This is a genomic window from Mucilaginibacter achroorhodeus, from assembly GCF_007846095.1.
Classification (GTDB): domain Bacteria; phylum Bacteroidota; class Bacteroidia; order Sphingobacteriales; family Sphingobacteriaceae; genus Mucilaginibacter; species Mucilaginibacter achroorhodeus.
This window is the reverse complement of sequence record NZ_VOEI01000001.1, coordinates 922,096-979,766: the sequence shown is the minus strand read 5'-3', so window position 1 is coordinate 979,766 and position 57,671 is coordinate 922,096. Positions and strand designations below refer to the sequence as shown.

Below are 57,671 nucleotides of genomic sequence, written 5' to 3'. Positions count from 1 at the left end.
CATGCTGTCGCAAACCTCACATTTTTCTTTAAGTATCTGCTTATCGGGGTTGTGTTTGTCGCTTTGAGATAGCTGGTGCACATGCTTGTTCACATGATGCTGGTGCGCAAATACCATGTACTGCCCTGCAACAAAACAGAACAATAGTGCCCAGGCACAAATAATATGGTAGATGCTTTTCTTCACAGCCTTAAAATGCAATGCAAAAATAAGTAATAATAATGCAATACTGTTGCATAAACGTAACAATATTGTTAATAGTATTAGAAATATTCGCTTTGCGGCGGTTAAGCTTCAGTATATTTGCCGGTATGAAACCTGCCGAAATTAATGCCAAGTGGGCTGTATTGCAGAATAAAATAGCCGAGGAGTTTGATAATGAGAAGCCGGACATGAAGGTGATGCTTTTTCTGGTTGGCGTGCAGGAACTTGGCCAGGGCCCGCGTAAATTCAGTAAAAGGCAAAAAGAAGAGTTGATGCATATTGCCAACTGCAAGTTATTTAGCCAAATGGGTTTTTACGAACTGGAGGGACTTGACCAGGATGGCTGGCCGCATTGGAAACTGGCAAAAACCATCCCTAATTATACCTTGCTTGAGCAGGAATTGCTGCTTAAATCATTGATGATAACTTATTTTGAAACAGAATTAGATTGGGAACTTTAACCTTATAGTTGCATGACCAGATTTTTTACCATTTGCCTGCTGTTCATTAGCACCATCGCTTTTGCTAAGCCACCTAAAAACCAGTATGTGCGCATACGGTCGTCATACGGAGACGTCATCATCCGTTTATATAACGAAACGCCTAAGCATCGCGATAACTTTATCAAGCTCACCAAACAGGGTTTTTATAATGGTACACTTTTTCACCGTGTGATACAGGATTTTATGATCCAGGGTGGTGATCCGGATTCCCGCGATACTACCAAGAACCAAAAGGGCAAAGAGCTTGGCAACGGCGATGTTAAATATACCATCCCGGCAGAACTCAGGGACAGCCTGTTCCATAAACGCGGTGCTTTAGGTGCAGCGCGTGATGATAACCCTGCAAAAGCATCCAGCGGTTGCCAGTTTTATATAGTAGAGGGTAAACGCTTTACACCGGCTAAACTGGATACCGTAGAAATAAAGAGACTTAAAGGCCACAAGATACCGGCCTGGCAACGCGATATTTATACTTCCGTCGGAGGAGCCCCGCACCTTGATCAAAACTATACCGTATTTGGTGAGGTGGTAAGCGGCATAGATATGGTTGATCGAATTGCAGCCCTTAAGCGCGATGGTAACGACCGCCCTGAAGATAATGTACCCATGACCATAGAACTGCTCAGTAAAAAAGAATGCAAGCAGTTAGATGAGTTACTTTGGCCAAAAGAGAAATAATAATATTTTGTCATCTGAGCCTGTTGAAGACGTATTAAAGCGAGTGGTTCGACAAGCTCACCACGACAAAACATTTAGGCTATTCGTTCCTAACCTCCGCCAAAAGGGTCAGTCTGAGCTTGTCGAAGACCTATCCAGGAGAGTGGATCGACAAGCTCAACAATACATAAGTATTTAGGAGATAATATGAAGATCGTCACTTATAACGTAAACGGCATCCGTTCTGCTATTAACAAGAACTGGCTGGCATGGCTGCAGGCTACAGATGCCGATGTGGTATGTTTACAAGAAATAAAAGCTACACCCGATGTATTGACCGATCTGGGTTTGGTTGATGCATTGGGTTACCAGCACTTCTGGTTTCCGGCAGAGAAAAAGGGTTACAGCGGCACAGCCATTTTCAGTAAGATACTGCCTAATCATGTGGAGTACGGCTGCGGCATACCTGATTTTGACCGCGAAGGACGGTGCATACGAGTTGACTTTGATAATGTTTCTGTAATGAGCGCGTACTTTCCATCAGGCTCAAGCGGCGAAGAAAGGCAGGCATTTAAGTTTCGTTTTTTGGATGAGTTTGGGAAATACCTAACGCTGCTAAAGGCAAGCATACCCAACTTGGTGCTCTGCGGCGATTACAACATCTGCCATCGCCCTATCGATATCCATAATCCAAAATCGAACGCCAACTCATCAGGCTTTTTGCCCGAAGAACGGGAATGGATGGAAAATTTTCTGGAGTCGGGGTTCATTGACACCTTCCGCCATGTGAACAAGGAGCCGCATAATTACACATGGTGGAGTTTCCGCGCCAATGCCCGCGCCAAGAACCTGGGTTGGCGTATTGATTATGCGCTGGCAAGTAAAGAGCTTGAGGAAAACATTAAACGCTGTATGATACTGCCCGAGGCCAAACATTCCGACCATTGCCCCGTGCTGTTGGAATTGGAGTTTTAGTTAAAATGACTTTTATATGTAAGCTCTTTGATCAACAAACCGTTGATTTGGATAGTTAAACATTGTACTATGAAATTAACCATCGGCTTTTCGCCCTGCCCAAATGATACCTTTATATTTGATGCTCTTATTCACAATAAAATAGACACCGAAGGACTGGAGTTTGAGGTTTTTTACGATGACGTGGAAACCCTAAACCAAAAGGCATTTCGCGGCGAATTGGATATCACTAAGCTAAGCTACCACGCCTTTGCTTACGCAGCGGATAAATATGTGCTGTTAGATGCAGGCAGCGCGCTGGGTTTTGGTGTTGGGCCTATGCTGATAACCAAGCAGGAAGATATCTCATATTTAAAATCTCATATCTCAGATCAAAAGATAGCCATCCCGGGCAAATATACCACCGCTAACTTCCTGCTTAGTCTGGCTTTCCCTGAAGCTACCAACAAACAGGAACTGGTTTTTTCAGACATTGAAAATGCAGTGTTAGATGGGCGTGTTGATGTAGGTTTGATCATCCACGAAAACCGTTTTACCTATCAGGACAAAGGCCTGCATAAAGTGATGGACCTTGGCGATTACTGGGAAAAGGAAACAGGTTGCGCTATACCATTAGGCGGCATTGTAGCCAATAGAAATCTTCCTGTTGACGTTCAGCAAAAAGTAAACAGGCTCATCAGGCAATCAGTAGAGTTTGCTTTTGCCAATCCAAAATCGGGGCTGGATTATATTCGCTTCCATGCGCAGGAAATGAGCGAGGATGTGATGTACAAGCACATCGATCTGTATGTAAATAAGTTCTCGGTTGATCTCGGTAAAGAAGGCAAAAAAGCAGTTAAGCTGATGTTTGATACCGCACTGGAGAAAAATATTATTCCGCCGATCGATAAGCCGCTTTTCCTGAGCCCTTTGTAACAATCTGCTAACCTGTAAACTTTAGCGGGTCTGTTTGGTTTCTAACTGAGTATATTGCAGTGTGATCCATCTCCCCATGCATATCGATCATAACCTATTTTTGCTCAAACTAAACTACTATAATGACATCTGCTAAAAACAAAAAAATGCTTATTGCGCTCGGCTTTGCTACGCTTATCGGCGGCACGGCCAATGCAGGCACCGTTCAAAGAGATACGGTATTAGGGCCTGTTGAAACCCAGAAGCCTAATACAGATTATAAGCCTGCTTTCCGCGGGCAAACGCGTATTGGCGGTATAAAAACCAAAACGCCTTATACGGCAACCGTTATCAACAGCGATCTTAAAAACCCATGGGGCATACACGTATTGCCCGATGGTCGTTTTATAATCACAGAAAAGGCCGGCTCCATACGCATTTTAAAAGCCAGCGGTGCTTTTGACAAGCAAGTTACCGGTTTCCCGGCGGTACTATTTAAAGGCCAGGGCGGGTTACTGGATATTACTATCGACCCGGCTTTTGCCACTAACCGAATGGTTTACTGGGGCTATGCTGAAGAAGCATCCGGCGGTTCGCTGCTGGCCATTGCGAAAGGTAAGCTGTCTGCTGACGAAACTAAATTAGAGAATGTACAAGTAATATACCGCGCAGAGCCGGCATTTAAAGGCACGCTGCAATATGGCTGCCGAATTGTGTTTGATAAGCAGGGCAACTTGTTTGTAAGCACCGGCGAGCGCAGTGGTGCTGATATCCGCATGAAGGCACAGGACTTGGGCGCAGGCATCGGCAAGGTTATCCATATTACTAAAGCGGGTAAAGCCGTTCCAGGTGGTCCGTTTGCAGGTAAGGCAGGTGCGTTGCCGGAGATCTACAGCTACGGCCACCGCAACCCTGATGGTTTGGCCTGGAACCCTGCTACCGGCGAATTATGGGAAGCAGAGTTTGGCCCACGTGGCGGCGATGAGATCAATATCATTAAGCCCGGCAAAAATTATGGCTGGCCCGTGGTTACCTATGGGATTGAATACAGCGGTGAAAAAGTTGGCGACGGCATTCAGCAAAAAGAAGGTGTTGTGCAACCTATTTACTATTGGGACCCAACTATCTCCCCGGGTGGTATTACGTTTTATACCGGTAACCTGGCCGAATGGAAAAACAATCTTTTTGTAGGCGGCCTAAGCGGCGCGCATATCGCCCGGTTAGTGATCAGAAACAATAAAGTTGTTGGGGAAGAACGGCTATTGCGCGATAAGAACGAACGATGGCGCGCATTAGTAACCGGCAAGGACGGTGCGCTATATGGCTTAACCGATAGCGGCAAAATGTATAGAATAGCTAAAAAGTAATAATAAGGCCCTGCACATCAAATGCAGGGCCTTATGCTTTAATTCCACTCATCCCTTTTGTTCATTCTGTTCAGCGTATTCACTTTATTCATTCTCGTTCATTGCTGAACAAGGCATCCTCGTTTAGTTAAATTAGTAAACAGAAACCGGTGGTTAAATCACCGGAAAAACTGCTGCTTACTACCTAAAATTTGACTGAATATGATTGACAGGGACATATTAGCCGATAAACTCGATTTTACTTACAAGAAACAGGACGATGTTGGCGAAGTAAGGCAATTGCTCGCCGTGATTGCCAATTACTGGTATCTGTTTGTCGGCGGTGTGCTGGTAAGTTTGCTGGTAGGTTTCCTGGTTATCCAATACACGCCAAAGCAATGGAATGTGATGGGTAAGATCATCATTGAGGATGAAAAGAACTCACCGTCCAAACTGCTCTCCAATGGTGTCAGCTCAGATCTGTCGTCACTTTTCGATATCAAAAGCAATTCATATAACGAGGTAAGGGTGCTGGAATCACGCAACCTGTTACGTCGCGTAATTACCCAAATGAACATCAACGTTCATTTATACGACAAAAGCGGCCTGATGAAGAAAGAGCTTTTTGATAATGCGCCTTTTAATGTTGTCCTTTCAAATAACGACATAACCCGGTCAAACAATTACAGGATAGCCGTGCTTGATAGCCAGCACTATCAATTAACGGATGCAGATAATGATATTAAGATTAAAGGAACATTTGGCGTGCCAACCAAACTGCCCGATTATTCCATTAATCTCGTTAAAACTTCATATTTCCACCCAAGCGGAGATTATAAAATTGCTGTAAAGTCTATCAAAAAAGCTGAGAATGAATTGGCTGCCAAGTTTGTTGCGTCACTCAGCGACAAGCAATCCACCGTAATTGGGGTACAGTTGGCTTATGGAAATGCCAAAAGGGGCGAACTCATCTTACAGAAATTTATGGAGCTGTACCTGCAAAACAACCTCTCAAACAAGGTGCGCATGGCCGATAGCACCATTAAATTTATCGATAGCAGGCTTAGCGTTGTAAGCGCGGAACTGGGCAAGGTAGAAAAGACACTGGAAAAATATAAGGTTAATAACAAAATATCAGACATTAACGCCCAGGCAAAAGCTTTGGTACAAGGCGCAAGCGATTACCAGCAGAAGCTAAATGAAACAGAAGTACAGCTTGCCGTGGTAAATGACCTTTACCGTTACGTAAGCAATGGGAAAAACTCGCAAGTAGTGCCAAGCTCGCTGATCACCAAAGATATGTCTTTCGGTAGCGCAATTAATTCATACAATGAGATGCTGCTTCGCCGCGAGCAGTTGAAACTAAACCTGCAGGAATCGAGCTCTATCATCAAAAACCTGGATCAGCAGATAGAAACAGCCCGCAACATGCTTTTAACCAGTTTAAAGAGTTACAAGCATAGCCTTAACATATCGCAATCTGCCATAATACGGCAAAATGCGGCCATTGGTGATAAGATTGCCGATGCACCGGTAAAGGAGAGGGTTTACCTGGATTACTCGCGGCAGCAAAGCTTAAAGCAGGACCTTTACCTTTTCTTGCTTCAAAAACGTGAGGAAACCGCCATCTCGCAAAAAGCCACTATATCTAATTGCCGCATTTTAGATAATGCTGAAAGTGATGAAGATCCCTTTGCTCCTAAAAAGTCTTTTATATATACAATTGCTTCGTTGTTCGGCTTGTTTTTGCCTGCTGCGGGCCTTGGCATCAGGCAGATAACCAACAATCGCATCAGCAAGAAAGATGATATTGAAAAGCATACCACTGTTGCTGTGCTCGGCCAGATTAGCAAGAACAATCACAAGCAAAAAATGCTGATCTACAACGAGGCTCGCACGGTGATAAGTGAAGAGATCCGCGCATTGCGTACTAATTTAAAGTACGTTACTGACGGAGGAAAATCAAACGTCATCATGTTTACCTCAAGCATGAGCGGCGAGGGCAAATCTTTCATCTCGCTAAATCTTGGTAACTCAATTGCGCTATCGGGTAAAAAAGTGGTGCTGCTTGAGCTTGACCTGCGCAAGCCTAAATTGCTGAAATACCTTGGTACACAGGCGAGCTACGGCTTTACCGATTATGTGATAACCCCTGATAAAGATTGCATTGATGATCTTATACATCCATCAACCTTCAATGAGAACTTCTATTTCATTTCATCGGGTACCATACCACCCAATCCTGCAGAGATATTGATGAGCAGCAGACTGAAGGAACTTATAGAAGAGTTACGGGTAAAATTTGACTATGTAATAATAGATACCGCGCCGGTTGGCCAGGTATCGGACGCCTTGATAATAGAAGAATTTGCCGATGTTACCTGTTATGTAATGCGCCAGAATTATACCTACAAATCGCAATTGAACATCGTGAACGATCTGCAAAAATACCGTAAGGTGAAGCAGTTATATCTCATTGTTAACGATATCGAACTCAATACCAATAACATAAGCGGTTATGGTTATGGCTATGGTAACTATAACTACACAGAGATAGAAGAGGGCAACAAGTTCTCTAATTTTATGAAAAAGCTTAGGCCTACTGTAAAATAAGTAAAGTTATGTTGCAGGTAATACAAACAGGTTTTCGCAGCTTTTTTACCAAGGGTCACGAGCGGTCATTAAGGGCGAAGAAAAATATTTTTCAGTCGTTGCTTATTAAAAGTGGCGGGGTGGTTTGCTCCTTTGCACTTATACCGCTTACCATTAGCTATGTCGGTGCAACCAATTATGGGGTGTGGTTAACGCTTAGCTCTATCATTAGCTGGGCGGCGCTTTTTGATATGGGCTTAGGTAACGGACTTAAGAACAAACTGGCGGAGGACGTTGCTTTAGGTAACTATAAAGAGGGGCAAAGTCATATAAGCTCTACTTACGCCATACTTGCCGCTATATCAGGCGTTTTGCTGGTAGCATTTTGCTTTATTAACCCATATATCAATTGGCACGGTATATTAAATGTACCCGCTAAAGAGTTGCCTAATCTTAATCATCTGGTTGCAGTCATCTTTATTTTCTTTTGCCTGCAGTTTATAGTTCAGTTGATAAATACTGTACTAACTGCAAATCAAAAGCCCGCATTACCAGCATTAATAAGTGTTTTAGGGCAGGCAGCTACTATTATCAGTGTGGTTATCCTTACCAATTTTACTGCAAGTTCCTTAACTTATTTAGTGTACGTGGTTACAGGCATACCCCTGATAATATTACTTATTGCCAGTTTTTATTTTTATAGTGGCAACTACAGATCTTTAGCGCCAACGTTTAAGTCTGTTAAGTATAAATACGCACGCCAGTTGCTATCGGCTGGCGGTGCATTCTTCATTATCCAGATAGGTACTTTGGTGTTATATGAGACAGATAACATCGTTATCACCCAATTATTCAGCCCTAAAGAGGTAACCACATTCAATATTGCATACAAGCTTTTTTCAGTTATCCTGATGGTTTTTATCATGATCATCACACCGTTCTGGAGTGCCTTTACCGAAGCATATGTAAAAAAAGACCTGGATTGGATAAGGCTAACGCTTGGCAAGATGAATAAGCTTTGGTTGGGACTAAGCCTATGTACGGTAATGTTGCTCATCTGCTCGCCGGTAATTTACAAGCTTTGGCTCGGCGATGGCGTTAGCGTTCCGTTCACGCTTTCGCTGGCTATGTGCATTTATACCATAGCGCTTATATGGCAAGCTATGTATGTGCAATTTTTAAATGGCATCAGCAAGATAAGGCTGCAATTGTACCTCAGCATTATTTGCGCGCTTATCAATATCCCGCTGTCAATATTATTAGGAAAATATTGGGGACTTGCGGGGGTTACAACATCAAACACCATCATTTTTATCATGATGGGGATAGCATTTTCGGTACAAACTAAAAAGATCATAAACGGCACGGCGGCAGGTTTGCTGGCCAGGTAGTTAGCAAAAGTATAACATGGCTTTACCATACTATATACGAAAGGCTTACAGGGGCATGCGTGTAGTTTACTACCGTGCTGCCCGCACATATTCGCACGCTATTACCACGTTTAAGTTTAACCTTAATGGGGTGCAATACCATAAGGATTTTGTTGGATTTGGTATCCCTATCCTCGATATCAATATGGATGGGAAATTCTCGATAGGGAAAAGGTTTTGGTTCAACAGCGGTAAGTACCATGCCATGGGTGGCAGGCAGCAGCAATGCTATTTTGTTGCAGCCAAAGGCGCGGAGATAAGCATTGGCGATAACGTGGGCGTTACTTCCATTGCTATTATCTGCCACAGCAAGATAAGTATCGGCAATAATGTGAAGATCGGTATCAATACGGTGATCTATGATACTGATTTCCATTCGCTGGATGCAAGGATAAGAAACCAGATCCCCGAGAGTATTGAGGGGGTGCGCTCAAAGCCCGTAACTATCATGGATGGTGCATTTATAGGTGGTCATACTACCATACTTAAAGGCGTAACTATTGGTAAAAATGCAATTGTCGGCGCGGGTTCGGTGGTTTTTAAAAGCATCCCGGATGAGCAGGTATGGGCGGGTAACCCGGCGGTATACATAAAGGATAACACGTATAATTAAAGGTTATGTCATTGAGAGTGAAGTTCTATTCTGCTTTATTACTGTTGCTGGTTGTGGCTTCTTTCTTCCACATGCAGGCTGTGGTAATAGGTGTTGCCATTATAATTATAGCAATGCCGATGGAACGCCACGTATCGGCCGTTAAACTGATAAGATTATTCGCTATTCTAATTATTCCGGTGGTGTTAGGAATGTTTGCCGGTTTTTCAAACAACAACTACCTGATATTAAAGGATTTTTACTATTTCATGCTGCCGGTACTTTTTATACTTGCCGGCATTTTACTGGCCTGTCATTTAAAGATCCATGAGTTTCTTAAAGTGCTGGTATATGCAGGATTGATCACTTCGCTGCTGGTTACCGGTATTTCTGTTTACTATATAGGTGTCGGATCTCTTACTGATCCTTACTCTGCTCACTACGCTGTCGGGATAGTTGGTACGCCCGGGCCGCCGGTAGCACTTGCAATATTATTGCTCACAAAAAAATTTAATATCAAACTGTTCAGCAGGTTTTATTTCAATCTGTTTGTGGTGGTTAATGCGTTTGGTATTTACATGTGTGCATCGCGCACCTATCTTATCATTACACTTTGTTTTGTGATGCTCTTAGTTGCCGATAAACTCAAAAGGCAATGGGTTCTTCCGGTATCATTTATAGTGGTAGTTCTGGTATCATTTGTACCGCTGGATATTTTTAAACCAACACAATCATCAACCTCTTTTATTGATAAGCTACTGGGCTCTTTTAACGAACTAAGCATCGGTAACTACAGTACCGAGGAAGACATTAACACCAAATACCGCGGCTACGAATCATTTATGGCGCTTAACCAATACATGCAGGGCGATACAAAGGATTGGATCTTCGGTGGCCTGGGTAAACTGGTAGACCTTAAAACCTTTTTGCGCCTGGGCGAGGATACCGATTATGAATTTATCCCGGTACTACATAACGGCTGGCTTTACCTGCTTATTAAAACGGGTATGCTGGGTATTGTAACCTATGCATTTGTATTTATAAGGCTTACTGTTATTAACTGGCGTAAGTATGCCAACGCAAATGGCCGGCCGGTGATCAAGCTGTTCGCTGCGCTTTCGGTAGGGTGCATACTTAGCCTTTTTCTGACCAACTATATTGTAACGGCATTTTTTAATGTGGAGATGAGTATCCTGATGGTGACCCTCGGTTTTAGTTATCTCAATTTTAACCATTTGCTTTTCATGAATGAGCAGCGCGAAACAGCCGGGCATCCATCAAACCAATTTGCTTATTAAGAGCGCCATGAATACACAAAATTACACTGCAAACCCTAAGGTAAGTATCGTTACGACGGTGCTTAACGCAGTTGATACCATAGAGCAAACCATTTTGAGTGTACTTAACCAAACCTATAAAAATATAGAGTACATCGTGATGGATGGCGGTTCAACAGACGGCACACTGGATATTATTGAAAAATATCGCGACAGGATAGCAGTAATTGTAAGTGAACCGGACAAAGGCATTGCTGATGGTTTTAATAAAGGTATAGCGCGCGCGACGGGGCAATGGATAGGCATGATAAACGCCGACGACTGGTACATGCAGGATGCAGTTGAACTGGTGATGATAAATACGTATGCCAATGATGATGTATGCTGCGCCAATTTATTGTTGATAGGTGATAATGGTTTTAAACGCATCAAGAAGAGTAAAATAGGCTGGCTTAATTACGGTATGTACATTATGCACCCTACCTGTTTTGTGAGAAATGGCGTTTACAAGGCGGTTGGGGGGTATGACCTGGCATACAAAATAGCCATGGATTATGATATGTTTTTAAGGATTAAACATGCAGGTTACAAAATAAAACACATTGACGAGCACATAGCCTGCATGCGCACCTTCGGCGTTAGTAACGATGTGAAAAAAATGCATGCCGAAGAACTGGCCGTAATGAAGCAGAACCTGTCGTGGAGTAGCTTTTTGTTAGCCGGCTTGTTTAACAAACTGAACAGGCTGCGTTGGCGCCTGTGGTATAAAGATCCCTTCCGTTCGGTTAACAAATTTGCAGCGCTTTGAAGAAAAAGCTCCTCATATCAGCTTATGCCATATCCCCAACGCGGGGGTCGGAGTATGCTGCGGCTTGGAACACGGTGACACACCTGGCCGGGGAGCATGATCTTTGGGTGCTTTACGGCATGTCTGATGATCACATGGGCGATACCCAAACGCTGAAACACTATATAGAAGACAATCCGCTCCCTGGTGTTAAATTTATTGAAGTGAAGGCCGGATGGCTCGCCAAAACCATTAATCTATTAAATAAGGCCGGTTTTGGCTGGTTCTTTTATTTTGCTTACTACTTGTGGCAGAAGCAGGCCTTGAAAGCCGCTAAGGAGTTGTTAAAAGAAGTAGCTATCGATGTTGTTCATCAGCTTGGCCCAATAGGTTTCCGGGAGCCGGGTTTCCTAAGCAAGCTTGGTAAGCCCCTGGTTTGGGGCCCAATTGGGGGAATGAAAATAGTCGATAAGCGGTTATTGGCACAACTGCCATTTAAATCCAGGATAAAGTTTACCCTTAAAAACTTCATCAACAAATATCAGCTCAGATACTCGTTACGGATCAAATTAGCATTTAAAAAAGCCGACGTATTAATAGCGGCCACGCGCTTAGGCCAGGATACTATTAGGCAATACCTTAACCGTGATAGCTATTATCTGCCCGAACAAGGTATTACAGGTGACGTTTTTCCGTGCGTAAATAAGTTTAATAATACTGCAGAACATGTACAGATGGTTTGGAGCGGCACGCTCAACGAGCGCAAAAATCTGAAAATGTGCCTGCAAGCTTTGGCTGCCCTTAAGACATACAATTGGAAGTTAAATGTTTTGGGTGACGGCCCGCTTCATGAAGCACTTAAAAAATATGCAGCAGAAAATGGTATGGCAGATAAAGTTGTTTTCCGTGGACACCTGCCACGCAAGGAGGCCGTGCGAATAATGGCGTGCTCCCATTTGCATATCATGACCAGCATTGCCGAAGACAACCCCGCCGTGATATTTGAGGCAATGAGTAACGGCGTACCCACACTTACCCTTGACCATTGCGGCATGGGCGATGTAATATGTGCTAAATGTGGTGTAAAGGTACCTGTTGACAGTTACAATAACATGCTTGAACGGATCACATCCGTAATTAACATTTTGCTCAGCAACACTCAAATATTGGCAGAAATGCATCAAACCACTCTGTTGTGTGCCAACGAACATCGTTGGGATAAACGCTTAAAAAAGCTGAATCATATATATGACGAGGCTATTGCAGTGCACCGCCAACGTAACAATTATCCTGTAGAAAGGAGGTTGAACATTGTGCAATGAGTAATACCGCCAACAAAATAAATGTAGGTATTGATGCCAAGTGGTTCTTTAGCGGGCCACCCAGCGGCAACATGGTGGTTAAGAACCTGGTAAACGAAATGATAAAGCACAACCATGATCGCTTTAATCTGCACCTATTTATACCATCGAAATTTAAAAAACAAGCGCAGGCTTTGTTCCCTCCAGATGTTAAATTGATTGGTTTACCTGGAATACCTAACCTGTTATCCAATCAGTTTCTGGTGCCGCTGGTGGCCCTGCGCCATAAACTGAAAACTGTATTATTCCAAAATTTCGCAAGCACATGGCCGGGCAAGCTGCACAAGATAGCTTACATACATGATGTTCTGTTCCTCGATTATCCGGAATATTACTCAGGTACTGAGCGGTTTTATTTTAAGCAGATGAAGCGCCTGGCTTCAAGGTCGAACACGGTTATCGCGATATCACAATCTGAGAAAGAACGTTTGCTAAGCAACAACGTCTCCGGCAGTTCAAACACAAGCGTGGTTTATCATGGCATTAATCAGAGTTTTAAACCCAAGAATTTTTACAGCAATAGTGAAGTGCAGGCAGTGGCTGATAAATTTGGGCTGCCGGCAAAATACCTGCTTTTTGTAGGTAGAGTAAATGTTCGTAAAAACCTGCTAAACCTGGTTAAGGCGTTGTTGCATATCGGCAATCAGGATATCCCACTGATAATTGCAGGGGAGCGTAATAACCTTACAGATGAATTGGAAACGTTGATCGCTCAGCATAACTTATCGCATCGTATTATTATTACCGGTCATGTGCCGGAGGCTGATCTGCAGGTGATATACGCCTGCGCAACTATTTTCTGCTTCCCATCTTATGCAGAAGGTTTTGGCTTGCCACCCTTAGAAGCTATGAAATGCGGTGTACCGGTCATCGTATCAGACCGCACCGCCATGCCCGAGGTTTGTGGGGATGCAGCAGTATATATAGATCCGGACAACCCATATGACATCGCCCGAAAAATTGATACCCTTTTAACTAACGGCGATCTGTACAACGATAAGGTTGCAAAGGGATTGCAACACGCCGAAAAGTTTGTATGGTCACGCTCGGCGCAACAGATATTAACAATAATTGAAGAAGCCGGTGTTAATTGAAAAACTGATAGCAAAACTTAAGCGCAACCCCAATTATAGATGGGAAAGCAAATATAGCACGCGCGATCTGCTGATCATCTTATCAGGCAGGGCGGGCCAGGCTTTGCGTGGCGGTTGGCTTAAACTGTTTATAAAAACGGAGGGAATAACGTTCGTGGGGGCTGGTGTAAAAGTAAAACATCCGCACCTGGTAAAGGCCGGCAAAAATCTGATATTGGAGGATGGGGTTTATCTTAACGGACTTTCTGAACAGGGCATTATGATGGGGGATAATGTGAGTATTGCCCGCAATAGCAGCATCATTTGCACCGGAGTTATCGCTCAAAAAGGTGTTGGGGTTAGCATTGGTAACAATACGGGCATAAATGCGGGCGCTTTTATTGCCGGCCAGGGTGGTGTAACCATTGGCAACGATGTGATCCTTGGCCCGGGTGTTAAAATTTTCTCAGAGAACCATGTGTTCTCAAAACCGGATATGATCATTAAAGATCAGGGCGTTATCAGGCAGGGTGTTATAATAGGTAATAATTGCTGGATAGGCGCCGCAGTTACCATTTTAGATGGCGTTGAAATTGGCGATGGTTGTGTGATAGCTGCAGGAAGCGTGGTTAACAAATCGGTACCTGCAAATTCAGTAGCTGGCGGTGTGCCCGCTAAGGTCATCAAAAGCCGCATTCTTAATCAGCAAAGCGAGATAGAACAAGTACTAAGATCAGCTTGAAATTTTATCATCAATGGCAAACAGATATCAAAAATTAAAAGGATCATGCATCTACATTTTTTGTGGAATGATATCTCTTTTGCCTTTCCACACGCTGAGGATAGGTTTGTTGAAATTATTAAAGGCAAAAATTGACCGGAAAGTGGGCCTATACAGAGGCTTTGAAGTACGCTCGCCCTGGAAGATGAATATCGGTCATGATACCATCATTGGTCATAAAGCTTTGTTAGATGCACGCATGGGTTTAAGCATTGGCAGCAATGTAAACCTTAGTAATGAGGTGATGATATGGACACTGCATCATGATTATAACAGCCCGGATTTTGCGCAGGCCGGCGCGCCCGTAATGATAGAAGATTATGCGTGGGTATGCTCAAGGGCTATCATATTACCCGGAGTTACAATTGGCAAAGGGGCGGTAGTAGCTGCGGGCGCGGTAGTTACCCGCAATGTTGCACCTTACACGGTAGTTGGCGGTACCCCTGCCAAAAAAATTGCAGATCGTAACCCTGATTTAGTTTACAATTTGGGCGAGCACATTCTTCCCATTATTTAATACCACCAAGAAATTCCGCTTTTTAAAACTCTTAGCGGGCTGCCACCAAAAATGCTTTTCTCACCGACAAGCGGTTTGGTAACCATTGAGTTTGCAGCAACAACGCAGCCGTTAGGGATAACCGCACCTTTAAGGATGGTGCATTTGCAGGCCACCCAAACGTTATCACCAATGATGATTTCTTTTGGATGATTAAATACCGTCCCGGTCTCATCAGCAATGTGGTGAAAATCCGTGTCCATCACCAGGCTTTCCCATGAGATACCGCTGTGGTTGCCGATCTGTATCTTCTTGGCTGCTACTATTGCACATTCGGTACTCATATTAAAATCATCGCCAAATATCAGTTGTGCGCCCTGGCTTACATTAAGCTTGCAGCCATGCATTATAAATGCCCGGCCGTTAAAAACAACATCGCCATGTACTTCCCATATTGCTCTTGAGCGTTTAAAATCAGCTATGCCTATTTTGCCGTAGCCTATCTGCACCAGTGCCGTTCTGATAGGGCCGTTGATAATTACCCGCCCTTTCATCTGGTGCAAAAAAACGTTGTTTGAAATAAATACCGGAAACTTGATGGCCGTTTTAAATGGAAAGTATTTAAAGTTAAAGCGGATTGTTTTCAGGTTTATCCTGGTGATGAATTTTAAAAGGTTATTCATGGGGTTAAGCTCATTATTCAAATAATTAGGCACATCGCAAAAACAGTTAAATTATAAGATGTTTTTTGCGATTTTCCCAGCCACTCAACTGTCTTAAACCGTAGCAGGCTAAAATATTCAGGGATTTAGCCGTAGTCTATTTCATTCACTCTGTTCACAGCTGTTCATTTCATTCATATCGCCCTTACAAGCGAAATTTCGCGGTTTTTTGGTGTAATATAGATTATTGATTAACACACTTTATTGCAGATACAGGTCTGATACCTAAAGGTATTTAGCAATATACACAGCTAATAATTGAACACCATGCGCATCGCTATCATCGGAACAAGAGGCATCCCCAACAACTATGGCGGGTTTGAACAATGTGCAGAATACCTGTCGGTTGGCTTGGTAAGAAAAGGGTATGACGTTACTGTTTACAACTCGCATAACCACCCTTACCAGCAAAAGGAATGGAACGGTGTTGAGATATGCCATTGTTATGATCCAGAATATAAATTAGGTACAGCCGGGCAGTTTATCTATGACCTCAACTGTATCAAAGACGCCCGCAAAAAGAATTTCGATGTTATCCTGCAATTGGGCTATACCAGCAGTTCTGTTTGGGGATGGATGCTGCCGCCACAATCTGTAATTACAACCAACATGGATGGTATGGAGTGGAACAGGGCAAAATATTCAAAAAGGGCTAAGGCGTTTTTGCGTATGGCAGAGCGCTTAGCGGTATTAACCAGCGATCACCTTATTGCCGATTCTACCGAGATACAACGCTATGTTAAAAATAAATATGGTAAAGAGCCGGTGTTTATTCCGTATGGCGCAACCTTATTTAATGATAATAATCCCACCGTATTGCTTGAGTACGGTTTAAGGCCATACCAGTATAACATGCTTATTGCCCGCATGGAACCTGAGAACAGTGTAGAGACCATATTGGATGGATATTGCCTTACCGAAAGTGAACACAAATTTTTGGTGGTTGGCAACACTAACAATGCTTTTGGCAATTACCTGGTTAAAAAGTTCAAGTTTAATCCTAACATCATATTCAGCGGTAGCATTTTCAGTGGCGATAAATTGAATAACCTCAGGTTTTATTCAAACTTGTATTTCCACGGCCACACAGTTGGTGGTACCAATCCATCCCTATTAGAAGCTATGGCATCAAATGCACTTATCTGCGCCAGCGATAATGTGTTTAACCGCGCAGTGCTTAACGAGAATGCCTGGTATTTTAACACACCTGCCGATGTAGCCCAGTACATAGATAGTATTGATAAAGGATCGGGCGCTTACAACGGCATGATCACGAACAATCGTGACAGGATAGAGAACTTTTACAGCATAGATAACATCGTTAATTCCTACGCCAATCATTTTGAGCAGATAGTGAGCGAGAGGGTCGAAAAGAGGCAGGCAAAAATTAGCGAAGGTCAGGTCACATTCAACTAAAACAAAAAGATGCCGCTCAAAAAAACTAAAAGCCTTTTCCGTTCTACCATCACCGCAGTTACTTTACTGTTGATCGGTACCTCCTGCTCCTACAAGCAAAACCAGGTGCTTTTTGAAACGCATGGGGCTGCTAACAGTACCTCTTCAATGGTCGGTTCTGCTCCTTACGAATATAAAATTCAAACACAGGATATCATCCAGATGCGTAACCTGCAGGATATCAACTATGTGGTTACCGTACCCGGCGGCGGTGGTAGTACACCAGGCGCATCTTCAAACGCGCCCCAGCCCCAAACCTACCAGGTAGAGAACGATAGCACAGTTGCCTTGCCGGTATTAGGCAAAGTTAAAATTGCAGGGCTTACCAAGCTGGAGGCTACCAAAAAGATACAGGGACTTTACGCCCGCACCGTATTGAAGAACCCGATCATCGATCTACGCATCACGAACTTAAAAGTATCCGTATTTGGAGAGGTGCGCTCACCGGGTAGCTATATGCTTACGAGCGATAAAACCAACCTGATAGATGTATTGGCACAAGCCGGCGGCTTAACTGAAAAAGGAGATGAGAAGAAGGTTAGGATAGTGCGGGGCGGAATGACAGACCCGCAGGTGCTGTTCTTTGACCTTAATGATTTTCGTACGGTATCAAACCCGGCCATTGTCCTTCAAAGCCAGGATATTATTTACGTAGCACAGAACCGGAGGGCAATAAAGAACGAGAAGATGCAGGACTTTTCTACCATAGTGCAGCCGGGACTGCTTTTTTTAAACACAGCGCTGCTAATATTTACCATAGCACGCAAGTAAAACAATTAACAGGCTTATTGAAACAAGTTTAACAACATAGTACAAAGCGTTATGGAAAGAGTTACATCCCTTAGCCGTGTCATCTCAATTTTGATCCAGGATGGTTTTTCTAACAGTTACCATCAACTGTTTAAACCGGCCCTGCGTGCTGCTTACCATAAAGAACTCACCAGGTATATGCGGCAACCCTATGCCCGCATCACGTTCCCTGCGCAAGCTAACCTATTCATCAATAACGCATTTACTTTTAACGGTTTACTGATAGAAGCCGATAATGAGAACATCTTTTACAAAAATAATTACTGGTTCCGTGCCAGTAAAAGGGCGTTTGACATTGTTTTTTCGTTGGCTGTTATCATATTCATATTAAGCTGGTTACTGCCCATCATATCGCTGTTGATCAGGCTTGAATCTAAAGGGCCGGTGATCTTTTCTCAGGAGCGCTCCTCTCGCGATAACCGGAGTTTTGACTGTTATAAGTTCCGTAGCATGTACGTGAACAAGGATTCTGATACGCTGCAAACTGCCAAAGGCGACCCCCGCATAACCAGGATAGGCGCTTTTTTAAGGAAAACCAATCTTGATGAATTGCCGCAATTTTTTAACGTGCTGATGGGCGATATGTCTGTAGTTGGCCCGAGGCCGCATATGCTCTCTCAAACGCGCGAATACTCTGAACTGATAGAGCATTTTATGATACGCCACCTGGTAAAGCCTGGCATTACCGGCTGGGCGCAGGCCAATGGCTTACGCGGGCGTACGGCAACGGTTGACGAGATGCTGAACCGTGTGGATGCCGATGTGTGGTACTTAAAAAACTGGACCTTCCTGCTGGATATGTATATCATTTTTTTAACGGTAGTATACACCCTGGCTGGTAACAAAAACGCATACTGAACCATAAATACTATAAACCTGAATTATAAAAGATCTATCACACCTAAAGATTTTCCAACAATGAAAACATTAAAAAACTGGTGCCTTGTGGCTTGCCTGTCGGCCATTTCTGCACAAGGTATTGCCCAAACAAGCAGTACCGACACATCTAAGTTGCCCACCGATGACCTGCGCCGCTGGTCGATAGGTGCTAACGGTGGCTTTTTAACCCATTGGACACCGTTTAACCGTAAAACCAATGGCGACTATGGTAACCCGCACGAAAAATTTGGTTATTCGTTTTTTGTGAAGAGGCAGATACTGTCAAGCTTCGGCCTGCAGGCCGATTTCTTGTTCGGAAAGGTGAACGCATCCAAGTTTAATAATTTCCCGGAGGGCGTGCCAGGCAAGGACCAGAGCGGCTATGAAACCAATATCAACTGGTCGGCAGATCTGCGTGGTTACTTTACAGTGCCTAATTTAAGTTTATCTATAAAACCTGCAGTAATAGTGCCTTACCTTACTGCGGGTGTGGGGTATATGTCGTACTCAACTACGGTGCGCAACCCGCCGCCGGTAATGGCTAATGTGCCGCAACCCACAAGCGGAGATGGTAAAACATGGTTTTTACCTATTGGGATAGGCTTTAAGATAGGCGTTTCAAAGGCGGTTAATATCGATCTGGGTTACACCGTGTATTCTTTAAGAACTAATGCGTTTGATGGTTACCGGAGCGGTTTGCATGATCACATGTCTTATGGTCACTTAGGTATCGAGTATAGCTTTGGTAAGAAAAACGCAAGGCCGCTGCAAAACTTTAGCACGGTTGCGGTAGTACATGAGGAGATAAAGGAAACAGCCGCCCAGTTACAGGCCAGGTTAGCAGCAGAAGAGCAAAAACGCCTTCAGGACGAAAGGGACATGGCTGATGATGATAACGACGGCGTAGCAAATAAATATGACAAATGCCCGGGTACACCAGCTGGTACCAAAGTAGATGGCGGTGGTTGTCCGCTACCTGTTGTTGTTGTGAAAGAGAAGGAAGTTATTACCCAACAAGACCGCCGTGTAATTGGCGATGCCATTAAAAACCTGGAGTTTGCTTATGGTAAAGCAGAGATAAAAGAGCGCTCATATCCAACGTTAGACCGCGTTGCAGAACTACTGATTCAGAAAGATTTTGCCCTTAAACTGGCAGGCCACACCGATAGCAAAGGCAGCATGAAAGCGAACATGGCTTTATCGAAAGCACGTGCACAGGCTGTGAAGAATTACCTGGTATCAAAAGGTGCAAACGCATCGCGCATAGAGGCAACAGGTTATGGCCCGCTGCAGCCGATAGCCACAAATAAAACAGATAAAGGCAGGCAAATGAACCGCAGGGTTGAGTTTACACTGTTTTAAGTTAATAAGTTAGTAATTATGTTAAAGGCCGCTTCTGAAAAGAAGCGGCCTTTGTAGTTAATGCTATTTTATTAAGATCTACTTCACCGGCGCAATGCCTTTTACGGTAGGCACAACCCGCTTAACAGAGCCATCACTGTTAAACTCCAGTTTATCAATACAAACCTCCCGGTTGTAGCCGGCGGCGTCGCCCATGGTAATGCCCTTGGGGCGGTTAAAGCGATGATAAATAATATACCATTCATCTTTGCCCGGGATCTGGATAACGCAATTATGGCCGGTGCCATAGATGGCACTATCCGCATCTTTTGCCAAAACCAGGTTATTGGCAGGGATCTCGATTTTGCCAAGCGGCGAAGTTGATGTCCCGTACCTTACGCGATAGTTTTCGCTCCTGGTGTCGTCCTCAGACCACATAAAATAATACTTCCCCTTGCGGTAGAATACCTCGGTACCCTCACGGAATGAGGTATCCGGCGTGAGCACTTTAATGGTTGTGGTGTCAATGGATATCATATCTTTATTTAACACAGCTCCGGCCATGTAGCCGTTACCCCAATACAGGTATGATGTGCCGGTTTTGGGATCAGTGAAAACATCAGGGTCTATTTGCTGCCCTCCCTTTATGCCTGCCGGGAGCTTATCAATCAGTGGTTTGCCGCTATCTTTGAAAGGCCCGGTAGGGCTATCAGAAACCGCTACCCCTATTTTTTGGGCGGCACAGAAGTAATAGAAATATTTGTACTTGCCGTTGATCATTTTTTCGGCAATGGTGGGTGCCCATGCATTTCGGTTAGCCCATGATACATCCTTTTTAAGGTCGAGGATGATGCCTTCATCTTTCCAGTTAACCAGGTCAGTTGATGAAAAGGTTTTAAAATACGTGCCCGACCAACCATCAAATCCATCGCTGGTAGGATAGATGTAATACTTATTTGTCTTGTGTGAATACAGGATCTCAGGGTCGGCGTAAAGGCCTTTCAGCGCAGGGTTATGCAGATCATTATCACCCCATCTGGCCATCAATCGTTGGTATTCACTTTCAGTTATTGGTATAACCGTACCATGGCGAGGGTGAAAATCCATGGTTACCATTTGATCTATTACCTTAAAATTTTCAAGGTCGCTGCTTTTAGTAAACTGGTATTTGCCTTTGGTGTAAACATCGTACATCAAAATATAATCGTTGCTGTTATTCAATTTAAATACCCCTGCACCTTCAACAGGATCAGTAGTTTGCTGTAAGTATTTATCCTGCGCAACGTAGCCCGAAGTAAGCCTGTCTGAAACAGCCTTTTTAATGCCGTTTCCTGAGCCTTCGGTTTTAAAAAATAGGTTGTATTTGCCGTTCCTGTAAATAATATCGGCATCTATAGTTGATTTGTTATCTGCTGCTGCAAAAAGTACTTTAGGCGCAGAAACAAGGCCTGTAAAATCTTTATTCGCGTAAGCGTAATATAAAATATCCGGTCCGTTGCCTACACGCATAGACCAGTATAGCATATATTTTTGCTGTTCTTTATCATAGATAGTTTGCGGGGCCCAAACCCTGTTCACGTTTGCAAATTCTTTATACTGCTTAGTGATATCTACTGATACTGATTTCCAGTTGATAAGGTCATTCGATTTCAGCATCACCAGTGCCGTGTTAGGCCCCCATGCATATTTTGCCACCTGCATATCCGTGGCAACCATGTAGAAGGTGTTCCCATCCTCAGCCCTTAAAATGTGAGGGTCCCTTACCCCACCGGTAGCGCTTATGGCCGCCGGATTCAAAACGGCAGCATCCTGGTTTAGCGCTTTGTAATTGTAGCCATCCCTGCTAAGTGCAAAGTGTATGGCCTCTTCGCCTTTGCCGTTACCGGTGAAGTAAGTGAACAGGTAAGCGGTTTTTTTTTGCGCATTGGCTGCGGGCACATTATGCAAAAGCAGAAAAACAATTAAGAAAGCTTTTATTGCTAAAGCCGGGTTTACTGGTCTTTTCATCATCGATAGATAATTGGCAGCTAAAAGGCTAATGTAGTAAAATATTTTAATTGTGTTATTAACACTTAAAGGAAAGGGGGACTTTTTTAAATGATTGGTGCGTTGCTGCTTAATGTGATTATATTGCTAATCTGAATTTTCAAGTAAAAAAATATCATTTACTGGTAGTTTGAAAACGTTTGATATTTTGATTGCTAACTGCACTGAAGGTGAATATCTGCCACATTCAATTGAATTGATCGTCTGCCTTGACACATTAACGAGTTCCGCCAAATCTTGCTGGGTCATATCCCTTTTAGCCCGCTCTACTTTAATCAATGTTTTCATTGTTGTCGTTGCGCTTTAAAAGGTTAAATAAAAGGATGTAAATCAGAAGGGTTGTGATAATCAACTGCTGCCCACTAAGTAAAATATCATCAAAAATGATATTGGCGACAGTAAAAATGGTGGTAAAAATAGTAGAAAATAATACCGTTCCTGCAAGGCATTTGTAACGGATTGCCAAAATTCTCTCATCTTCAAACCTCTCCTTAGAAAAGGCCAACAATCCAAGGCCAATGATAACCAGCGAAAGTAAAGTCTCTTTTAATTGGCTATTTAACTGAAAATTGATTAAGCGAAAAATAATTGATACAGTAACAGCAACCAGTGATAAGCCTGCGCCGATGAATTTGAATTTAGGTTGTAAGATCATAGTTATTTATTTGTCTTTTTGAAAATCAAACTTTCCATTAAGACAAATATACTTGTCTTTTTTAAATTACCAAATAAAAAGGCCAAATAATTATTTGGCCTTTTTATCGCAGATATGATTATTAATTAGTTTGATAATAATTGGTAAACAGCATTTCCAACCGATGCGCTCGCTGCACCACTTCCAATTGCTGCACCGTATGCAACCTGACCGGGACCTGCTGCAATGTTAAGCCACCATGTAGCTACGGCTCCCGTTGCTGCACCGCCTACATCTGCCGCGCCAACATTTCGCCAGCTAAAACCTGGCCCAGCTTCCGCTGCATTTGTTTTGATGCTTTGAGTTGAAACCTTGTTACTGCTGCTTAATAACGATACCCATTTATCGTAATTATCATGCCAGTAAACGATTGTGTACTTGGCTACCGATATCGAAGCAAGTATGGCAGGCAACTCAGTATCTGAAAGTTCTGATTTTGCGTTGGTTTCTAAAGAATTAATTTGACTTTTAGTTTCCTCGAATGTCGCTGAGTTATCAGTCATTACATACAAAAGCTTATCCAAAACTTGTTTTTGGTTTACAGTTAGCTTCGCAGCTAATGAATCTGTATAATAAGTGGTAATTTGAACGTCAGAAATCGAGTTGATTTTTCTAGCATAATTATCCTTTATTATTACAGATTGACCGCTCAAAGCTGAATTTAGGGCAATAATTACTTTGGGATTAGTTCCCTGAATTTTTAAGTTATTCAGCATGCCATTTCTTACAAATGAAACTAATTCATCTTTGGAAAAATTTAATTGGTGGTTAGTCTTCATTGCAAGTAAGACACGATAAGTGCTGTCAACGCTACGGTTGTGAACAATACCGATCTCGTCGAATTGTTTTTGATCAAATTTAGTTGGAGCGACTCCGCTGTTGCTCCCTTTTTGACATGCCGCCCATGTTAAGCTTAGCGCTGCCGTTACGATTAGTGCCGACGATTTGAAGGTCGGATTAAATGAGATAAGATTTGATAATTTCACTTTAAATTTTTGTGGGTTTAAGTATTAAATATCTGCGGACGCAAAATAGGAATATTAATAACAAAAACGTTACACAAAATAATTTTAAAGAAAAAAATATTTTCTTTTGGATGTGTATGTTAATTGTGGGGTATAGTCAGTATTCTTTAGCTCACTAATTTTAATCTACATTAAAATTTACGTTAATTCATCTAATGCGTTTCTTTTGCATCTTTCGTGCTTTGATCGCCGCCTGCGGCTTCGCTACTTTGGCCCTTAATGCTCGCGCTCATTTTCATTTGCATTATCGGAATTAAAACTGTCGCCAGTCATTTGTGCACTTTGATTATTAAACTGCTCTTTTAACGTACTCTCAGGTTGCGTTGTTCTTGTTTCTGATTTTTCTTTGCCGGATCTAACGCCCTTAATGCCGTTGATTTGCTGCTCATGCTGATCAAGCATATCATTATAACGACTGTGGCTGGTGTGTATGAACACTATATGACCAGAAAAAACGAAAGCAGCTACATTTTACTGTAACTGCCTCATCTTCAAGTAGCGGGGAGCAGGATCGAACTGCCGACCTTAGGGTTATGAATCCTACGCTCTAACCATCTGAGCTACCCCGCCGTATTTAAAATAAATGCTAAATTGACTTTAGCTTGCTTTTATAGTCTTACCCTTAGAGGGTGGCTAAAAAAGGTTTGCAAATATAGCAGATTTTAGTTTTCTTTAGAAAAAAAGTTAACTTTTAACCCCCTGATTAATTTGTAACAGTTTTACCCCTATGTCTGAGAAGAAGAAGTTTAATCTTGAATATGAGATAAAATCCTCACCAAGAATACTATATAGTTTCCTTAATGAAGCAAACGGCCTTACCCAATGGTTTGCTGACGATGTATCTGTACGCGATCAGGTGTATACTTTTACCTGGGATGATGAAACCCAGCGCGCTAAGTTGATAACTATTAAAGAAAACAAACTGGTACGCTTTAAATGGCTTGATGATGAGCCGCAATGCTACCTGGAAATGGAAATTGTACAGGACGAACTTACCAACGATGTTGCCCTTGCCATTACTGATTTTGCTACTGATGAAACCGTTGATGACCGCAAGCTGATATGGGATAACCAGATAGATTATCTTATCAGTACGTTGGGCGCTTAACCCTTAAATTTCTGTATTTTTGTCCGTTACCCTGCCATGCAATTATTTGCGTGATCGGGCGTTTTCTGCATACCCGGAAATTGTTTAATGAAGAAAATACATCTTTTACTGCTCAAGTCGTTCATCAGGCCGTTCATTGTAACGCTGCTTATAGTGATGTTTGTGCTGTTGATGTTGTTCCTTTTCAAATACATCGATGATCTGATAGGGAAAGGTTTTGCCTGGTATATCATCCTCGAACTGATGATGTATAATTCGGCAACAAACGTGGCGATGGCTTTACCACTATCGGTATTACTTTCATCCATCATGACGTATGGTGCCCTTGGTGAGAACTACGAGCTGGTGGCTATTAAATCAGCGGGTGTGTCGCTGCGCAGGGCAATGTACCCCATGCTGGTAGTTATAGTAGTGATCAGCATAGCTGCTTTTGCTTTCTCTGATTATATGCTGCCGGTTGCTAACCTCAAATACTATTCGCTGCTGTATGACGCCCGCAAGCAAAAATCGGCCGATCTGATACCGGAAAATATCTTTAGTAACCGTTTTCCTGGTTATACCATCCGTGTTAAGCACAAAGACCCTGATGGACAAACGCTGCATGATATTATGATCTATGAGGCCGGCGGCGGTAACGCGGCAGGTAGCCAAACCGTAACGTTTGCCAAAACAGGCCTGATGTACCGCACAAAGGATGACCTTTACCTGGTACTGAAACTCCAAGATGGCATCCGCTACCAGGAGGCTGCAGGCGATAAGGGCGGTATGCCCCGCCAGCAATTAACACGTTTCAGATTTGAAGAAACTGAGCAGAAGTTTGATCTCTCCGGCCTTAAGATGACGCGTACTAACGAGAGCGAATTCAGGCAGGCCTCACAAATGATGAATCTGCGCCAGCTTGACCATTTTGTTGATTCAGCCAGGAGGAATATCGATAGCACGCGATTCCAAAATTATAGGCTTTTGAGCGCTTACCTGCGTTATTACATGGTGCCCAAAAAGTCGGATAAGGTTAAGAAAACTATTGCTGCAGATAGTATTGTGCTTAAAGATCAATCTGCAAAGGTGAACGCCATTAACAATGCGCTAAGCGAGGTACATCAGATACAGGATGCCCTGCGCAACCGCGTAGACCAGCACGAAGAGGCCAATAGGAACGTGCGGCGATACATCCTTGAATACCAAAAGAAATTTACGCTGAGTGCGGCGTGTATCGTATTATTTCTGATAGGTGCGCCGTTGGGGGCAATTATCAGGAAGGGTGGCTTGGGGCTTCCGGTGGTGGTATCGATCATTTTTTTCCTTATCTATTATATTATTGGCACTATTGGCGAAAAATCTGCTAAGGAAGGGGAGTGGTCGCCGGTTACCGGTGCATGGATAGGTATCGTGATCCTGCTACCAATCGGGTTGTTTCTTACCTACAAGGCAGCTACCGACTCCAGCTTATTTGATATTGAGATATACCGGCGTTTTATTGGCCGTGTAAGGTTTTGGAAGCGCAGCCGCACCTGATATTCTTTTACACAATCCCGACGCTATTGGTTTAAATATAACCTACCTTTGTTTTGCTAATGCAGCATTGCTGCATTTAAAATTGATACAATGCTTAACACCATACCTGAAGCTATTGAGGCTATTAAAGCCGGTAAAACTATAATTGTTGTTGATGACGAAGACCGCGAGAACGAAGGCGACTTTTTAACCGCGGCGCGTAACGCAACACCAGAGACCATCAACTTTATGGTTAAACATGGCCGAGGCCTAGTTTGTGCACCTATTACCAAAGACCGCGCTCGTGAGCTTGACCTGGAGCCAATGGTTAGCAATAACACTACATCGCACGAAACTAACTTTACCGTGTCTGTTGACCTGCTGGGCCATGGCTGTACAACAGGTATTTCAGCGTCTGACCGCTCTAAGACCACCTTGGCACTTATTGATCCGGCAACAAAGCCATCAGACCTTGGCCGCCCCGGGCATATCTTTCCGTTGATAGCTAAAGATGGCGGTGTATTGCGTAGATCAGGCCATACCGAGGCCGCTATTGACCTTGCTGTTTTGGCCGGTATGGAGCCTGCAGGCGTTATCTGCGAGATAATGCGCGAGGATGGTGAAATGGCCCGCCTGCCAGAGTTGCTTGAAATGGCGAAAGAACTTGATCTCAAAATAGTATCGATCAAAGATCTCATCGCATACCGCTTAAATACCGAATCGATGGTACATAAGGAAGTATCTGTAAAGATGCCTACCGAGTGGGGCGACTTTGATATGGTTGCTTATACCCAAATTGATACAGGTGAAAACCATTTGGCCCTTATTAAAGGTGAATGGGAGCCCGGCGAACCAATAATGGTGCGCGTACACAGCTCATGCGTCACCGGCGATATCTTTGGCTCATGCCGTTGCGATTGCGGCCCTCAGCTGCATAAGGCAATGGAAATGATAAGCAAAGAGGGTAAGGGCGTTATCGTGTATATGAACCAGGAGGGCCGGGGTATCGGGCTTGTCAATAAATTAAAAGCTTACCATTTGCAGGAGAATGGCCTGGATACTGTTGAAGCCAACATTAAATTGGGCTTTAAAATGGATCAGCGCGATTACGGCATAGGTGCGCAAATTTTACGCAGCCTGGGCATATCAAAAATGCGCCTGCTTACCAATAACCCTAAGAAACGCGCAGGCTTAATTGGTTACGGACTTGAAGTTATCGAGAACATCCCAATTGAGATAGCTGCCAATCCACATAACGAAGCTTACCTGCGTACCAAGCGTGATAAAATGGACCACGCTATCATGCGCGATCATTAATTATTGATCGTCATTACCGTCGCTGTCTTCGCCGCTGTTATCATCTGATGGTTTGGTAGGCGTTGGCGTGTCAATGGTAGTTTTTGGTACTGGTGACGGTGTAACCGGTTGCCTGTTGCGGCGGCTCTGCCTGAATATATTGCGGAAGAACTCTCCAAACGTATCAAAATCGCGCTGGTAAATTAAACCTACACCGTTTACATATTGTGGTAAAAGCTGATCGTTAAGGGTATTGAGCGTAGTGTTGTTTAGTGCGCGGTAAGAATATTTTGCACGCAGGTTACCATCTTTGCGTATCAGGTATTGTATCTCAAAGTCTTTTGTTAACTGTCTAAAATCGGTATTGAAGAAACTTTGCCGCGCATTGAAAAGATCGTTAGAACCTGAAGTTGAATAAAGGTTACCGTTAAGCAATACCCTATCGTTCCACAGCCTGAAGGTTGCACTCGCATCTGTTAACGAACGGATGTTTAAGTCAAAATTTTTGATGTTTGATTGGGAGATAAAGCTGTTGAGTTTATTAAACGCAAACTCGCTTACCGCTTGTTGCGCAGTACCCACTACCTGGTCGCTCAGGTTACTGCCCGTACCCGATGCAAAGCTGCGGCGTACAATAACGCTTAGCGCCTGCTGGCTGCGGTTGGCATTATCAGACAGGTAAGTGGCAAGGTCATCCTTTATCGATGGGTCTACAGGGAAGGTAAAGTCGAAATCAATATTTGGCTGCAAGAGCGTTTTGGTCAATATCAACTCGGCCTGTACCAATACCTGTTTGTTACCGTAAGGCGGTGTTAAACCAGCCGCAGAATAAAGCGGACCAATTGCTGTACGCACCTCATAAATGGCCCTTAGGTTGATCTCCGCATTTGATGGATTACCCGTCCAGTGGATGGTACCACCCTGGTTTACCGTAAAGTTTTTACTGATGAAATCCTTGGCTGTAAATTCAAACTTACCTGTTGTTATCAGGAAGTCGCCAAACATCTCAAAGTCGCCAAGGCTGTTGATGTTCAGTTTGAGGTTACGCGCCTGGCCTGATCCTTCTAATACACCATAATCTGTTGAAATACGTACTACCGTGCTTTCATCAACGGTAAGGTCAAAGTTCAGTGTCACGCCGTTGAAAGGGTTCACCTTTTCCACATTTTTCTGCAACGTATCGTTATGATTAACGTAGCGGATAAAATCGTACTGACTGGCCGTCATGGATGTATTGAGCGGAATGTTAAATACCGTACCCGCCTGCGTACTGGCCTTAATATCGATCTTCATGTTATCGATAGGCCCTGTGAACTTGAAAGTGCCGCTGCCGAATGCAGTACCATAATACAAGTGATTATCCTTAAAAGTGGTGTTTAATGCCTGCAGGTTATTTGCCTCCAAAGTAACATCAAGCGTAGGGTTTGATATGTTGTTCAGGTCAACTTTACCGTTTACCTCTCCTTTGCCACCACGGGTATCTTTAAGCACCAGCTTATCAATGGTTATCAAACTGTTGCTAACAGTTACTTTATCATTAATAATGTAAGGCGTTTTTAAATAATTAACCGTAAGGCCGGTGTTGTTAAACCTTATATCTCCGTTAAGTTGCGGCTTAGATGGTGCACCCGTCATTTTCACATCGGCAGAAAGCGTCCCTTTAATATCCGAAACCAGGTTTTTGATGAACGGCTCAAAAATAATGGCCTCGGTATGGTCCATGTTGATATCAAAATCAAGCTGGTCTTCTGCACCTTTCTGGCCAATCAGGTAGGCTCCATCAATGTTCATGGTTTTTTTGCCGCCATTTGTGATGTCGAGTTTCACGTTAGCGCGACTATTAGCATTGTCCAGATCAGATGCGATCTTCACATCACCCACCAATGTTTTATTCATCGTAAGCGAATCAATACCCAACTTGGCGTCTACACCGGGCTGTTTGGTTAACCCGCTTAGCAGCACATCGCCGTTAAGTGCGCCCTTTAACAACACGCCCGATGGTTTTGTAAGCTGGTTTAGTGTAGCCATGCTAAACTGCTCAAAGGTTACCTTCAGCTTATCTGCAGGGTTATCAGATATGAAACCGTTTATCAATACTTTTTGCGGGCCGTTTGAGAGCTCAAAGTTCTCTACCTTGGTTTTGCCGTCAAGCAGGCGTATGCGCACTTGTTCCTGTATCTTCCAGTTCTGGCGTTCCAGTATCACATCAGAAGGCAGCAGCTTCAGCTTGGCGGTGGTGTCGCGCCCAAACTCAACCAGGCCGTAAAGGTCTAACTGGTTGGTAGCATTTTTATCAGAAAGCTTAACGTTGAAATTAAGGCTGTCTTTTTTAAGGAAGTTTGTTACCGTAATGTTCTTGATGTAGAGGCTGTCCGTAAGATCTATCCTGTTTAACGAAAGGTTGAGGCCAAGGAAATCATCCGTTGTACTTTCGTCAATAATAAAATCATGGAAAACTATTTTGCCGAGTTTGATGGTTTTGATGTAACCGTTAAGCGTGGCTGTTTTATCATTAGAGTTAAATTTACCCACAAATGAGCCCTGGTCTGGTATTTTCAGGCTCGGCATAAACATGGCCGTAACCGGGTCCATGTTTTTTAGGTTAAGGGTAAAATCAAAGTTTTGCGGCTTAGGCGGTGTTATATCCGTTTTTAGTGATGGGATATATTTTTTTGCGATGGTTTTGTAGTACGATGGTAGCGTTGCCAGGTCATAGCTTCCTTTAATGCTACCATCAGCCACGTCAGATCGTAACGATATAACACGCTCTGCACCTTTCCCGGTCGCCGAAAGGTTTACGGTATCTATCACGTAACTATTGCGCGGATCGTCCATTCTTATCTTGGTAAGCAGGATGCTGCCGTCAAGATTATCCAGGTTATTGCCCGAGAAATTAGTGTTAAGATTGGTGGTGAAAGTAATGGTATCTTTTAATAGCTTAAGCTGGTGCAGGCGGGCATTGGTTACATTGCCGGCAATATTGTAAACCGGCAGCTTAGGGTTTAGGTTAATGTTACCGGTGAGGTCAAACTTAATGTTACGGTCGTTTATACTTACCTTACCGTTTGCTACTTTATTTCTGAACGTACCGCTTGTTACCAGGTTATTGTAGGTGTAACCTTTAAATTGCAAATAGGCAACTTTAGCATCGCCGCGGATGTTAAGATTTTTAATGGCATCGCCGCTACCTATTATGTTCCCCGTAAATGAGGTACGGCCAAGGGTTTTATCATCTAACAAGGCGCCGGCATCAAAATTGGTAGCCATTAGTTTTCCGCTGTAGCTTGGTATGCCGGCCTTGCTAATTTTAAGATTAATGTCAGGGTCTAAGCGGCCAAGTTTGGTTTTAAATGTTCCAAACGCTACAAAATCATTCTGCAAACCGGTAAACCTGCCGGTAAAGTTCACATTGCCAAACTTGCCTACAATATCCGGCACTTTGGCTGTAGGCTTACCTGTAAAGTGGCTGTACAAGTAATCAAGGTCTTTCTTGTTGGTGGCAATCTGGTCAAAACGTAATTGCAGGAAAGTATTCTCCCAATCTGGCAGGCCGGTAAGATGAAAATCGCCTTTAATAAAGGTAGCCTGTGCGGCGGTGACAGTTAATCCGGTTGCCCTGATGTTATTTACCAGGCCACGCACGCGGCCATCAACGCCTAACTCAAATGTGGTATTCACTTTTGCCAGGGCATCAGTAAAATAGCTGATATCTTTTGATGACAGGTGCGATGAGTGAAATTCGGCATCCATATTCACCTTGTTCTCAAAATCCTCCATATCGGTAAACGATTTAAACCGCATCCTGAAATAGTTTTTCAGATTTGAATTTGGCGTTTGTATAAAAAGGTTTTGCAACAATATCTGGTTGGTATCTATAGTGGCATTTGCGTTAAAGTTTTTAACATAAAAACCACTTTTCTCCTTCAACGTCATGCCGGTTACACGTGCCTTAAATAAGTGATTTATAAGGTCCATGTTATGGATGGTAGTGCTAAAGTGGTTTACGTCGACATCGTTAAAATTCACCCCTTTTACAAACTCGTTACGGAGGTAATTTTTGTACCTGAAGTGAAAATTGTAAACAGCTATTTTATCGAAATTAAGCGTCCAGGGCTGGCTTTTTTTCTTGGTGGTATCACCGGAGTTAAAGTAGTCGATAACAAACTTTAGATTGGTGGTGCTGTCCTTTAGTTTTTTTAGATAAAACGAACCATTATCAAGCTGTATCGATTCAAAGTGCAGCTTTTTTCGTTTAATGCTGTTGAAGATCGAAAAACCCTTTAACTCAACTGAAAGCTTCGGCGTGCTCAATAAAGTATCGCGCTGTTTATCAAGAATATATAAACCCTCTAATACAACCGAAGAAAAGGGCTTAATATAAAGGCTCTTTACATCAACGGTAGTATTAAGCTCTTTTGAAAGGTACTTTGTTGCTTTTTTTGCCGCCCACGTTTGCACCGGCTTATACTGGAAAGAGATAAGCACAATGCTGACAAGCAGCAGGATGATGAGCACAATGCTTAACGCTATTTTGAGTACTTTTTTAATAACTTTGCGCTTAATTAAAAATTCAAAAGTAAAAATCCAAAAAAGCCTTAACTGTTTTACTTTTTGAATTTATTTATCACTCTGTTCAAAAGCCACCAGCCAATTTTTTTTGACTTTTAACTTTTGACTTTTAACTTGATAACAGTGCCTGCAATTTTAGCCATAGAATCCTCTTGCGATGAAACCTCAGCTTCGGTTTGTGTTGATGGTGCAATACTAAGTAATGTTATTGCAAATCAGACCATTCACGAAGCTTATGGAGGTGTAGTCCCTGAGCTTGCCTCAAGGGTACATCAGCAAAATATAGTTCCTGCGGTGCAGCAAGCGTTATTTAACGCAAAAGTAAGCAAAAATGATATTGATGCAGTAGCTTTTACTCGCGGACCGGGCCTTTTAGGTTCGCTTTTGGTTGGCGTATCGTTTGCCAAGGCCTTTGCACTTGCAAGGCAGATACCGCTAATTGAGGTAAATCATATGCAGGCCCACATTCTGGCACATTTTATTGCCGAGAAAAAGCCATCTTTCCCTTTCATCTGTTTAACCGTATCCGGCGGCCATACCCAAATAGTTTTGGTGAAAGACTATTTTGATATGGAGGTAATAGGCCAAACGCTTGATGATGCCGCCGGTGAAGCTATGGACAAAACAAGTAAGATACTGGGGTTGCCTTATCCGGGCGGGCCGCTTATTGATAAAAATGCGCGCAGCGGAAATCCTGACGCCTACAAGTTCCCGGAGCCGCAGATACCGGGATTTGATTTTAGCTTTAGCGGATTGAAAACTTCTATCCTGTATTTCATCAGGGATAACGTAGCCGCAAACCCGAATTTCATAAAGGAGAACATGAACGATATTTGTGCCTCTGTGGAAAGACGAATAGCTACCATACTGATCAGCAAACTAAAAAAAGCAGCCGATGAATATGGTATAAAGGATGTAGCTTTAGCGGGCGGGGTATCGGCAAACACCGGCTTGCGTAACCTGCTTACCGAAACCGGCGAGAAGAACGGATGGAACGTTTTTATACCTAAGTTTGAATATTGTACCGATAACGCAGCCATGATTGCTATTGCCGGGTACCATAAATATTTAAAAGGCGAATTTATTGGGCAGGATGTTGCCCCGCTGGCAAGAATGCCATTTTAAGAGCCCCCCGACCCCCTGAAGGGGGAGTGGGGTAACTGATAGTAATTGTTTTATTTAAATTTTATTCCCCCTTTAGGGGGTTAGGAGGCTTCAATAATGTCTATTCCATCTCTAATTTTCTGGATCATATTTGTAGTGCCGCTGGTTGCCTTTTTAATATGGGTAATGCGCCAGGACAAACGCAAAGGCAAGGCGGGCCTGGTAGTTTTAATTATCACGGTGGTGGTTTGCATTGCCTACATGTACTGGAAAACCGGCGGTAAATAATTTTTTTGCCTAAAAAGAGGCTTAGATAAGTCCTGACAAGATCCTGCCAGCGTTCACGAGTGTTCACCGGCGTTCATGCCGTGAACGAGAACACTTACATTACTTTATATCTTCAGCCGCACATTTATCTTCTGCAGCAGCCCAGTAAGCCATACTATTACAAAGGAGAACAGTAAGCAGCGTATTAGCCCACCCGTACCCTGGTCGAGATATTGCGGATAACCAAGGTCTGTCATCTGGTATAATGGGTAAAACAGATAGGGCAGCAGGTATGCCGTAAAAGTACTGGTACCGGCGGGTTCTATTATTTTAAACCAATGGTACTTGTGTCTGAAATCTACAATGTAAATAAAGATGGCATAAACCACCAGGCTTATCCCGGTGCATATCAATACCCATGATGGGGTATCCCGAGCCTTTGAAATACCGCCACTAAAATAGCGTACAATAAAGCCCAGGTTAAAGAGGATAATTGCCATCATGATCATGGCTCCCCATAACATTTTTATCTCCTTGTTCTTGTTAAGGCGCATGTATAGTACTGATACAAACACGCCGGCCATAGTAAAGGCTTGCATGGCGCCGTTCCCGGCTATCCACATATACTTTTGAATGCCGCTCAAAAAATCGAGCATCCCAAAGTGGAAATCGATATTGAAGAACATAAAGAAAAGCCATGCCGCAGCCTGTATCCACAGGTAGCCATTACTGTAGTAGTAGATAAGCCCGCATACCAGGTACGACCAGCCTATTAACCCCAATATACCCCACCAGGTAAGATGGAGCCAGGGATGTGCAGGATCGGTACTGCGGTAGATGATACACATGGCTATCAGCAAGGCCCAGCCAAACCCCTGGAACATGTATCTCCGTATTTTGGAAGTGGTTTTGTTATAATCTAAAAAAATGAAAAAGAAACTGAATGTTGCCAGGCTGTCCCAAACAGGCTTGGGCAGGATGGTAGCGCTTTCATTATAAGTTTCGCTATTAGCATGGAAAAAGCCGATGAATATCAAAGCCAAAGAACGGGTGATAATGCGATAGGGTACGTGCGCTTCCTGGTTATGCAGGCGTTTTGCAAAGGCATACGGAATGGATAACCCTACAATAAACAGGAAGGCAGGAAAAATGGTATCGGCAAGTCCTAAAGCGTCTTCGCTTATCGCAGCATGTTTAAGCCATTCTGGGGTATTGGGCACTCCGTCAAGATCGTTAACAAAGATCATCAGGAACATGGTAACCGCACGAAACGCATCAATAGACCTGATGCGGTTTATTAAATTACTCATTAAACAGGCAAATGTATTTCAGAGATAAATGTTTTAAATAAACGATAACAAATTTAAAACAGTATCTGCTTAGGTACTATTAATCCCGGTCGCGGCTTAGTTTACTAAACAACAGTGGGTTTTCATTTAGCTCGGCAGTTTCGCGCCTATGCTTAATTATATGTAAAGCTGTAAATAAAGCCTCACGGAATGATACTTCTGATGCAAGGTTCTTGCCGGCGATATCATAAGCCGTCCCATGATCCGGCGAGGTGCGTACAAAACTTAAACCTGCGGTGTAATTAACGCCGGTTTCAAAAGCTATCTGCTTAAATGGTATCAAACCCTGGTCGTGATACATAGCTAATACAGCATCAAACTGCAAGTAGGTTCCATTGGCAAAAAAGCCGTCGGCAGAGTAGGCGCCAAAGGCCAGTATATCATGCGTACGCGCTTCTTCAATAGCGGGGATAATGACCTCTTGCTCCTCAGAACCTATCAGGCCGTTGTCGCCGGCGTGAGGGTTAAGGCCCAGAACGGCAATTTTCGGCTTCCGGATCCAGAAATCATTTTTTAAGCTTGTGTTCATCAGCTGCAATTTCTTTACAATTTTATCTGCAGTAATGGTTTGTGCAATTTTAGCAACCGGTATATGGCCGGTAACTACGCCAACACGTAACGAGTCGCTTACCAAAAACATCAGCGATTCATCTTTGCTGTCGCGATGCTGTAAATATTCCGTATGGCCGGGGAATGCAAAATCTTCGTTCTGGATGTTGTCCTTATTTATTGGGGCGGTAACCAGGCCGTCGATGTGGCCGCTTAACAGATCATCAGTAGCACGTTGTAAAGAAGCAAATGCATATTTCCCGCCTTCGGCTGTGGATTGTCCCATATCAATACGCACATCCTCTTCCCAGCAATTGATCATGTTGGGTTTACGATTATGCGCTTCCTGGGCATTATCAACTGCAGTAAAATTAAAGTCGTTAAGATGGGTGGCTTTGCGGTGAAACGATGCTACTTTGGTATGACCGTAAACTACCGGTGTACAGTAATCATAAATACGTGAGTCGGACAGGGTTTTGATGATGATCTCAAGCCCGATGCCGTTTATATCTCCTATGCTGATGCCAATTTTAGGTTTGTCGCTCATTTTTGTATCGTCCCGTTTACTTCTCCAAAGTTATGCGGCAGGTTAGACCACTGTTTGAGAAATGCTATTTGCTTTGGTTTTTAGGTCCTTAGCTTTTGCTTAAAGTGCAAATTAAAAGATTTTCAAGTTATTATTCCTGATAAAAGCACAATATGCCGTAATTTGTATGATTAATTTAGGCAAATGAGCTTAGTACGGGCAAAAAAACATCTTGGGCAACACTTCTTAACCGATAAAAATATCGCTTCAAAAATTGTTGAGAGCTTACGGCCTGATAACGGTTACAAGCAGGTGCTTGAGGTTGGCCCAGGCATGGGCATTCTGTCCGACTTCCTCCTGCAAAAAACGGATTACGAAGTTTTCCTGATCGATATCGACACCGAGTCATATAATTTCTTACAAAAAAAATACCCGCAATTGGGCAGCAAGCTTATCAATGCCGATTTCCTTGAACTTGATTTTAAAGCGTCATTTGATGAAAAAATGGCGGTAATAGGAAATTTCCCCTATAACATCTCTTCGCAGATACTTTTTAAGATATTGGATAACCGCGACCAGGTAGTTGAGGTTGTGGGCATGTTCCAGAAAGAAGTTGCAGAACGTTGTAACGCCAAAGCAGGCAGTAAGGAATATGGCATCCTAAGTGTATTTCTGCAGGCTTATTATAAGGTAGAGTACCTATTCACCGTAAAAGCAGGTGTATTTAATCCACCGCCTAAAGTATTATCTGCCGTAATTCGATTAACGCGAAATCAAACCGCTTCCTTAAATTGCGATGAAAAGCTTTTCTGGCAGGTGGTAAAGGCCGGCTTTAACCAACGGCGTAAAACATTGCGCAATGCATTGTCATCACTCATCAATAAAGAAAAATTGGCCGAAAATACAACGCTTGATCTTCGGGCGGAGCGGTTAACGGTTGATGATTTTGTGAAGTTGACCAACGAGATAGCGGCAAATCGCTAATCTATTTTAATGATCATCTTCGGATCGGGATACTGCTCTTTTACTTTATTGGCCATACGCTTTACAAACAGATAGTTGGCTGTACCACCAATGGCTGCGCCAATAACGGGCACCAAGCGCTCTGCTGTACGTACACCAAAGGCAAGCAATATTTTCTCGGCCACGTTTTCCATCATGGTTTTGCTTACGGCTACGCCAGTTTCAATCTTGAATGAAGTAGCAACTAAAGACATAAATTCGTCAAACCCTATTTTATAGCTGCCGCGGTTAGCGTACATCACGGCCATGGTAACCCTGAATTGCTGGGTTATCAGGTTAACAAAATCGATTGGCATCCCTATCAGCATCGTAAAAAAACCGCCGGTACCTGCAACCGCACCCGATCCTGCTGCCATTAAGGCACATTGATTGATAAATTTATCAAGTCCCATCGTATCTACGCCTCTTTTAACGCTTAGCTGGTCAATACGGTCAAATATGCTTCTGAAACCGCCTTCAGATAGCTTTTCTGAGAAGTGTTTAATTTGCTTGCGGGTGTTTTTAAAAGGTATAATGCTCATGGTAAGCAATATTGCCATTTACGTGCCAGTTTTCAGCTTTACACCAGTCATCTCTAAACCGGCAGCGGGTAAGTTTGTAAGCACTTTTGTACTTTTACCGCAAAACATAAAGCATTGAAAAATCACATCCTTATTGTAGACGATCTGCACCCTGCTTTTATGGAGCAGGCGCAGGCCCTGGGGTACACCATAGATTACCAGCCTGACATGAAACTTGAAGGTGCCGCCGAGATCATCAATAATTACGATGGGTTGGTTATCAGATCCAAGTTTCAGGTGGATAAAGCATTTTTAGACCTGGCTACCAACCTGCGCTTTATTTGCCGGGCGGGTGCAGGTATGGATAATATTGATGAAGACTACGCCATTTCAAAAGGCCTTATCTTAATCAACGCACCCGAGGGCAACCGCGATGCTGTTGGTGAGCACGCAATGGGTATGTTGCTATCATTGATGAACAACCTTAACCGCGCTGATGCCGAGGTAAGGGATGGCAAATGGCTGCGCGAAGAAAGCCGCGGCTATGAACTTAAAGGCCGTACAGTTGGTATCATCGGCTATGGCAATATGGGGCAGGCTTTTGCTAAACGCCTGTCGGGCTTTGATGTTGAGGTAATTGCCTTCGATAAATACAAGACCGGCTTTAGCGACAGGTATGCACGTGAGGTTAGCATGGAGCAGATTGTAAAGCATAGTGATGTGCTAAGCCTGCATGTACCACTGACGCGCGAAACAAATCGTATGGTTGATGATGAGTATTTTTTCCATTTCAGGAAACCGATATTCTTTTTAAACCTTGCCAGGGGTAAGGTAGTTAAAACGCAGGCGGTGCTTAATGCCATAAAACAAGGTAAAGTGCTTGGCGCGGGGTTGGATGTGCTTGAAGTAGAGAAATTTCCTGCATTAGCCGAGCAGCCATGGTTTGATGAATTGCGCGCAAATGGTAAAGTACTGCTTAGCCCCCATGTTGGCGGATGGACCTTTGAAAGCTACCGAAAGATAAGCGAAGTAATGGCGCAGAAGTTAGGCGAGATAGGCTTAGCCTGATCGGCAGGAAACAGAAATTTCGGCCTAAATAATTTGGATTGTAAAATTTAAAAACGTTATCTTCGTTTTAATACCAAACAAGATCATGGAGACGCTGTCCCGTGGTCTTGTTTGTTTTTATGGCCGAGCGCTCTTCTATCCGGAAAGTAGAGGGGCGGTTTTTTTTGGCCCGAAACGAACATTTATAGACTTAATTATACTGTGTTATGGCAGATGTTTCATACTATACCAAAGAGGGTTTAGAAAATTTAAAAGAAGAATTACAGCAATTAAAAACTACCGGTCGTGCTAACATAGCCAAGGCTATTGCCGAAGCGCGTGATAAAGGCGACTTATCTGAGAATGCCGAGTACGATGCTGCCAAAGAAGCGCAAGGCTTGCACGAAACTAAAATTGCAAAGCTTGAAGAAACGCTATCAAACGCACGTTTGTTAGACGAGTCGAAACTGGATACTTCTAAGGTGTTGGCGCTTTCTATCGTTAAGATAAAAAATATTAAGAATGGCGCTACCATGAGCTACCAGCTGGTATCAGAAAGCGAAGCTGATCTTAAAGCCGGTAAAATTTCGGTAACGTCTCCAATCGCAAAAGGTTTATTAGGTAAATCTGTCGGCGAGAAAACGGAGATCCAGGTGCCGGCCGGTAAAATGGAATTTGAGATACTGGAGATCACAAGATAATTATTGAATTACAGAATTATTGGATTATTGATTAACCCAAATCAGTAATTCAATAATTCAATAAATCAGCCACTCATCATGTCTACCATCTTTTCAAAAATTATTGCAGGCGAAATTCCGGCGCATAAGGTTGCCGAAACAAATGAGTTTTTAGCCTTTTTAGATATCAGCCCGTTAGCAGAGGGGCATGTGCTTGTTATCCCCAAAAAAGAAGTGGACTATCTGTTTGATATAGATGACGAGACCTATTTGGGCTTGCAAATGTTCGCCAAAATTGTGGCCAAGGGCATAAAGAAAGCAATTCCCTGCAAAAAAGTAGGTGTTGCTGTTATAGGCCTCGAGGTACCTCATGCACATATACATTTGATACCGATGAACCGCGTGGATGATATGAACTTTGCGCGCCCTAAGTTATCACCAACCCAGGAAGAGCTTGCCGCAACGGCAGAAAAAATTACAGAAGCGCTGAAGGAAGTAACGCATCGCGATTAAAGGCTACGTTATTAGGGAGTGTGTGAAGTGCCTACCAGTTATTCTGAGATAAATTCAGGATGACGGATGTGGTGAAACTCATGTCCCGGAATTATATCTCCACAATTTCCTTCTTTTTTTTGGTACGAAGGCGTTTAGGTACAAACTCCAATATCTCATTCTTAAGGGCCTCGATCATGCGCCGCTTTAAGTAGTTGCGGTGCATTACAATACTTACTTCGCGGGCAGGCTCGGGACTTTTGAAATAGCGTACGCGGTCGCGTTGTTTGTCGGTCATCTCGGCAAGTGCAAGCTCTGGTAAAATGGTGGCGCCGTTGTTCATGTCAACCATCCGTTTAAGCGTTTCTACGCTGCCGGTGTTATATTCAAAATGCTGAAAGCCCTTTGTAGCTTTGCGGCGCTGGCAAATATTTAATACCTGCTCGCGCATACAATGGCCCTCATTCAATACCCATATTTCCTCCATGTCAATATCTTCAGGAGTGATGGTTTTCTTTTTGAACAGCTTACTGCTTTTTGATGCATAGGCAACAAAGTTTTCATAAAATACGGGTATCTCGGTAAGCGCGCTTTCGTTAAGCGGGGTTGATAGCAGGCCACAATCAAGCGTTCCCAATTTTAACTGCTGGATGATCTGTTCTGTAGTTTGCTCCCAAACAATGAGTTTAACCTGCGGATATTTTTCAATAAAGCTGTTTAAAATTTTAGGCAGGATATAAGGTGATATGGTGGGGATAATGCCAACCTTTAACTCGCCCGAGAGTTCTTTTTGCCTGTCGGTAACTATTTCTTTTATCTTCTCGCTTTCGGCGATCAGTACGCGAGCCTGTGCTATAATTTCTTCGCCTATTTCGGTAGGTATAACCGGCTGTTTGCTACGGTCGAATATTTTTACGCCGAGTGTATCCTCAAGCTTTTGCACCTGCATGCTCAGCGTGGGCTGCGTTACATAGCATTTATTGGCTGCAGCAACAAAACTACGGTAGGTATCAACGGCAACTATGTATTCAAGCTGTGTTATGGTCATATCAACAGGTTCTATACAAATATAGAAACAGCATTGATTTTTTCTATCAGATTTAAACAAAAAGCCGCTCGGCGCGGCTTTACATTATTTCTTCTTTTTTCCTTTTGCTTTAATGCAATTTGGTACTTGTCTGCCTTTTTTCTTCTTCATGCCTGCCATCTTATATCCGGCCCAGCATGGTCCTTTTTTACCTTTTGCTGCCATAGTTGTATGTTTTAGTTAAACACTTAATGCAACTACCGTTCCATAAAATACCAAAGCCCGACTTTTCAGGTCGGGCTTTGGTATTCAAAATTATGCGGATTATTGAACCTGGAACATGTTATTAAAGCTACCGCCATCTGGATAGTAACCGCTGATCACCAATCTGTCGTTTTTAAGGTTGGTGATCGCCTTGTCAATATCATCAATGCTATTGATCGGCTGCCTGTTAATTGATGTGATGATAGAACCTACAGGTATCTCAGTATCATCAAACATACCACCACGGCGAACTTGAGTAACTAATACACCGGAGTTAACACGGAACTTAGCCTTTTGCTGTGCATTCAACGGTTGGAAGCTTGCGCCCAATTTGTTGAACAATTCTGCAGCTGATTTAGATACGCCAGCAGTTTTGTTTGCAGGCGCATCTGCTTTAAGCGTTACAGTAAAGTTTTTCTCTGCACCGTTGCGTAACACAGTAAGGTTGATTTTATCGCCAGGCTGTAAGCGTGCCACACGCTCTTGCAGATCTGATGATTCGTAAACAGTATTACCTTCAACCTTGGTGATAATATCACCCTGTTTAATACCGGCTTGCTCTGCACCACCACCGGCCACCAGGCTGTTAACATATAAACCGTTTGTTTTATCGCTGTTAACTTGTTTCGCAGCATCTGGATCGCTCAGATCAGCAAAGCCAATACCTACGTAACCACGTTTAACCGAGCCGTATTTTTTAATATCGTTCAATACCTTTTTAGCAAGATTGATAGGAATGGCAAAGCCATAACCCTCGTATGAACCGGTATGTGATGCAATCGCAGCGTTAATACCGATAAGCTCACCATTTGTGTTTACCAACGCACCACCGCTGTTGCCAGGATTAATGGCAGCATCAGTTTGAATGAACGACTCAATGCCTTTTTTTAGCGTAGGCGTTTCTTGCTGGCGTACCGGATACGGACTGTCTTCATCATCCTCGCGGCCAATAATACCAATACTGCGGCCTTTAGCGCTCACAATACCGGCTGTAACGGTTGAGGTTAATTTGAATGGATTACCAACAGCCAACACCCATTCGCCAACTTTAACTGCATCAGAGTTGCCCAGTTTTACAATAGGCATGTTAGTGGCGTTAATTTTAATTAAGGCAAGGTCGGTATTAGGGTCGGTACCAATTACTTTAGCCTCAAAGCTTCGGTGATCGTTAGTTACGATCTGTATTTTCTCAGCTTTGGCCACCACGTGGTTATTGGTAACAATGTAACCATCAGGCGAGATGATCACACCGGAACCAGATGCCATTTGCGGGCCTTGCGGGCGCATACGGCCGCCGCCAAACATTTGCCCAAACATTTGCTCAAAAGGATCACCGCTGCCACCATCAGATGATTTGCTTGCGTATGTGGTACGGATATACACAACTGCCGGCGTAGCTTCAGAAGCCGCCTGTGTAAAATCAGGCAGGCCTGCAGATGATACCATGGTGCTTTTTTCAGGATTGCTCGCAAAATAAACTTTTTGCTTATCCTCAATGCTCATGTTTTGGTCGTACTTATTCTCAACAAACTTATACGCCCCCAAAGCAAGAGCCCCGCCTGCAAAGGCGGTTAATAATGTTAAACCAAACTTTCTCATATTATTATTCACTTTCTTAAATACTACGTTCTGTGACCTTACAGGTTCAAATTTAATACCATATAGACGAATTTATGAACAATAAGGTATGTGTAATAATGTTAAATATTGTTAAATACACATAAACTCTCTGCTATATTTGTTTGTGGTTAATTTTTCAAATCAATATCTATCATTTAAGTTTAACAGTGAAATTAAATTTTTTTAAATACCAGGGTGCAGGCAATGATTTTGTGCTGATCGACAACCGTGATAATACGGTACAAAATATTGATAAAGAGCAGGTTGCGTTATTGTGCGACAGACGTTTCGGTATTGGTGGTGATGGGTTGATGCTACTGGAGAAAGAGCCTGGCTTCGACTTTAAAATGGTTTACTATAATGCCGATGGAAACGAGGGTAGTATGTGTGGTAACGGTGGCCGTTGCATTGTAGCTTTTGCGAAGCATTTGGGTGTTATTACATACACGACAAAATTTCTTGCTACTGATGGGGTGCATCATGCCAAAATTTCAGATGGCGGCGAATGGGTAAGCCTGCAAATGATAGATGTTGAAGAGATAAATAAAGATGGCGAAGCATTTGTATTGAACACCGGCTCACCGCATTATGTGAAAACAGCTGCAGATCTTGCTGTTAAGGATGTTTACAACGAAGGGCGTGCTATCCGCAATAATACCACGTACAAACAAGAAGGCATCAACGTAAATTTTGTTGAGCCTGAAGGCGATGGTTTTTTTGTTCGCACATTTGAGCGGGGCGTAGAAAACGAAACCTATGCCTGCGGAACCGGCGTAACCGCTGTTGCCTTGGCGATGGCCAAAAAGAATGGTCAGTTTGGTACCATCAACACACCCATAAGAGTGCTGGGCGGAAACATTAATATACGCTTCGATCACGATGGCGAGCGGTTCAGCAACATATTTTTAGAAGGCCCCGCTAAGCTGGTTTTTGAGGGACAGATAGAAATTTAATTTTCTTTAAAATCTTTTTGTTTCCTGGTCGTCTTGCTGGTATATGCCAGATACGGTAAAATTAAGCGTGATATTAACAGGAGCCACCGGGCTTGTTGGTGAAGGGGTTTTGTTAGAGTGCCTTGCCCATCCATCAGTAGAAAAGGTTTTGATGGTGAACCGTAAGCACTTTGATATGCAGCATCCCAAACTGCAGGAACTGATAGTGCCTGATTTTATGGATCTCCACGAAGTGGAAGATATCCTGAAAGGTTACAACACCTGCCTGTTCTGTGCCGGAATTAGTTCCAACGGACTGAACGAGCAGCAGTATAGCCACATCACTTACGATATCACCATGAACTTTGCTGAAGCCCTGCTTAGCGAAAATCCCGACATGGTGTTCAATTTTGTATCAGGCGCACATACCGATAGTACGGAGAAAAGCCGAATGATGTGGGCCCGTGTAAAAGGCAAAACGGAGAACGCCCTGCTTAAGCTCCCATTTAAAAGTGTTTATACCTTTCGCCCGGGCTTTATGAAACCTACAGACGGGCAGAAAAATGTGAAAGGCTATTACAAGATCATTTCTTCATTATACCCATTACTCAAACTTCTTTTCCCAAGCGCAGTACTTACTATGAAAGATGTAGGCAAAGCCATGATCAATGCTGCTATCCGCGGTTATTATAAGCATGTGTTAGAGGTAAAGGATATAAAAACGCTGGCGGCGTTGTAGCTTAAATAAACCTGTCATTCTGAGCGATAGCGAAAATCTGATTGTGTAGCTGTTCTTTTCAATAATAGATACTTCACACACGTTCAGCATGACAGCTATTATGTTATATGGTGATGAACCCAACGCGTACATCCGCTAAACGATTATGAGTTACTGCCATTCCTAACAAGGCATTGATTAGACCATCGAAACGTTGTTAACAATTTTTCGCTTAAAAATTTTTGAGTGCAGATTTTTTAATTTACGTTTGAATTTTTTCTTGTCGTAGCTTCCATTAATTTTTTACCGGAAAAACTGAATGCTACGCGTAGACAGCACAAAGCCCTGCCAGATTATTTATGCCATTGCCCGGCACGATTACCTTTCTTACGTGATCGAACCGCATGTGGTGCAGCTAAACCCAAACGGCGAGTTTTCGTTTACGCATCAACGCCTTTTCTCAAATACCGCCGAAGAATTTGCTTCATGCATTGACGATACCGACCGCAAGCTGATAAAAATACTGGAGGATATTGAGCAAGGCAACATCATTAAAAGATTCCATAAAAAGCCAATACGCCCGTTTGAGTTCTTCGGAAAAATATTTAACGATCAGCTTTTCGATATCATTCGGCCCAAAATAGAGAAGAAGATCGTAGAGGCGCTAAGCTTGTTAGGGAATAAGGAGATCTACCTGATGAGTAAAGAAGGCTATCCTGCCGGCCGTAAGCTGCATATAGCTGCCGAACCTGCTTCGGTGCTGTTCCATTTTAGGCGCAGCGATGATGAGATACGCTACTTCCCAACCATCAAGTATCAGGGCATGCGCATCGAATTTATGTTTAAAGATGCCGAGATCATCTGTAACCACCCGGCATGGATGCTGCTGGATGATACCCTTTATTACTTCGACAAGGATATTGAAGGGAAAAAGTTACAGCCGTTTTTAAACAAACGATACATCTCCATCCCAAAATCATCAGAACATTCCTACTTCGAAAAATTTGTTGCGCCGCTGATTGAAAAGCACAATGTTTATGCAGAAGGTTTTACCATCAATACCGAAAAATACGATGCTATTGCTTGTGTAAAGCCTATTTATGTAGAAGGTGGTACCTCGCAACTACAGTTGTACTTTAAATATGCAGGCTATATTTTCCCTTACGGGGATGGCAGGCATGTATCTGTACGAATGGAAAAGACCGGCGATGATTATCTTTTCCATCGTATTAAACGCTCAGTAACATGGGAGAAAGGTAAGTTACAACTGCTGGAGAACATGGGCCTGCAAACAACCTCTTCGTTATTCCAGAACCTGGAGGTGACTTCAAATGACGAGGAGTCTGATCGGTCTTTCCCGATCTTTGAATGGCTTAATCAGCACCACGATGAACTGATTGAGAAGGGTTTTGAAATAGAGCAGCCCGATGGGCAAAAACGTTACGTTTTTGGTAATACTAAAATTGACCTGGAGGTAAGCGAAAATAACGATTGGTTTGATATCAATGCCGTAGTGTTTTTTGGTCCGTATCGCATTCCGTTCATTCAGTTAAAAAATCATATCCTTAATCGCAAAAAAGAATTTTTGTTGCCAAGTGGCGAGATAGCCGTGATCCCCGAGAGTTGGTTTGCGCAGTTTGGTAATTTGCTGCATTTTAGCGAGGGGGGTGAAGAATTAAAACTGCGACGCCACCACTTGGGGTTGATCAATGATATTTCGGGTGGCGAAATGGCGGAAGTGGCCATGAACCGCAAGCTTCAAAAGCTTACTGATTTTGAAGAGACCGAAGACGTACCAATGCCGGTAAACTTTGCCGGCAGCCTGCGCCCTTACCAAAAAGCGGGGTATAACTGGTTCCATTTTTTAAAGAATTTTCATTTTGGCGGATGCCTGGCCGATGATATGGGTTTGGGTAAAACCATACAGACCCTTGCGCTGCTGCAAAAACATAAAGAAGATACCGAGGCGGAAGGTGGAAAAAGTACATCGCTTATTATAATGCCTACTTCGCTTATTTACAATTGGCTTAACGAAGCTAAGAAGTTTGCACCACAGCTGCGTATCATGGTGCACACGGGCGCTTTCAGATATAAATCGGCAGAGGTGTTTGCCAATTACGATCTGGTGATAACTACCTACGGTATCAGCCGGATAGACATTGAAATGTTTAAGGCCTACTTTTTTGAGTATGTGATATTGGATGAAAGCCAGAATATCAAAAATGCCTCGTCAAAATCTTTCCAGGCGGTTAGGCAATTGAAATCGCGCTTCAAGCTGATACTGAGCGGAACACCAGTAGAGAACACGGTGAACGACCTTTGGACACAGATGTCATTCATTAATCCCGGTTTGTTGGGCTCTCAACAGTTTTTTCAAAATGAATTTGTAACGCCAATAGAAAAAAAGAAGGACGAGGAGAAAGCACGCAAGTTGCAGGCTATTATCAAACCGTTTGTACTTCGCCGTACAAAAGAGCAGGTAGCGACCGAACTGCCGCCGAAAACCGAGAACCTGTTCTATTGCCAGATGAGTGAAGAGCAGGCAAGTGTATACGACAAAGTAAAATCAGAATACCGTAACGAATTATTGCGCAGCCTTGAGGATGGTACTTTTGCAAAAACGCAGATACAGGTATTGCAGGGACTGATCAAACTTCGGCAGATAGCCAACCACCCATCCATGATAGATGCGGAATATGAGGGCGACAGCGGTAAGTTTGAGAACGTAACCCACACCCTTGCCAATGTGCTGGATGGTGGGCATAAAGTGCTTATATTCTCCCAGTTTGTAAAACAGTTAACCATTTACCGCGAGTATTTTGAGCGTGAGGGTATACCATATGTGTACCTTGATGGTGGCACGCAAAACCGCGGCGATGTTGTGCAGAAATTTCAGCAGGATAAGAAAACGCAGATCTTTCTCATCTCTATCAAAGCCGGTGGGGTCGGCCTCAACCTTACAGAAGCCGATTACGTGTTTATCCTGGATCCATGGTGGAACCCCGCCGTGGAGCAGCAAGCTATTGACCGCACACACCGCATAGGCCAAACCAAGAACGTATTTATCTATAAATTTATCACCAAAGATACCGTGGAAGAAAAGATCCTTGCCCTGCAGCAACGCAAACTCAGCGTGGCGCGCTCGTTGATCACCACCGAGGAAAGCTTCATCAAATCGCTTTCGGCAGATGATATAAAAGAGATATTGGGATAAGCCGGATCATGCTCCTTTTTGTATTAGTAATGAATTAGTTATTCGCTATTCGGCTATTTCGCGAGATATGCCTGATTGTTGAATTAGGGTGCCTTTTATAAAATCATTAACTCGTATTTGAGTGCTACAACCGTACGACAACTGTTCGATAACGAACGGTTTTATAATCAATTGAATTTATAAAACTATGATTATCAGTTAATTGTAAAATCGGTTGAGTTTTGGCATAGGTGGTATCAATAAACATTACCACCATGACAACTTCAGTTGACAACCGCTTGCAAACACTTTGGGAAGGATGCCTAAGCAACGATCGTAAGCAACAAGAAATGCTTTACAAGTTATTAGCACCCCGAATGCTTGCCGTTTGTATGCGTTATGCACAAGATAAAGACGAAGCGCAGGATATCTTACAAGAAGGCTTTATCAAGATGTTTAAAAACATGGGTAATTACCGTGGCGAAGGTAGTTTAGAAGGCTGGATCCGCCGCATCATGGTGCACAGTGCAATCTCTCGTTATCGTAAAGCCAAAAGCGTTATGCTGGTTGATGATTTTGCAGAGCAAAACATACCTGTTAGTGTCAGCGATAATGGCAATAACCTGGAAACCAACGAGCTGATGAACATGGTACAGGAGCTGCCGGATACTTATCGTTCTGTATTTAACCTATACGCCATCGAAGGTTACTCTCACCAGGAGATTGGCAGCAAACTGGGCATGACAGAGCTTTTATCACGCACCACGCTTTACCGTGCACGCACTATTCTTAAAGAAAAACTATTGAAACTATCCCTTAGAGAACGTCACTGTTTGGCAGGATAAGAAGCCTCTCTCCCCGGGCCCTCTCCGAAAGAGAGGGAGATGAACATATCTTAATAAAAAAGGTGAGCAATAATTATTGCCCACCTTTTTTATTATCGTTTTGATATTTTCTATTCGAAATTCAGTGTTCGATATTTATAGATCTCCATCGAACACGTGATCTCTTCCCGATAGCCGTTGGGACACTGATCTCTACTTGTGTTTATTGCTCATATAAAACACCATATCACCGCCAGCCATTATCTGGTCGTGGGTAATGTTTAGACCGTTGAGCGGTTTACCGTTGAGGGTTATCTTTTGTACATAAACATTTTTATCACCCTGGTTTTTAACCGTGATATTGAAGGTTTTGCCGTTGCCGACCTGCACCACCGCACTGTTTACCGATGGGCTGCCGATAGCATAATCAACAGAACCCGGTGCCATTGGGTAGAAACCGATAGAGCTGAAAATGTACCATGCGCTCATTTGGCCGGTATCATCGTTACCACCCAAACCATCCGGAGTTGGTTTGTACATGCGTGGTAATATCATTCGGATACGCTCCTGGGTTTTCCATGGTTTATCCGTCCAGTTATAGAAGTATGCAACATGGTGTGATGGTTCGTTGCCATGCACATAGTTACCGATGATACCGTCGCGGGTAATGTCTTCTGTTTCTGCAAAGTATTTATCCGGCAGGTTCATGGTAAATAACGAATCCAGGTAGCGCACAAAGCGTTGGTTGCCACCCATCAGTTTGATCAACCCCTTCGGATCTTGCGGAGCAAATAAGGTGTAGTTCCATGAGTTACCCTCTATGAAACCCTCGTTTATGGTACTCAACGGGTCAAACTTAGCCCGGAAGGTACCGTCGGCCTTTTTAGGACGCATGAAACCAACGGTTGGGTCGTAAACATTCTTGTAATTTTCTGAACGTTTGATGAACTCATTATAAATATCGGTCTTGCCTAATTTCTTGGCCATTTGCGCGATAGCCCAATCATCATAAGCATATTCCAGCGTGTTTGATACCGATGTGCCGCTTCTTTCATCGGGTACATAACCTTTATCTATGTATTCACCAATGCCCTCGTAACTGCGTTTGCGGGCGGTAGTTACGCAAGCCTCTAAAGCTTTGTTGGCATCAAACGGAGCATTACCCTTTACCACAGCATCCGCCAATACGGCCACGCTATGATAACCGCTCATACACCAGTTTTCGTTAGCAGAGTTACTCCAAACCGGAAGCATGCCTTCCGGACTTTGGTCAAAGTGCACCAGCATAGATCTAACCATATCTGCATTGCGTTGTGGCTGTATAATGTTAAACAGCGGGTGTAAAGCGCGGTAGGTATCCCACAAGGAGAATGTGGTATAGTTGGTAAAGCCGTCAGCTTTGTGCACATTTTGATCGAGCCCTTTGTACTGGCCATCCACATCCATGTAAACGGTGGGGTTGATCATGGTGTGGTACATAGAAGTGTAGAAGTTTTGCTTCTTCTCTGTATTACCGGTAATGGTTATCTTCTCCAGCTCTTTCTCCCACTGTGCCTGTCCGTCGTTCTTTACTTTATCAAAATCCCAACCGGGTATCTCAGCCTGCATGTTAGCCAACGCACCGTCCATGCTAACCGGTGATAAGGCAAATTTGATCTTGATCTTCTCACCTTCTTCGGTTTTAAAATCGAAGTAGGCACGGATCTGCTTGCCGGCTATCTCCGGGAAATTTTTGCTTTGGTTAAATTTGCCCCAGAAACCACCGTAAACTTCTCGCTGGTCATATTTTTTAAAACCATGCTGGATGAACGGTTTAGAGAACTTCATGGCAAAGTACAGGTTGCGGGTACGTGCCCAGCCATTTGTTGACCGGTAACCAATTACGGTGCTATCGTTTATCAGTCTGACGTAAGTCCATACGTTTTTGCCGGGATAGTTGTAGATACCCGCCATCAGATCAAGTATGATATGCGCTTTGTCAGATTTAGGGAAAGTATATTGATGAAAGCCTACGCGCGTGCTGGTGGTCATTTCAGCCGTAATATTTGATGCATCCAACTTTACTTTGTAGTAGTTAGCTGCACTAACCTCGTTGGCATGTGAAAAAGCCGAACGGTAACCGCTGCCCGGTTTATCGGCCAGGCCGGGATTTAGTTTTAGCTCACCTGTTGTAGGCATGATCAGGAAATCGCCAAGATCAGAGTGGCCTGTACCGCTAAAATGTGTATGGCTAAAGCCTACAATGGTTTTATCTTCATACTGATATCCTGCGCAATATTCGTAAACCTTGGGGTTGTACTTGCCGTTTAGGTCATAACTTGCAGTATCTGTCTCAGGGCTTAGTTGCACCATCCCGAAAGGAACTGTAGCACCGGGATAGGTATGGCCCATGCGTTGGGTGCCGATAATAGGCTTTACATATTGTACCAGGTTTTCGTGTGCTTTTTGGGCAGAGGCCTGCATGCCCCAGCAAAGTAGCAGAGCGCCAAATAATTTTCTCATTTATTGTTTGGTATGTCGTTAAAACAGTTCAATAGAAAGAGCAAATATAAAATCGATAGGTTGGTAATTGATTATTTAATTAAATTTAAACAGCCAATTATTGCCATTATGGCGTAAATGTTACAGAATGTAACATCGGTATGCGATTTGTATCTAAATTGAAAAACACATAATACCCAAAACTAAAACACACACAACATGAAAAACTGGATCATTGCCATCGTAATTTTGGTAGTAATTGCCATGATAGGCGGTTGCAGCTATAACGGTATGGTAAAAAGCGACGAGGAAGTTAAAGGCAAATGGGGGCAGGTAGAAACACAGTACCAACGCCGCAGCGACCTTATCCCTAACCTGGTATCAACTGTAAAAGGCGAAGCTAATTTTGAGAAAAGTACCATTACAGCTGTTACTGAGGCCCGTGCAAAAGCAACCTCAATACAGGTAGACCCAACAAAGCTTACTCCTGAAGCTATACAGCAATATCAACAAGCACAAGGCCAATTAAGTACTGCTTTGGGCCGGTTATTAGTAGCATCAGAAAACTATCCCAACTTAAAAGCTAACGAGGCTTTCAGGAATTTACAGGTACAATTAGAAGGAACGGAAAACCGTATCTCTGTTGCCCGCCGGGATTTTAATGATGCTGTGCAAGCATACAACAGCAAAGTACGTGCGTTCCCTACCAACATAATGGCAGGTATATTTGGTTTCCCTGCAAAAGGGTATTTCCAGGCCGAGGCAGGATCAGATAAAGCGCCTAAGGTACAGTTCTAATCAATGGTTTAAGGATCGAATGGGTGAGTGATGGAATTGACATTACTCATTCGATCCTTTATATTCACTCATTCAGTCCCTCACAATTCACTCATTTACCCCATGGCCGTATTTACTGATGATGAACAGCAGCGCATACAAAAAGCTGTAGCCAATGCCGAGCGGCAAACCTCGGGCGAGATACGCGTTTGCATAGAGAAAACCTGCAGTGATGAGGTGCTTGACCGCGCCGCCAAATACTTTGCCCAACTGGAGATGCAAAAAACGCGACTACGAAACGGTGTATTGATATACGTTGCCACGGTAGACCGTAAATTCGCCATTATCGGAGATGCCGGGATCAACAAGGTTGTCCCTGTCGATTTTTGGGATACTACTAAAGAAGAAATGCTGAGCCAGTTTAAATTTGGTAACCTGGTTGAGGGAATTATTACCGGCGTTACCAAGGCGGGCGAACAACTTAAGCAATACTTCCCACACCAGGCCGGCGACAAAAATGAACTATCTGATGACATTGCCTTCATGGATGGCAACTAAGATCATATCGATGCTAAAAAAACTTTTTCTATCCGTTGGATTGCTGCTTTTAGTAGCAATAACGTTCGCACAGGATATACCGCAGCGTTCCAATACACTGATCACAGATTACACCAATACTCTATCGGAGAGCGATAAGCAAACGCTCGAGCGTAAACTGGTCGCTTACAACGATTCTACTTCTACCCAGATAGCGGTTGTTATGATGCAGTCGACCGGTGAATACGATATTAATCAGTATGCTACTGATCTTTTGCGCAAGTGGGGTATCGGTTCCAAAGAAAAAAACAACGGCGTGTTGGTTCTGGTAGCTTTGAAGGACCGTAAGATGGCTATCGCAACCGGTTACGGCGCCGAAGGCTCGCTTCCGGATATTACCACACAGGAGATTATCCAAAATGATATGAAGCCACGTTTTAGGGAGAATGACTATTACGGTGGGCTTAACGCAGCTACAGATGATATCATCAAAGCCATGCGGGGCGAATATAAATCAGACAAAAAGCCCGGCGGTAAAGATGGCGGCGGCTCAGCTTTGGCTATCATCATCATTGTGGTGGTTGTCCTTATCATCATCTTCCGCAGCCGCGGCGGCGGCGGTGGCGGCGGAAGGCGCATCATAGGTGGCCGCGGTGGTGCCGATCCTTTCTGGTGGTTCCTGGCAGGCAATATGCTCGGCAACAGCGGCCGTAGCAGCGGCAGCGACTGGGGCGGCTTCTCCGGTGGCGGTGGCGGCTGGGGCGGCGGTGATAGTGGCGGCGGCAGCTTTGGTGGGTTCGGCGGCGGAAGCGGCGGCGGCGGCGGTAGCAGCGGCAGCTGGTAGTTTTTGAGATAAAGAGAAAGGCGAAAGCCTTACTGTAAATACATTTAATAGACGCATATCATGCGTCTATTTTTGTTTGGCAACCTATATTTGCACCATGACTGAACTTACCTGGAAAACCTGCTCTTCCACCTATATACACAAAGGCCCATGGGCTACACTACGTACTGATAGATGCGAAATGCCTGATGGCCGCGTTGTAGAAGACTACTATGTGTTGGAATATCCTAACTGGGTAAACGCAGTAGCTATAACAAATGAGGGAAAAGTTTTGATGGTACGCCAGTATCGCCACGCGGCAAACATTGTATCATTGGAGATACCCGGTGGGGTGATAGACGAGGGTGAAGAACCCCTGGAAGCTATGCGGCGCGAATTACTGGAAGAGACCGGCTATCAGTTTGATGACATCGAATTATTGAACACCGTTTATGCAAATCCATCAACAGCTAACAACAAAACTTTTTGCTACCTGGCAAAGGGCGGCATAAAGGTACAGGAGCAGGACCTGGATGAGCACGAGCACATTGTGGTTGAAGAGTACACCATTGCGGAAGTGAAAAAACTACTGGCTAATAATAAAATAGCGCAGGCATTACATTGCACCGGGCTGTTTTATGCTTTAATGAAACTGGACGAATTACGCTAAGTGTTCACGTTCACGCCATGAACGCTTGTGAACGCCGTGAACACTGACCCGTCCTTAAGAAAGTGACCCGTCCTGAAAATAGTTTACAGTTCTCCTTTTTGCATTTTTTCCTGCGTTTCCTTAAGCCCGTAAGCTTTATCGCCAAGCCTGGTAACACCATCATTTACAACCGCCAGGGCCTGTTCTTTTTCGCCGAGCTTATAAAGTAACCTTGCATAAACATCAATGTACCAGTTGTTACTTGCGTCATTGCCTGTTGCAAAGGGTTTCGCCCACTGTATAGCTTCCGAATAGCATGCTTTATCGTTGGCAAAAAGCATTACATCGTTAGCATAAGTCATTATTTGATAATGGTTGTTTGCGTATTGTTTGTTGTACGTTGCAGCCTGTGCGGTGTAATTTGTCCAGTCGCTCAGATCACGATAATACTGTATCTTGGCTTTTAACAGCAATTCGTCGGCAGATGATGGATAAGCGTTTTTAAGTTTTGTGTATACATCGTTCCAGTCAATGCTTTTATTTACCTCGCCGGTGTAGGTGATCATTCCCCCTCTTTCAACTTTTTTACCGTTGATCCGCTCCATTGGCAATACAATCTCATCAAAAACTATTCTTCCAAACATCATCCTGCTCAATCCCGGATTGTTAACGAGTTGGTCAAATGCTTCTCCATTATCTACTAATATTTTAAAGCCAGGATCGGCAGATGCTTTAGTAGCAAACATGATGAATTCTGCATTCTCTTTAGTGAGAAGATCTTTTTGAGTAGACAAGTATTGATTTAGAACCTCAGGCGCCTGGCCATCCCAGCTTTGTAGCAAAGCTAAGCCGAACGTATGCAAAAAATCAGGGTTACGGTTACCCTCGGCATAGCGTTTCCTTAAATTGACCAGTTGATTTTTAGGATCCAGTCCGTTTTGCAATTTGGTTAAAAAGCTCTTTGCATCCGGCGAGCCGCCCACCATGCTATGTATGAGTTGCCCGTCAGGGCTATAAATAAGATATGTTGGGTAGGCCGCTACTTTAGCATCCTCTCCAATTTGTTTTACATCTTTATACCAACGTTTGGTGGTACTGTCATCTTGCTTTGTTTGATCAAACTGCAGGGCAACGCTAATAAACTTATCATTCAGGAATGAAGCTATTTCAGGCTGTGGTAACACTTCTTTTGCCATTACCTTGCACGGCACGCACCATGTTGTATAACAATCTACAAAAATATATTTGTTCTCTTTTTTGGCCTTTTCCTTTACCTGTGCCCAGGTAAGGTTATTTTGAAAATTTACGGCCTTTTCCTGCGCGTAGGAGAATGCCGTTGCTAACCAAAGGCCGATTGTAACAAGCAATTTCATAGGTGACATGTTTGGTTTATTGTAAAAATAGATGTTTTGTGATATAAAAAAATAAACTTGAGCCCAAATCGAAAATCCATATCATAGGAGCCTTTTACTTACTTATTCGGCGTCTGTTAATTGTACACGGGTTTTACGTCGGCGTTTTATAACCACCCACAGCAAAACTGCAATAATTAAAAAAGGCCAAAAGCCTATCAGCGCAAAGAACAACGATTGTAACCCGTCAAATCCGTTACCAATGGCCGCCATAAACTTATAGCCAAAACCGTTGCCTGCGTTTACCTGCTTTGATTGCGTTGTGTAAAATGAGATATTGAGCGAGCTGTACTGCACCTGTTTACTCATATAGTTGAGTTGTGATTGTGTCGATTCTATATCACTGCGTATCTCAGTTAATTTTTCTTCGATGTCCAGCAGATCGCGCATTTTGCCGGCACGATTAAGCAGGTTGAGGTAACGTTTTTCCAATTCGAGCTTGTTGTTAAGCCGGGTTTTGGTATCAATGTACTCGGTAGTTACGTCCCTAACGCGAATATTCTTTTGATCTATCTTAGTAGCTGTACCCGATACACTATTTAAAAATGTATCGAAATTTGCCGCAGGGATTCGAATTCCTAATACATACTCCTTTCGGTTCTCGTCGCCGTTTACCTTTTCGCTGTCATTTTCTGCATAACCGCCCAATTGTTTGAGGCTGGTCATTATTTGTTTACGAGTTTTAACTACGTCGGCCGTTTCAAAGCTAATGTCACCTTCATTTATGATCTTCTTATCGGAAACAACAGGATTTTGAACAGCAGTTGAGGGAGAAGGCGTATTCTGATCAGCAACGTTCGGTGCTTCTTCAACAGCATCGTTTTCCAATACTTCAGCATTAGCTTTAAGTACGGGAGGTTTAAACCGCGTAGTCTTTGCTTTCTCTTCTGCAGGAGGTGCAGGCAATAATACTTCAGTAGCTGATACTTTTTCGGGTTGGTTTTGATTACATGCCAGTACCATCAGTGCCAGCAATGAGAGTAAGAGATATTTTTTCATAACATAAATTGATTAGCTGAATCAAATTTACATTATAAAATTCCGTAAATTAAAATAAAACAGAATTATATTTTGTTTTATTTTAATTAGTTGAGTTTATATTCCGAATAAATCATTTTAACTTATCATTGTTCTTGTGGCGTTCAGCATCACGGATACTTTTCTTCTCCATGTTTTTCTCCAGCGCATCAGTAAGGTCGATACCTGTTTGGTTTGCCAGGCATATCAGCACAAAAAGCACATCGGCCATTTCATCGGCAAGGTTAACATCCATATCCGACTTTTTAAACGATTGCTCGCCATACTGCCGGGCCATAATACGCGCCACCTCGCCAACCTCTTCCATTAAAATGGCCGTGTTGGTCAATTCATTAAAATAACGTATTCCTGTTGTTTTGATCCAGTTATCTACAAGATGCTGCGCGTGCTTGATTTCCATAAAGCAATATTACAAAAAAGCCCCACCCAAACCCTCCCCGAAAGGGAGGGCTTAAAGATATTTCTTTTGGCGCCCTCTCCTTCGGAGAGGGCCGGGGAGAGGCTTCTTCATCCAAAACCCTTATCTTTGCCTTTGATATGACGATAAGTGCGGGTACTCCTTTCCAATTTTTAGATCAGGATCTTTTATTGCTGCCACAAAAAGCCATTTACTGGAAACAGGAAAATGCCTTGATTGCGGCAGATGTACATTTCGGAAAGGTGGGTCACTTCCGCAAGGCTGGTATTGCCATCCCCCGCAATATGGAGCAGGACGACCTGGCCGCGCTATCTGATCTGATCTATGAATTTCAACCCGAAAAGATCTACTTCCTTGGCGATCTATTCCATAGCGATATAAATAACGACTGGGATTGGTTTGTACTTTGGCGCAGCCAGTTCCCTAAGGTGGAGATCATCCTGATAAAAGGCAACCACGATATCATAAGCGATAAGCATTACACTGATTTGGGAATTATCCTTCATAAACAATTGCAGATAGGGCCTTTTCTAATGCTGCATCATCCGCTTGCAGATGCAACGCAACAGGCGCCCGGCGGATATGTGCTTTGCGGCCATATCCATCCCGGGGTAAATCTGGTTGGCCGCGGCAGGCAAAGCGTTACACTGCCTTGCTTCGCATTTGGTAAAAACCAGGCCATATTACCGTCTTTCGGCAAGTTTACCGGCAGGGTGGCCATAATAAGCCATAAAGCAGACAGGATTTTTGGCGTGCTTAAGGATAAGGTGATCGCCATCGGATAATAATTTCTACTTAACTGCTTGTTTTTCTACAAGTTATTTGTAACTTAAGGTTCCAACAACCTAAGTTAATATGAAAAAAGTTAAGCACATCCTTGCCCGCAAGGGAAGCAATGTTATTGCAGTTGCCGCAGCCACCACCGTATTGGACGTTTTAAAGCTAATGGCCGATAAAAACATCGGCTCGGTAGTGGTAACAGAGAACGGCGGGTATGCAGGCCTGGTTACCGAA

Annotated in this window: 53 protein-coding genes, 1 tRNA gene and 1 pseudogene (2 of these 55 only partly in view); 37 read left to right on the top strand and 18 right to left on the bottom strand. The window is 43.4% G+C overall.

Going from position 1 to position 57,671, the window contains the following annotated elements:
- Positions 1-186 carry the 5' portion of a hypothetical protein gene (locus FPZ42_RS04580; protein WP_146269292.1) on the bottom strand. 144 nt of this gene lie to the left of the window's left edge, so the window shows 186 of its 330 coding nt (coding positions 1-186); it begins with the start codon at positions 184-186; its stop codon lies off the left edge, out of view.
- A gap of 125 nt (positions 187-311) precedes the next feature.
- On the opposite strand from FPZ42_RS04580, the gene FPZ42_RS04575 reads away from it, so the two are divergent.
- The 14 genes and pseudogenes from FPZ42_RS04575 to FPZ42_RS19465 form a co-directional block, all read left to right on the top strand.
- Complete coding sequence (locus tag FPZ42_RS04575; protein WP_146269563.1) at positions 312-665, top strand: hypothetical protein; 354 nt, start codon at positions 312-314, stop codon at positions 663-665.
- 12 nt (positions 666-677) lie between these two features.
- Positions 678-1,385 (top strand): peptidylprolyl isomerase, encoded by a 708-nt coding sequence (locus tag FPZ42_RS04570; RefSeq protein WP_146269291.1) that lies wholly within the window; start codon positions 678-680, stop codon positions 1,383-1,385.
- Between the two features lie 186 nt (positions 1,386-1,571).
- Positions 1,572-2,339 carry an exodeoxyribonuclease III gene (locus tag FPZ42_RS04565; protein WP_146269290.1) on the top strand — a complete coding sequence of 256 codons (768 nt, stop codon included), beginning with the start codon at positions 1,572-1,574 and terminating at the stop codon, positions 2,337-2,339.
- Between the two features lie 69 nt (positions 2,340-2,408).
- Complete coding sequence (locus FPZ42_RS04560; RefSeq protein WP_146269289.1) at positions 2,409-3,254, top strand: menaquinone biosynthesis family protein; 846 nt, start codon at positions 2,409-2,411, stop codon at positions 3,252-3,254.
- A gap of 122 nt (positions 3,255-3,376) precedes the next feature.
- On the top strand, positions 3,377-4,600 hold the full coding sequence (locus FPZ42_RS04555; RefSeq protein ID WP_261382220.1) for a PQQ-dependent sugar dehydrogenase: 1,224 nt from the start codon (positions 3,377-3,379) through the stop codon (positions 4,598-4,600).
- Between the two features lie 201 nt (positions 4,601-4,801).
- Entirely contained in the window at positions 4,802-7,192 is a 2,391-nt protein-coding gene (locus FPZ42_RS04550) for a GumC family protein (protein ID WP_146269288.1), read from the top strand.
- 8 nt (positions 7,193-7,200) lie between these two features.
- Positions 7,201-8,562: a lipopolysaccharide biosynthesis protein gene (locus tag FPZ42_RS04545; protein ID WP_146269287.1), complete on the top strand. Its 1,362-nt coding sequence runs from the start codon at positions 7,201-7,203 to the stop codon at positions 8,560-8,562.
- A gap of 16 nt (positions 8,563-8,578) precedes the next feature.
- Positions 8,579-9,214, top strand: coding sequence for an acyltransferase (locus tag FPZ42_RS04540; protein WP_146269286.1), 636 nt, complete (start codon positions 8,579-8,581; stop codon positions 9,212-9,214).
- Between the two features lie 5 nt (positions 9,215-9,219).
- The gene (locus tag FPZ42_RS04535; RefSeq protein WP_146269285.1) at positions 9,220-10,491 is read left to right on the top strand and encodes a hypothetical protein; all 1,272 of its coding nucleotides are present in this window, start codon (positions 9,220-9,222) and stop codon (positions 10,489-10,491) included.
- Positions 10,442-11,278 carry a glycosyltransferase family 2 protein gene (locus FPZ42_RS04530; RefSeq protein ID WP_222431537.1) on the top strand — a complete coding sequence of 279 codons (837 nt, stop codon included), beginning with the start codon at positions 10,442-10,444 and terminating at the stop codon, positions 11,276-11,278. The genes FPZ42_RS04535 and FPZ42_RS04530 overlap by 50 nt, the downstream gene beginning before the upstream one ends.
- On the top strand, positions 11,275-12,579 hold the full coding sequence (locus FPZ42_RS04525; protein WP_146269284.1) for a glycosyltransferase family 4 protein: 1,305 nt from the start codon (positions 11,275-11,277) through the stop codon (positions 12,577-12,579). Before FPZ42_RS04530 ends, FPZ42_RS04525 begins: the two co-directional genes overlap by 4 nt.
- Positions 12,576-13,712, top strand: coding sequence for a glycosyltransferase family 4 protein (locus FPZ42_RS04520; protein ID WP_146269283.1), 1,137 nt, complete (start codon positions 12,576-12,578; stop codon positions 13,710-13,712). The genes FPZ42_RS04525 and FPZ42_RS04520 overlap by 4 nt, the downstream gene beginning before the upstream one ends.
- Entirely contained in the window at positions 13,702-14,433 is a 732-nt protein-coding gene (locus FPZ42_RS04515) for an acyltransferase (protein WP_146269282.1), read from the top strand. Before FPZ42_RS04520 ends, FPZ42_RS04515 begins: the two co-directional genes overlap by 11 nt.
- 346 nt (positions 14,434-14,779) lie before the next feature.
- Positions 14,780-14,947 (top strand): annotated as a pseudogene (locus FPZ42_RS19465) (acyltransferase); the annotation flags it as partial.
- A gap of 38 nt (positions 14,948-14,985) precedes the next feature.
- Here the strand turns inward: FPZ42_RS19465 and FPZ42_RS04505 are convergent.
- Positions 14,986-15,651, bottom strand: a complete 666-nt coding sequence (locus tag FPZ42_RS04505; RefSeq protein ID WP_146269280.1) for an acyltransferase — start codon at positions 15,649-15,651, stop codon at positions 14,986-14,988.
- Between the two features lie 306 nt (positions 15,652-15,957).
- Between FPZ42_RS04505 and FPZ42_RS04500 the strand changes: the two genes are divergently transcribed.
- The 4 genes from FPZ42_RS04500 to FPZ42_RS04485 are packed head-to-tail and all read left to right on the top strand — an operon-like array spanning position 15,958 to position 20,196.
- Complete coding sequence (locus FPZ42_RS04500; protein ID WP_146269279.1) at positions 15,958-17,106, top strand: DUF1972 domain-containing protein; 1,149 nt, start codon at positions 15,958-15,960, stop codon at positions 17,104-17,106.
- Positions 17,107-17,115: 9 nt separating this feature from the next.
- Positions 17,116-17,916, top strand: a complete 801-nt coding sequence (locus tag FPZ42_RS04495; RefSeq protein WP_146269278.1) for a polysaccharide biosynthesis/export family protein — start codon at positions 17,116-17,118, stop codon at positions 17,914-17,916.
- A gap of 51 nt (positions 17,917-17,967) precedes the next feature.
- Complete coding sequence (locus FPZ42_RS04490) at positions 17,968-18,813, top strand: exopolysaccharide biosynthesis polyprenyl glycosylphosphotransferase (RefSeq protein WP_146269277.1); 846 nt, start codon at positions 17,968-17,970, stop codon at positions 18,811-18,813.
- Positions 18,814-18,873: 60 nt separating this feature from the next.
- Complete coding sequence (locus FPZ42_RS04485) at positions 18,874-20,196, top strand: OmpA family protein (protein ID WP_146269276.1); 1,323 nt, start codon at positions 18,874-18,876, stop codon at positions 20,194-20,196.
- A gap of 78 nt (positions 20,197-20,274) precedes the next feature.
- On the opposite strand, the gene FPZ42_RS04480 is transcribed toward FPZ42_RS04485, so the two are convergent.
- The 6 genes from FPZ42_RS04480 to FPZ42_RS04455 form a co-directional block, all read right to left on the bottom strand.
- Positions 20,275-22,182 carry a family 43 glycosylhydrolase gene (locus FPZ42_RS04480; RefSeq protein ID WP_146269275.1) on the bottom strand — a complete coding sequence of 636 codons (1,908 nt, stop codon included), beginning with the start codon at positions 22,180-22,182 and terminating at the stop codon, positions 20,275-20,277.
- 126 nt (positions 22,183-22,308) lie between these two features.
- On the bottom strand, positions 22,309-22,509 hold the full coding sequence (locus FPZ42_RS04475; RefSeq protein WP_146269274.1) for a helix-turn-helix transcriptional regulator: 201 nt from the start codon (positions 22,507-22,509) through the stop codon (positions 22,309-22,311).
- Complete coding sequence (locus FPZ42_RS04470; protein ID WP_146269273.1) at positions 22,493-22,876, bottom strand: hypothetical protein; 384 nt, start codon at positions 22,874-22,876, stop codon at positions 22,493-22,495. The genes FPZ42_RS04475 and FPZ42_RS04470 overlap by 17 nt, the downstream gene beginning before the upstream one ends.
- Before the next feature lie 125 nt (positions 22,877-23,001).
- Complete coding sequence (locus FPZ42_RS04465) at positions 23,002-23,901, bottom strand: hypothetical protein (RefSeq protein ID WP_146269272.1); 900 nt, start codon at positions 23,899-23,901, stop codon at positions 23,002-23,004.
- A 255-nt stretch (positions 23,902-24,156) separates the two neighbouring features.
- Complete coding sequence (locus FPZ42_RS04460; protein ID WP_146269271.1) at positions 24,157-24,342, bottom strand: hypothetical protein; 186 nt, start codon at positions 24,340-24,342, stop codon at positions 24,157-24,159.
- 94 nt (positions 24,343-24,436) lie between these two features.
- A tRNA-Met gene (locus FPZ42_RS04455) sits at positions 24,437-24,510 on the bottom strand.
- Positions 24,511-24,667: 157 nt separating this feature from the next.
- Between FPZ42_RS04455 and FPZ42_RS04450 the strand changes: the two genes are divergently transcribed.
- The 3 genes from FPZ42_RS04450 (at position 24,668) to FPZ42_RS04440 (ending at position 27,859) form a co-directional block, all read left to right on the top strand.
- Entirely contained in the window at positions 24,668-25,048 is a 381-nt protein-coding gene (locus FPZ42_RS04450; protein WP_146269270.1) for an START-like domain-containing protein, read from the top strand.
- An 87-nt stretch (positions 25,049-25,135) separates the two neighbouring features.
- A complete protein-coding gene (locus tag FPZ42_RS04445; RefSeq protein WP_146269269.1) occupies positions 25,136-26,563 on the top strand; it encodes an LptF/LptG family permease in 1,428 nt (475 codons plus the stop codon).
- A gap of 90 nt (positions 26,564-26,653) precedes the next feature.
- A complete protein-coding gene (locus FPZ42_RS04440) occupies positions 26,654-27,859 on the top strand; it encodes a bifunctional 3,4-dihydroxy-2-butanone-4-phosphate synthase/GTP cyclohydrolase II (protein ID WP_186458679.1) in 1,206 nt (401 codons plus the stop codon).
- On the opposite strand, the gene FPZ42_RS04435 is transcribed toward FPZ42_RS04440, so the two are convergent.
- Positions 27,860-32,353, bottom strand: coding sequence for a translocation/assembly module TamB domain-containing protein (locus FPZ42_RS04435; RefSeq protein WP_146269267.1), 4,494 nt, complete (start codon positions 32,351-32,353; stop codon positions 27,860-27,862).
- A 177-nt stretch (positions 32,354-32,530) separates the two neighbouring features.
- Here FPZ42_RS04435 and tsaD point away from each other — a divergent pair, with 177 nt between their 5' ends.
- Both tsaD and FPZ42_RS19115 read left to right on the top strand, forming a co-directional pair.
- Complete coding sequence (gene tsaD, locus FPZ42_RS04430; RefSeq protein WP_146269266.1) at positions 32,531-33,532, top strand: tRNA (adenosine(37)-N6)-threonylcarbamoyltransferase complex transferase subunit TsaD; 1,002 nt, start codon at positions 32,531-32,533, stop codon at positions 33,530-33,532.
- 96 nt (positions 33,533-33,628) lie between these two features.
- Positions 33,629-33,799: a hypothetical protein gene (locus FPZ42_RS19115; protein WP_186458678.1), complete on the top strand. Its 171-nt coding sequence runs from the start codon at positions 33,629-33,631 to the stop codon at positions 33,797-33,799.
- A 104-nt stretch (positions 33,800-33,903) separates the two neighbouring features.
- Here FPZ42_RS19115 and FPZ42_RS04425 read toward each other — a convergent pair whose 3' ends face one another.
- Together FPZ42_RS04425 and pdxA are read right to left on the bottom strand one after the other, a co-directional pair.
- Positions 33,904-35,088: a heparan-alpha-glucosaminide N-acetyltransferase domain-containing protein gene (locus FPZ42_RS04425; RefSeq protein ID WP_146269265.1), complete on the bottom strand. Its 1,185-nt coding sequence runs from the start codon at positions 35,086-35,088 to the stop codon at positions 33,904-33,906.
- 79 nt (positions 35,089-35,167) lie between these two features.
- Positions 35,168-36,223, bottom strand: a complete 1,056-nt coding sequence (gene pdxA / locus FPZ42_RS04420) for a 4-hydroxythreonine-4-phosphate dehydrogenase PdxA (RefSeq protein WP_146269264.1) — start codon at positions 36,221-36,223, stop codon at positions 35,168-35,170.
- Between the two features lie 183 nt (positions 36,224-36,406).
- On the opposite strand from pdxA, the gene rsmA reads away from it, so the two are divergent.
- Positions 36,407-37,186, top strand: a complete 780-nt coding sequence (gene rsmA, locus FPZ42_RS04415) for a 16S rRNA (adenine(1518)-N(6)/adenine(1519)-N(6))-dimethyltransferase RsmA (RefSeq protein WP_146269263.1) — start codon at positions 36,407-36,409, stop codon at positions 37,184-37,186.
- Here rsmA and FPZ42_RS04410 read toward each other — a convergent pair.
- Positions 37,183-37,764: a hypothetical protein gene (locus FPZ42_RS04410; protein WP_146269262.1), complete on the bottom strand. Its 582-nt coding sequence runs from the start codon at positions 37,762-37,764 to the stop codon at positions 37,183-37,185. The two genes, rsmA and FPZ42_RS04410, sit on opposite strands and share 4 nt — an antisense overlap.
- Before the next feature lie 96 nt (positions 37,765-37,860).
- On the opposite strand from FPZ42_RS04410, the gene FPZ42_RS04405 reads away from it, so the two are divergent.
- From FPZ42_RS04405 to FPZ42_RS04395, 3 genes are all read left to right on the top strand, one after another.
- Positions 37,861-38,793 carry a 2-hydroxyacid dehydrogenase gene (locus tag FPZ42_RS04405; RefSeq protein ID WP_146269261.1) on the top strand — a complete coding sequence of 311 codons (933 nt, stop codon included), beginning with the start codon at positions 37,861-37,863 and terminating at the stop codon, positions 38,791-38,793.
- A 206-nt stretch (positions 38,794-38,999) separates the two neighbouring features.
- Positions 39,000-39,473 carry a transcription elongation factor GreA gene (gene greA, locus FPZ42_RS04400; protein ID WP_146269260.1) on the top strand — a complete coding sequence of 158 codons (474 nt, stop codon included), beginning with the start codon at positions 39,000-39,002 and terminating at the stop codon, positions 39,471-39,473.
- Between the two features lie 78 nt (positions 39,474-39,551).
- The gene (locus tag FPZ42_RS04395) at positions 39,552-39,965 is read left to right on the top strand and encodes an HIT family protein (protein ID WP_146269259.1); all 414 of its coding nucleotides are present in this window, start codon (positions 39,552-39,554) and stop codon (positions 39,963-39,965) included.
- 91 nt (positions 39,966-40,056) lie between these two features.
- Here the strand turns inward: FPZ42_RS04395 and FPZ42_RS04390 are convergent, their stop codons facing one another.
- Together FPZ42_RS04390 and FPZ42_RS04385 are read right to left on the bottom strand one after the other, a co-directional pair.
- The gene (locus tag FPZ42_RS04390; RefSeq protein ID WP_146269258.1) at positions 40,057-40,992 is read right to left on the bottom strand and encodes a hydrogen peroxide-inducible genes activator; all 936 of its coding nucleotides are present in this window, start codon (positions 40,990-40,992) and stop codon (positions 40,057-40,059) included.
- A 303-nt stretch (positions 40,993-41,295) separates the two neighbouring features.
- On the bottom strand, positions 41,296-42,834 hold the full coding sequence (locus FPZ42_RS04385; protein WP_186458677.1) for a Do family serine endopeptidase: 1,539 nt from the start codon (positions 42,832-42,834) through the stop codon (positions 41,296-41,298).
- Between the two features lie 188 nt (positions 42,835-43,022).
- Between FPZ42_RS04385 and dapF the strand changes: the two genes are divergently transcribed.
- The 4 genes from dapF to FPZ42_RS04365 all read left to right on the top strand — a co-directional run bounded on the left by dapF (position 43,023) and on the right by FPZ42_RS04365 (position 48,543).
- Entirely contained in the window at positions 43,023-43,808 is a 786-nt protein-coding gene (gene dapF / locus FPZ42_RS04380; RefSeq protein ID WP_146269256.1) for a diaminopimelate epimerase, read from the top strand.
- Positions 43,809-43,875: 67 nt separating this feature from the next.
- Complete coding sequence (locus FPZ42_RS04375; protein ID WP_261382219.1) at positions 43,876-44,526, top strand: NAD-dependent epimerase/dehydratase family protein; 651 nt, start codon at positions 43,876-43,878, stop codon at positions 44,524-44,526.
- Positions 44,527-44,824: 298 nt separating this feature from the next.
- Positions 44,825-47,719: a DEAD/DEAH box helicase gene (locus FPZ42_RS04370; RefSeq protein ID WP_146269254.1), complete on the top strand. Its 2,895-nt coding sequence runs from the start codon at positions 44,825-44,827 to the stop codon at positions 47,717-47,719.
- Between the two features lie 254 nt (positions 47,720-47,973).
- Positions 47,974-48,543, top strand: coding sequence for an RNA polymerase sigma factor (locus FPZ42_RS04365; RefSeq protein ID WP_146269253.1), 570 nt, complete (start codon positions 47,974-47,976; stop codon positions 48,541-48,543).
- Between the two features lie 192 nt (positions 48,544-48,735).
- Here FPZ42_RS04365 and FPZ42_RS04360 read toward each other — a convergent pair whose 3' ends face one another.
- Entirely contained in the window at positions 48,736-51,024 is a 2,289-nt protein-coding gene (locus FPZ42_RS04360) for a GH92 family glycosyl hydrolase (protein ID WP_146269252.1), read from the bottom strand.
- 198 nt (positions 51,025-51,222) lie between these two features.
- Between FPZ42_RS04360 and FPZ42_RS04355 the strand changes: the two genes are divergently transcribed.
- The 4 genes from FPZ42_RS04355 to FPZ42_RS04340 all read left to right on the top strand — a co-directional run bounded on the left by FPZ42_RS04355 (position 51,223) and on the right by FPZ42_RS04340 (position 53,810).
- Complete coding sequence (locus FPZ42_RS04355) at positions 51,223-51,801, top strand: LemA family protein (protein ID WP_146269251.1); 579 nt, start codon at positions 51,223-51,225, stop codon at positions 51,799-51,801.
- A 102-nt stretch (positions 51,802-51,903) separates the two neighbouring features.
- Positions 51,904-52,338, top strand: coding sequence for a TPM domain-containing protein (locus FPZ42_RS04350; RefSeq protein WP_146269250.1), 435 nt, complete (start codon positions 51,904-51,906; stop codon positions 52,336-52,338).
- Between the two features lie 10 nt (positions 52,339-52,348).
- Positions 52,349-53,161 (top strand): TPM domain-containing protein, encoded by an 813-nt coding sequence (locus FPZ42_RS04345; protein ID WP_146269249.1) that lies wholly within the window; start codon positions 52,349-52,351, stop codon positions 53,159-53,161.
- Between the two features lie 97 nt (positions 53,162-53,258).
- Complete coding sequence (locus FPZ42_RS04340; RefSeq protein ID WP_146269248.1) at positions 53,259-53,810, top strand: NUDIX hydrolase; 552 nt, start codon at positions 53,259-53,261, stop codon at positions 53,808-53,810.
- A gap of 83 nt (positions 53,811-53,893) precedes the next feature.
- Here FPZ42_RS04340 and FPZ42_RS04335 read toward each other — a convergent pair whose 3' ends face one another.
- The 3 genes from FPZ42_RS04335 to FPZ42_RS04325 form a co-directional block, all read right to left on the bottom strand.
- Positions 53,894-55,162: a thioredoxin family protein gene (locus FPZ42_RS04335; RefSeq protein ID WP_186458676.1), complete on the bottom strand. Its 1,269-nt coding sequence runs from the start codon at positions 55,160-55,162 to the stop codon at positions 53,894-53,896.
- 102 nt (positions 55,163-55,264) lie between these two features.
- On the bottom strand, positions 55,265-56,200 hold the full coding sequence (locus FPZ42_RS04330) for a DUF4349 domain-containing protein (protein WP_146269246.1): 936 nt from the start codon (positions 56,198-56,200) through the stop codon (positions 55,265-55,267).
- A gap of 112 nt (positions 56,201-56,312) precedes the next feature.
- Entirely contained in the window at positions 56,313-56,639 is a 327-nt protein-coding gene (locus tag FPZ42_RS04325; RefSeq protein WP_146269245.1) for a nucleotide pyrophosphohydrolase, read from the bottom strand.
- Positions 56,640-56,776: 137 nt separating this feature from the next.
- Here FPZ42_RS04325 and pdeM point away from each other — a divergent pair, with 137 nt between their 5' ends.
- On the top strand, positions 56,777-57,442 hold the full coding sequence (pdeM, locus tag FPZ42_RS04320; protein ID WP_146269244.1) for a ligase-associated DNA damage response endonuclease PdeM: 666 nt from the start codon (positions 56,777-56,779) through the stop codon (positions 57,440-57,442).
- 70 nt (positions 57,443-57,512) lie between these two features.
- On the top strand, positions 57,513-57,671 hold the beginning of the coding sequence (locus FPZ42_RS04315) for a CBS domain-containing protein (protein ID WP_146269243.1). Its footprint extends 273 nt past the window's final position; the window shows 159 of its 432 coding nt (coding positions 1-159); the start codon lies at positions 57,513-57,515; its stop codon lies beyond the right edge, outside the window.

Excerpts from the sequence above, each read along its gene's own strand:
- FPZ42_RS04490 (WP_146269277.1), top strand. The coding sequence starts at position 17,968 with ATGGAAAGAGTTACATCCCTTAGCCGTGTCATCTCAATTTTGATCCAG.
- FPZ42_RS04395 (WP_146269259.1), top strand. The coding sequence starts at position 39,552 with ATGTCTACCATCTTTTCAAAAATTATTGCAGGCGAAATTCCGGCGCAT.
- FPZ42_RS04530 (WP_222431537.1), top strand. The coding sequence starts at position 10,442 with ATGAGCAGCGCGAAACAGCCGGGCATCCATCAAACCAATTTGCTTATT.
- FPZ42_RS04365 (WP_146269253.1), top strand. The coding sequence starts at position 47,974 with ATGACAACTTCAGTTGACAACCGCTTGCAAACACTTTGGGAAGGATGC.
- FPZ42_RS04410 (WP_146269262.1), bottom strand. The coding sequence starts at position 37,764 with ATGGCAATATTGCTTACCATGAGCATTATACCTTTTAAAAACACCCGC.
- FPZ42_RS04485 (WP_146269276.1), top strand. The coding sequence starts at position 18,874 with ATGAAAACATTAAAAAACTGGTGCCTTGTGGCTTGCCTGTCGGCCATT.
- FPZ42_RS04390 (WP_146269258.1), bottom strand. The coding sequence starts at position 40,992 with ATGACCATAACACAGCTTGAATACATAGTTGCCGTTGATACCTACCGT.
- FPZ42_RS19115 (WP_186458678.1), top strand. The coding sequence starts at position 33,629 with ATGTCTATTCCATCTCTAATTTTCTGGATCATATTTGTAGTGCCGCTG.
- FPZ42_RS04555 (WP_261382220.1), top strand. The coding sequence starts at position 3,377 with ATGACATCTGCTAAAAACAAAAAAATGCTTATTGCGCTCGGCTTTGCT.
- FPZ42_RS04520 (WP_146269283.1), top strand. The coding sequence starts at position 12,576 with ATGAGTAATACCGCCAACAAAATAAATGTAGGTATTGATGCCAAGTGG.
- FPZ42_RS04385 (WP_186458677.1), bottom strand. The coding sequence starts at position 42,834 with ATGAGAAAGTTTGGTTTAACATTATTAACCGCCTTTGCAGGCGGGGCT.
- FPZ42_RS04460 (WP_146269271.1), bottom strand. The coding sequence starts at position 24,342 with ATGCTTGATCAGCATGAGCAGCAAATCAACGGCATTAAGGGCGTTAGA.
- FPZ42_RS04440 (WP_186458679.1), top strand. The coding sequence starts at position 26,654 with ATGCTTAACACCATACCTGAAGCTATTGAGGCTATTAAAGCCGGTAAA.
- FPZ42_RS04335 (WP_186458676.1), bottom strand. The coding sequence starts at position 55,162 with ATGAAATTGCTTGTTACAATCGGCCTTTGGTTAGCAACGGCATTCTCC.
- FPZ42_RS04445 (WP_146269269.1), top strand. The coding sequence starts at position 25,136 with ATGAAGAAAATACATCTTTTACTGCTCAAGTCGTTCATCAGGCCGTTC.
- FPZ42_RS04565 (WP_146269290.1), top strand. The coding sequence starts at position 1,572 with ATGAAGATCGTCACTTATAACGTAAACGGCATCCGTTCTGCTATTAAC.
- FPZ42_RS04550 (WP_146269288.1), top strand. The coding sequence starts at position 4,802 with ATGATTGACAGGGACATATTAGCCGATAAACTCGATTTTACTTACAAG.
- FPZ42_RS04325 (WP_146269245.1), bottom strand. The coding sequence starts at position 56,639 with ATGGAAATCAAGCACGCGCAGCATCTTGTAGATAACTGGATCAAAACA.
- FPZ42_RS04470 (WP_146269273.1), bottom strand. The coding sequence starts at position 22,876 with ATGATCTTACAACCTAAATTCAAATTCATCGGCGCAGGCTTATCACTG.
- FPZ42_RS04505 (WP_146269280.1), bottom strand. The coding sequence starts at position 15,651 with ATGAATAACCTTTTAAAATTCATCACCAGGATAAACCTGAAAACAATC.
- FPZ42_RS04575 (WP_146269563.1), top strand. The coding sequence starts at position 312 with ATGAAACCTGCCGAAATTAATGCCAAGTGGGCTGTATTGCAGAATAAA.
- FPZ42_RS04340 (WP_146269248.1), top strand. The coding sequence starts at position 53,259 with ATGACTGAACTTACCTGGAAAACCTGCTCTTCCACCTATATACACAAA.
- FPZ42_RS04330 (WP_146269246.1), bottom strand. The coding sequence starts at position 56,200 with ATGAAAAAATATCTCTTACTCTCATTGCTGGCACTGATGGTACTGGCA.
- pdxA (WP_146269264.1), bottom strand. The coding sequence starts at position 36,223 with ATGAGCGACAAACCTAAAATTGGCATCAGCATAGGAGATATAAACGGC.
- FPZ42_RS04370 (WP_146269254.1), top strand. The coding sequence starts at position 44,825 with ATGCTACGCGTAGACAGCACAAAGCCCTGCCAGATTATTTATGCCATT.
- FPZ42_RS04500 (WP_146269279.1), top strand. The coding sequence starts at position 15,958 with ATGCGCATCGCTATCATCGGAACAAGAGGCATCCCCAACAACTATGGC.
- FPZ42_RS04475 (WP_146269274.1), bottom strand. The coding sequence starts at position 22,509 with ATGAAAACATTGATTAAAGTAGAGCGGGCTAAAAGGGATATGACCCAG.
- FPZ42_RS04360 (WP_146269252.1), bottom strand. The coding sequence starts at position 51,024 with ATGAGAAAATTATTTGGCGCTCTGCTACTTTGCTGGGGCATGCAGGCC.
- FPZ42_RS04345 (WP_146269249.1), top strand. The coding sequence starts at position 52,349 with ATGCTAAAAAAACTTTTTCTATCCGTTGGATTGCTGCTTTTAGTAGCA.
- FPZ42_RS04350 (WP_146269250.1), top strand. The coding sequence starts at position 51,904 with ATGGCCGTATTTACTGATGATGAACAGCAGCGCATACAAAAAGCTGTA.
- FPZ42_RS04570 (WP_146269291.1), top strand. The coding sequence starts at position 678 with ATGACCAGATTTTTTACCATTTGCCTGCTGTTCATTAGCACCATCGCT.
- rsmA (WP_146269263.1), top strand. The coding sequence starts at position 36,407 with ATGAGCTTAGTACGGGCAAAAAAACATCTTGGGCAACACTTCTTAACC.
- FPZ42_RS04540 (WP_146269286.1), top strand. The coding sequence starts at position 8,579 with ATGGCTTTACCATACTATATACGAAAGGCTTACAGGGGCATGCGTGTA.
- FPZ42_RS04535 (WP_146269285.1), top strand. The coding sequence starts at position 9,220 with ATGTCATTGAGAGTGAAGTTCTATTCTGCTTTATTACTGTTGCTGGTT.
- FPZ42_RS04425 (WP_146269265.1), bottom strand. The coding sequence starts at position 35,088 with ATGAGTAATTTAATAAACCGCATCAGGTCTATTGATGCGTTTCGTGCG.
- FPZ42_RS04545 (WP_146269287.1), top strand. The coding sequence starts at position 7,201 with ATGTTGCAGGTAATACAAACAGGTTTTCGCAGCTTTTTTACCAAGGGT.
- FPZ42_RS04495 (WP_146269278.1), top strand. The coding sequence starts at position 17,116 with ATGCCGCTCAAAAAAACTAAAAGCCTTTTCCGTTCTACCATCACCGCA.
- FPZ42_RS04355 (WP_146269251.1), top strand. The coding sequence starts at position 51,223 with ATGAAAAACTGGATCATTGCCATCGTAATTTTGGTAGTAATTGCCATG.
- FPZ42_RS04560 (WP_146269289.1), top strand. The coding sequence starts at position 2,409 with ATGAAATTAACCATCGGCTTTTCGCCCTGCCCAAATGATACCTTTATA.
- pdeM (WP_146269244.1), top strand. The coding sequence starts at position 56,777 with ATGACGATAAGTGCGGGTACTCCTTTCCAATTTTTAGATCAGGATCTT.
- greA (WP_146269260.1), top strand. The coding sequence starts at position 39,000 with ATGGCAGATGTTTCATACTATACCAAAGAGGGTTTAGAAAATTTAAAA.
- FPZ42_RS04450 (WP_146269270.1), top strand. The coding sequence starts at position 24,668 with ATGTCTGAGAAGAAGAAGTTTAATCTTGAATATGAGATAAAATCCTCA.
- FPZ42_RS04480 (WP_146269275.1), bottom strand. The coding sequence starts at position 22,182 with ATGAAAAGACCAGTAAACCCGGCTTTAGCAATAAAAGCTTTCTTAATT.